Genomic DNA, 57,671 nt, shown 5'->3' on the forward strand with positions numbered 1-57,671 from the left:
GATCCGGACCGGCTGATCGCCGATCCGGATCCGCCCGCGCCTGATGTGCGTCGCCGCGTCGCGGCGCCGGCCGCGCCTACGCGAGGGATCCGCGTACGCGCGCGCCCGCGCGACTCGAACCGCTCGGCCCGTCCGGCCGGCCGCTCGACCCGCTCAGCCGGAGAACTCCTCCAGCGCCTTGTTCGCCTCGGCCAGCCACTCCGCACGAGCCGCGATCGACTCCTCGGCCTCGCGCAGCTTGCGCTCGTTGCCCGCCGCGCGGGCCTTCTCCGCCTGCTGGGTGAGCTTGTCGATGGACGCCTGGATCTGGTCCACCGCCGCCTGCGCGCGAGCCCGGGCCTCCGGGTTCGTGCGCTTCCACAGCTCCTCCTCGGCCTCGCGGATGGCCCGCTCGACCGTCTGGAGCCGGGCCTCCATCCTCGGCCGGGCATCGCGCGGGACGTGGCCGATGGCCTCCCAACGGTCGTTGATCGAGCGCAGCGCCGCCCGGGCCGCCTTGACGTCCGTCACCGGAAGGATCGTCTCGGCCTCGACGAGCAGCACCTCCTTCGCCGCCTGGTTCTCCCGCTGCTCGGAGTCGCGCTCGGCGAACACCTCGCTGCGCGCCGCGAAGAACACGTCCTGCGCGGCCCGGAAGCGCTGCCACAGCTCTTCCTCGACATCGCGCTGGGCCCGACCGGCGGCCTTCCAGTCGTTCATCAGGTCGCGGTAGCGCGCCGCGGTGTCGGTCCAGTCGGTGGACGTCGACAGCGCCTCGGCCGCCTCGACCAACTTCTCCTTGACCCGCTTGGCGCTGTCGCGCTGACCGTCCAGCTCCGCGAAGTGCGCCTTGCGGCGCTTGGCGAAGTTGGACCGGGCCTGGGAGAACCGGTGCCACAGTTCGTCGTCGGCCTTGCGGTCCAGGCGCGGCACGGCCTTCCAGGCGTCCACCAGCGCGCGCAGTCGCTCGCCGGCCGGTCGCCAGTCCGTGCTCTGGCCCAGCTGCTCGGCCTCGGCGACGATCCGCTCCTTGGCGCCCTGCGCCTCCTCCTGCGCCTTCGCGCGGGTGGCCTTGCGCTCCTCGCGCTTGGAATCCACCACGGTCACCAGCGCGTCCAGGCGCTTGACCAGCGAATCCAGATCGCCGACCGCGTTCGCGTCGACGATGCTCGCGCGCAGGCGCTCGATCGCGTGGTGGGCGTCCTTGGGCGCGAGATCGGTGGTCCGTACCCGCCGCGCGAGCAACTCCACCTCGACGGCGAGTCCCTCGTACTTGCGCCGGAAGTAGGCCAGGGCCTCGTCCGGGGAACCCGCCTGCCACGAACCGACGGAGCGTTCACCGTCCGCCGTCTTGACAAAGACGTTTCCCTGCTCGTCCACGCGGCCCCACGGGTCGCTGCTCACAGCGGCCTCCTTCGATGCTGAATGCGGCGCACTCTACACAGGACCCCCCGGGCGCGGGCCGGGCCGTGCCCGGGGAGTCGCGGTGGAACACGCGTGCGGTCGGTTGCTACTTGGCCACGGTCACGCTGTCGAGGACCACGTTCTCGTGCGGCGCGCCGTCGCTGCCGCCGTCCTCGGTGCCCGCGGCGGCGATCTTCTGCAAAACGTCCATCCCGCCGGTGACCTTGCCGAACGGGGTGTAGTTCGGCGGCAGTTTGCTGTCCCCGGTGACCAGGAAGAACTGGCTGCCGTTGGTGCCGGGACCGGAGTTCGCCATCGCCACCGTGCCCGCGGGGTAGGCCGCGGTGCCGTCCGCGCCGGCGGTGCCCAGGTTCTCGTCGACGAACTTGTACCCCGGACCACCCGTGCCGGTGCCGGTCGGGTCGCCGCACTGGAGCACCGCCAGGCCGCCCGTGGTCAGCCGGTGGCACTTGGTGTGGTCGAAGAACTTCTTGCCCGCCAGGAACGCGAACGAGTTCACCGTGTGCGGCGCCTTGGCCGCGTCCAGGGCGACCTTGACCTCGCCGCAGGTGGTCTTGAGCGTCATCGTGTACGCGCCGGCGGTGTCGATCGACATCGCGGGCTCCGCGCTGAACTGCTCCTTCGTCGGTTCGCCCGGCGCCGGCGCCGCACACGTCTTCGGCTTGGCGGCGGGCGGCGACTGCGGCGCGGAGGGCTGCGCGCTCGGCGGGGTGTTCGCCGCGTTCGTCTTCTTGTCGTCCTTGTCGTCGTCACTCGTCGCCACCGCGAGCCACGCCCCGCCACCCGCCACCACGACCACCGCCGCGACCGCGGCGACGACCTGATTGCGCCGGCGCCGGCGTGCGTGCGCGGTCCCGCGTCGCTCCTGCTGGCGCTCGAACTTCTCGCGCGCGAGCTGTCGCTGGCGCTGCTGTTTGGTGACCACCGCGTGCTCTCCTGGATTCGAATGGTTCGAACGGACTCGATGTGGATGGGACTCGACCCGGACGGCCGTGCGACCGAGCCTGCGCCGGACGACGGCTTCCGGCACCGTGACGGGATCGGTGTACCGGTCCCGACCTGCGGTGATCCCACAGGTGCGGAACCGGCCGCAGCTCGCGCACAGTCTAGGCACGCACCCCCGGAACCGGTTCGCGATCCGCCCCCGCGCGCCGGTAGTCTCGTATCCGATTCCCACGTCCGCCGCATACTTCCGTGCTTGCCCCCGTCGCCGGAAGACCCCGAGACCGAGAGGACGAACGTGATCGTCGCCGGGTTCCCCGCAGGGTCCTTCCGGACCAACTGTTACGTGGTCGCTCCGGGCGCCGGCGAGGAGTGCGTGATCGTCGATCCCGGGCAGGACGCGTTCGACGGCGTACAGGACATCGTCCGCGAGCACGGGCTGCGCCCGGTGGCGGTGGTGTTGACCCACGGGCACATCGATCACATGTTCTCGGTGGTGCCCGTGTGCGCCGAGCACAAGGTGCCCGCGTGGATCCACCCCGACGACCGCGACCTGCTCTCCGACCCGGCCAAGGGCCTGTCGCTCGGTGTGGGACAGCAGTTGTTCGGCGGGATGACCTTCACCGAACCCGAGGACGTGCGCCTGCTCACCGACGGCGCCGTGCTCGAACTCGCGGGCCTTGAGTTGACGGTCCATCATGCGCCCGGCCATACACAGGGGTCGGTGGCCTTCGGCACCCAGGCAAGCGCGGACATCCCGCCCGTCCTGTACTCGGGTGACCTGCTGTTCGCCGGCTCCATCGGACGCACCGACCTGCCCGGCGGCGATCACGCGCAGATGTTGCGCTCGTTGTCCCGGGTGTGTCTGCCCCTGCCGGACGAGACCGTCGTCCTGTCCGGCCACGGCCCCCAGACGACGATCGGCCGCGAGCGCGCGAGCAATCCGTATCTGCAAGAGCTGACGCCGCCCGCGGGACCGCACCGAGGAATGTGACGGATTTTCATACCGTGAGTACCTTCAACGCCCCCAAGGGCACCTTCGACATGCTCCCGCCGTACTCGGAGACGTTCAACCGGATCCGGATCCAGTTCGGCCTGGAACTGCGCGACGCGGGTTTCCAGTACATCGAGACCCCCACCTTCGAGGAGACCGGCCTCTTCCTGCGCGGCGTCGGCGAGTCCACCGACATCGTGACCAAGGAGATGTACACCTTCGAGGACCGCGGCGGCCGTTCGCTGACGCTGCGCCCCGAGGGCACCGCGGCGGTGATGCGCTCGGTGCTCCAGCACAACCTGTACGCGGGCCGACTGCCGGTGAAGTTGTGGTACTTCGGCTCGTACTACCGCTACGAGCGCCCGCAGGCCGGCCGTACCCGGCAGTTCACCCAGGTCGGCGCCGAGGCGATCGGCAGCGACGACCCGCTGGTCGACGTCGAGATGATCGCGCTGGCCACCGAGGGCTTCCAAAAGCTCGGCCTGCGCGACTTCCGGCTGCTGCTCAACTCGCTCGGCTGCCGCGAGTGCCGCCCCGTCTACCGGGCCAAGCTGCAGGAGTTCCTGCGCGCGCTCGACCTGGACGCGGAGACGCACGCGCGGATCGAGATCAACCCGCTGCGCGTGCTCGACGACAAGCGACCCGAGGTGCAGGCGCTGATCGCCGACGCCCCGCTGATCACCGACCACCTGTGCGAGGCGTGCGCCGAACACCACACGTTCGTGCGCGGCATGCTCGACGAGTTGGAGATCGCCTACGAGGACACCCCCCGGCTGGTCCGGGGCCTCGACTACTACAACCGCACCACGTTCGAGTTCGTGCACGACGGCCTCGGCGCGCAGTCGGCGATCGGCGGCGGCGGGCGCTACGACGGCCTGTCCGAGGACCTCGGCGGCCCCGACCTGCCCTCGGTGGGCTGGGCGCTGGGCATCGGCCGCACGATGCTCGCGATGGAGGCCGAGGGCCAGGCCGTGGAGACCCCCGCCGACTGCGACGTCTACGGCGTGGCGATCGGCGACGCGGCCCGCCGCGCGGTCTTCGCCATGGTCACCCAGCTGCGGATCGAGGACATCCCCGCCGACATGGCGTTCGGCGGGAAGAAGCTCAAGGGCGCCATGAAGGCCGCGTCGCAATCCGGCGCCCGCTACGCCATCGTCGTCGGCGATCGTGACCTCACCGAGGGCGTCGCCCAGATCAAGGACCTGTCGAACGGGGACCAGACCCCGGTTCCGCTCGACCAGGTCGTCACCGTCTTGAAGGAGAAGCTTCAGTGATCCGCACCCATGACGCCGGGACGCTCCGCGCCGAGCACGCCGGCCACACCGTGACGCTCGCCGGCTGGGTGGCCCGGCGGCGCGATCACGGCGGCGTGGCGTTCGTGGACCTGCGCGACGCCTCGGGCACCGTGCAGGTGGTCTTCCGCGACCTGGAGACGGTGCACAACCTGCGCTCCGAGTTCTGCGTACGGGTCACCGGCGACGTGCGGGTGCGTCCCGACGGCAACGAGAACACCGAGATCCCCACCGGGGCGGTCGAGGTCGTCGTGGACGACTTCGAGATCCTGTCGGAGGCGGCGCCGCTGCCGTTCCCGATCGAGGAGTACACCCCGGGCACGGTCAACGAGGAGGTGCGGCTCAAGCACCGCTACCTCGACCTGCGGCGCGCGTCGATGGCGCGCAACCTGCGGCTGCGCTCGAAGGTCACCCGGGTGATCCGCGAGGTGATGGAGGACCACGACTTCCTCGACATCGAGACGCCGTACCTGACCCGCTCCACACCCGAGGGCGCCCGCGACTTCCTGGTGCCGGTGCGGCTGCAGCCGGGCTCGTGGTACGCGCTGCCGCAGTCGCCGCAGCTGTTCAAGCAGCTGTTGATGGTGGCCGGCATGGAGCGCTACTACCAGATCGCGCGCTGTTTCCGGGACGAGGACTTCCGGGCCGACCGGCAGCCGGAGTTCACCCAGCTGGACGTCGAGATGTCGTTCTGCGACGCCGAGGACATCCTGGCGCTGACCGAGAAGCTGATCGCGCGGGTGTGGCGCGAGGTGCACGGCGTGGAGATCGCGCTGCCGCTGCCCCGGCTGCCCTACGCCGAGGCGATGGCGCGCTACGGCTCGGACAAGCCGGACACCCGTTTCGGGTGCGAACTGGTGGACCTGACGGCCTACTTCGAGGGCACTTCGTTCCGGGTGTTCCAGGCCGAGTTCATCGGTGCGGTGGTGATGCCCGGCGGCGCCGCGCAGACCCGCAAGGAGCTGGACGGCTGGCAGGACTGGGCCAAGGCGCGCGGGGCGCGCGGGCTCGCCTACGTGCTGGTCGACGCGGAGACGGGCGAACTGCGCGGCCCGGTGGCCAAGAACCTGTCCGAGGAGCACCTGGCCGGGCTGGTCGAGGCGACCGGGGCGAGTAGGGGCGACTGCATCTTCTTCGCGGCCGGGCGGCGCACGGCGCAGCTCGAACTGCTGGGCGCGGCGCGGCTGGAGATCGCCCGGCGCGGGTCGTTGATCGACGAGTCGAAGTGGAACTTCCTCTGGGTCGTCGACTTCCCGATGTTCGAGCCGATCGAGGACGCGGCCGGCAACCACCAGGGTTGGCACGCGATCCACCACCCCTTCACGGCGCCGACGGCGGAGTGGCTGGACGGGTTCGACAAGAACCCGGGCGAGGCGCTGTCGAACGCGTACGACATCGTGCTCAACGGCACCGAGATCGGCGGCGGTTCGATCCGTATCCACCGTCGGGACGTGCAGGAGCGCGCGTTCGCGGCGATCGGGATGTCGGAGGAGGAGGCGCAGTCGCAGTTCGGGTTCCTGCTGGACGCGTTCGCGTATGGGCCGCCGCCGCATGGTGGGATCGCGTTGGGGCTGGACCGGCTGGTGGCGTTGTTGGGCGGGGCGGAGTCGATTCGGGATGTGATCGCGTTCCCGAAGACGGCTTCCGGTGGGGATCCGTTGACCGGGGCGCCGTCGCCGATCACGGTGCAGCAGCGGCGGGAGGCGGGGATCGACGCGAAGCCGAAGTCGGGGGCCGGGGACGTCGGTGCCAAGGGCGCGGGCGCGGTTGCCGATGCGGGTGCGGGTGCGGAGAAGGCGTAACCACCTGTCGGTGGATGTTGTGGGGCGGTCGGGCCGATGGCTCGGCCGCCCTTCGGCGTTGGGGGGCGTGGAGGTGGGGCATGTAAAGGTGGGGGCGGGGGGTAGGAAAAACGCTTCTGCACAGGGAAGAAGCAGGCACGGGCGTCGGTGCCTACCTTGGTAGTCGAGCCGGTCGCCGGGATCGGTTCGCACTACCTCGGGGAGGCCGACATGGCGGTGGACTTGACCAAGCGGCGGGTGCCGGCGGAGTACGTGACGCGGTCGACCGTGCTGGGGCGCGGCTGGACGCAGGGTGCCATCGGGCGCTTCCTGACCGAGCCCGACGGGACGATGGCCAACATGCGATATCGCGGCTCGCCGCCGGTGCGGTTGTACGCGATGGCGCGTGTGCAGGCGATCGAGGGCACGCGGGAATGGCAGGAGTGGTTCCACGCGTCGCGGCGGCGGCGCGCGGCGGCACTGGAGCGGGCGGCGAGCGGCGGGGCCGGCGGCAGTGCAACGGGCGGAGGTGGAGCGCCCGTTGCCGTGGGGGCGGGCGCGGGGGCCGGTGCCGAGGCCGGGTCGGGGGTTCGGGTCGCCTCGCATGTCGGAGGCGGGCGGGATGCTGGAACGGGTCGAGGTCGGGGCTCGAATCGGGAGGTCGCATGAGCCACACCGTGCATATCAATCCGCTGCGGTGGTTCACCGACGGCGAGGGGGGCCTGGAGTTCGTCGAGTCGTTCGGCACGCCGGTGCCGGCCGACCTCCTGGAGGAGGCGCGGGCCGCGTCCTATCCGCAAGTCGGCGATCTGTTGGGGGTGTTGCGGGGCGAAGGGTTGTCGGCGCGCTGCTGGTTCAGTCTGTGGGTCGACGGCGCGGAGGTGGCCGATCCGCTGCCGGAGCGGCCCGGGGGTGGTGACGGCGATCATCTGGGCGGCCTCGCGCTGGCGGTCGCGGGTGAGCGCAAGCGGATCGGCGCCGACGAGCCGGCGTCCGGGCTGACCTGCCGGGCTCCGGGGGAGGGCGCGGTGGAGCGGGCGGTGGTGGCGCTGGCCGAGGCGTTCGGGCCGCAGGTGATGTGGGCCGGCGATGTGGGCGAGGTGGTGGTGGTGCCGCCGGGGTGGACGGCCGACCGGGTTCGGCGCGGTCGGGCGGGATGCGACATGGCCGATTCGTGAGGGATCTGCCCCTGTTCGTGGGGGTGGGGCATCTGGGAGCGTAGGCGCGGGAAGCCCCCGGGAGGGGGCGGCCACCCGACTCGTTCGACTGCTGGGAGCCTCGCCATGCCCTTCTCGCTGTTCGGTCGCAAGAAGTCGAAGCCCGCACCGGCCCCGGCGGCCCCGCCGCCGGTCGGCGCGACACCCTCGGCCACCGTGCGCAGCGGCAGCGGCTCGGCGGTCAGTCTCGACAAGATCGAGCGTTCCGCGCCCGGCCTGGTGAGCCTCTACAAGGCGGCCGGGGTCAGCCTGGAGAAGAACAGGCTGGCCGGCGTGCGGGCGGCGGTCTATCTGGTGCTCGACCGCTCGGGCAGCATGGCGCCGTTCTACAAGAACGGCAGCGTCCAGGCGCTCGCCGACCGGGTGTTGGCCGCAGCCGCGCACTTCGACGACGACGGCACGGTGCCGGTGATCTTCTTCGACACGAAGGCCTACGCGGCCGAGGAGATCTCGCTGGACAACTACGGCGGCCGCATCGCCGCGCTGCACAAGAAGCTCGGCCACATGGGCACCACCGACTACGTGTCCGCGATGGAGGCGGTGATCGCGCACTACCGCTCGTGCGGCGCGACCGACCCGGCCTTCGTGATCTTCCAGACCGACGGCGCGCCGAACAACGCCAAGGCCGCCGAGAAGGCTTTGTGCAAGGCGGCCGAACTGCCCATCTTCTGGCAGTTCATCGGCTTCGGCCGAGACGAATTCCGCTTCCTGCACCGCCTCGACGACCTGCCCGCCCCGAAGTACCGCGTGGTCGACAACGCGGGCTTCTTCGAAGCAGGCGCCGACCCCCGCCGCATGCCCGACGCCACCCTCTACGACAACCTGATGAACGAATTCCCCGAATGGCTCCAAACAGCCAAATCAGCCGGCGTCCTACGCTGACCCGCACCCGGCGAACCCCCGTCCCAGCACCGGGCGTCGCGCCACCCGGCCCGAATCGCGACACTCGCGGTGGCGGCGTGGGCGCAGCGTGGGGGCGCGGCGACGCGGGGGCGAGAGACGGGGCCCTTCGCTGGACCGGGTCAATGCCGCCGGACGGCGCCTGCCTACTCCCCGAGCCGCCGGCCTGTGCGTTGAGTTCCTTGGCGAGAGCGGTGGTGCACGCACGGCGTAGGGGCGTGTCGTGAGATGTGGGGGCTGAGCGTGCGCTCGTGCGCTGCGCTCTCGGAGGAGGGGCGGGGGAGGGGGTGGGGGTGCAGGTGGACGCCGCTGTGCGGCGCCGAGGGACTCCGGCTTTCGCTGCCGCAACACCGATGACGACAAAGCGGGTTGCGGTCCCTCCACGCCCCGCCCTTGCCTGGGTCATGCCGATCCGAACCGAGCCGAGCCGAGCCGAGCCGCAGGCCGGCGGACGGGTCGAGGCGGTCCGGGTTAGGGGCGCGGGTGGTTGGAGGGCTTGGGATTGCCGGCGGGACAGCTGTGTCCGACGAGTCGGGCGCATCGCTGGGCAGGACAAGCGGTTGGCAACGGCGGGGAGCGAGGGCGGTTGAGTCGAGTCCGCCGAGGACCCTTCCCGGTGGGTCGGGCGTTTCCGCGGGCGTCGCGCTGGTGGCTGCGGGCTGGCCGGCGCGGGGGCTGTCCGTGTCGGTGGTGGGCCGCTGCTGGCGTTCGGGGCTTCGAGGCTTGGGGCTTTCGGTGAGGCGGGTGTGTTGGTCGGCGAAAAAGCGACCTGCAGCGGCGGGCGGGGTGGGTGCTCGGGTCGGGTTTGCCGGGCGTGCGCTCCGGGGTGGGTCGGGTGCTTGCGGCGGGGGTTGAGCTTTTGGTCGCGGGAGGCTGGTCCGGGGCCGGCCTGAGTCGGTGGTGGGCCGCTGCCGGCGTGCGGGGCTTCGAGGCTTGGGGCTTTCGGTGAGGCGGGTGTGTTGGTCGGCGAAAAAGCGACCTGCAGCGGCGGGCGGAGTGGGTGCTCGGGTCGAGTTTGCCGAGGGGCCTTCCGGGGTGGGTTGGGGTGTTTCGGCGGTGGGGGGAGTTGGGGTTCGGAACCGGATCTCGGCGGGTGGTTGGTGGGCTTCAGGTTTCTGTGACCTGCGGTTTTGTGGGGTCGTGGTGGAAAGTCGGGCGCCGAGTGCCGGTTTCGTCCGCTCCGGCCTCTTCAGCGCGAGCGTGGAGAGCAAGACTGCCTGGTCGGAATCGCCTTTGAGCCGCGACCTCGCGGAGGTCGTCGAGGGGACCGAAAGTGCCCAGTGAGGGGCGAAACCGGATCCCGAGGCACCTCAAACCTCTTCTCTTCGCGCTGACCTGCGGTTTTCTCCCACACCGAGGCCACGGCATCCCACGCCGTCCGGTTTTGTGAACCCTCGTCACCCACACGCCGCAAACGCCCGACCCACTCGGGTAGGCACCCCGGCGGACCTGACCCGAGCACCCACCCCGCCCGCCGCTGCCGGTCGGTTTTCGGTGAGCAACACGCACGTCTCGTCGGGAGCCCCGGGTTTCGGAGCCCCGCACGCCGGCGGCGGGCCATCACCGGCTCTGGTCGGCCCCGCACCGGCCACCCGGAAGCAACTACGCAACGCGCGCCGGAAGCACCCGACCCACCCGGGGGCGCACGCCCGGCAAACTCGACCCGAGCGCCCACTCCGCCCGCCGCTGTTGGTCGGTTTTCGGTGAGCAACACGCGCGTCTTGTCGGGCGCTCCACGTCTCGGAGCTCCGCACGCTGGCGGCGGCCCATCACCGGCTCTGGTCGGCCCCGCACCGGCCACCCGGAAGCAACAACGCAACGCGCGCCGGAAATACCCGACCCACTCGGGTAGGCGCCCCGGCAAACTCGACCCGAGCACCCACTCCGCCCGCCGCTGTTGGTCGGTTTTCCGTGAGCAACACGCGCGTCTTGTCGGGCGCTCCACGTCTCGGAACTCCGCACGCCGGCGGCGGCCCATCGTCGGCTCGGGCCGGCTCGGGCCGGCAGCTCGCGACCACGGTGCGACCTGCGTTGGGAGCATCCGGGCCGCCCCTGAAGGCTCCATGGTGGACTCGACCCGGGCGCTCGCCTTTCGCGCCGTTGCCGGCCGGGTTTCGCCGAGTAGTGCGGTCGTCTCGTCGGGGTCCCGGTCTTGGAGCCCCGCGCGCCGGGGCGGCCGATGCCTCGAGTCGGACCCGGTCCCGGACCGGCACCCCGCAACTGAAGCGCAATGGGCGTTGGGGGTACCCGGCTATGCGAGAAGCTCCGTCGGGGGAGACGATCCGGTCGTTCTCCGGCTCTGGCGCCGCCGGTGTCGGGCATCGCAAGCCGTTGGATCGCCGGCGACGCCGCTTCGGTCTGTGACCATCGCGACGCCCGGTTCGGATTGGCTGTCCCGGCCGGATGGCCCGGGGCGTGCCGGGGGTTTTCGGGGGTGGCCGTCGTTGGGGTTGGGGTTGGGCATGGGGGTTAGGGTCGTTGGGTGGATGCCGATCTTTTTACTGCTGCCGCCGAGGCGCGGCAGGCCAAGGACCCCTCGCTCGCGCCGCTTGCCGTGCGGATGCGGCCGCGTGATCTGGACGAGGTGGTCGGGCAGCGGCACCTGCTGGGTGAAGGGTCGCCGTTGCGTCGGCTGGTGGCCTCGGAGAGTCGGGTCACCGCGCCGAGTTCGGTGATTTTGTGGGGACCGCCCGGTACCGGCAAGACCACGCTCGCCTATGTGGTCAGCCATGTCACCCGTCAGCGGTTCGTGGAACTGTCCGCGATCACGGCGGGCGTCAAGGAAGTGCGCGCGGTGATCGAGGACGCGCGTCGGCACGCCGGCTCCCAGGGGCGGGACACGGTGCTCTTCCTCGACGAGATCCACCGCTTCTCCAAGGCCCAGCAGGATTCGTTGCTGCCGGCCGTGGAGAACCGATGGGTGACGCTGATCGCGGCGACCACCGAGAACCCCTACTTCTCGATCATCAGCCCGCTGCTGTCGCGGTCGCTCCTGCTGACCCTGGAGTCGTTGACCGACGACGACCTGCGCGAGGTGGTTCAGCGCGCGCTCACCGACGAACGGGGCCTGGCCGGGACGCTGACCCTCGACTCCGACGCCGAGGAGCACCTGCTGCGGATCGCGGGTGGTGACGCGCGGCGCGTCCTGACCGCGTTGGAGGCGGGTGCGGGGTCGGCCGCCGACAAGGGCGAGGAATCGATCACCCTGGCCACGCTGGAGAGCGCGGTGGACCGGGCGGCGGTGCGGTACGACCGGGACGGGGATCAGCACTACGACGTGGCGAGCGCGTTGATCAAGTCGATCCGGGGTTCGGACGTGGACGCCGCGCTGCACTACCTCGCGCGGATGGTGGAGGCGGGGGAGGACCCGCGCTTCATCGCCCGGCGGTTGATGATCTCGGCGAGCGAGGACATCGGGATGGCCGATCCCACCGCGATCCAGGTCGCGGTGGCCGCCGCGCAGGCGGTTGCGCTGATCGGCTTCCCCGAGGCGCGGATCACGCTGTCCCAGGCGGTCATCCACCTCGCCCTCGCACCCAAGTCGAACGCGGCCTACCTGGCGATCGACGCCGCGCTCGCCGACGTTCGGAAGGGACTGGCCGGTCCCGTCCCGCCGCACCTGCGGGACGGGCACTACAAGGGCGCCGCCAAACTCGGCCACGCGCAGGGCTACCTCTACCCGCACGACGACCCCGACGGTGTGGCGGCGCAGCAGTACGCCCCCGACGCCATCCACGGCCGCACCTACTACGAGCCCACCCGCCACGGCGCCGAGGCCCGCTACGCCGACATCACCACGTGGCTCCGCACCCGCCTGAACACGCCGACCCCGCCGAAGTCCTGACCGACGCGAGGACCCCGCCCCACGCCGTGCCCCCTCCGCGCGGCGGGAGGACGCACCCGCATCCGCACGGCGGTGTGCGGCGAACCGTTGCGTGCGGCGGCCCTCTTGGCGCCTGCGCGACCGCGCGCCGTGCCGTCTCGCCTCGCGTGCCGCTTCGGTGGCTCCGTCCAGGTGTCGGGACGTGCGTTGGGGCGTGTGTCCGGGGGGTGGGCGGGTCCGTCTCATGGGGGTGAGGTCGGGCTTCAGGCGGATGGACCGGGGGGTGCGAAGGGCTACCGGTGGGGGACGTCCGCGCTGGTGGGGGCGGGTGAGGATGAGCGGGATCCCGCTGTTCGTGCTCGGTCCTCCTGGAGTTGCCCGTGTTTCGTTTCGCGCTGCGCAATGTCGTCGCACACCGGACCAGATTGGCGATGACCGCCGTCGCGGTGTTGCTCGGTGTGGCGTTCGTCGTGGGCACGCTCGTTCTGTCGGACACCCTGGGGCGGGCGTTCAAGAACACCGCCTCCAAGAGCTTCGCGGACGTGTCCGTCGCCGTCCTGGACGACAACGTCGACCGCACCGGCTCGCGCGCGCACGGTCGGCCCGAACCCACGCTCACCGACGACACCCTCGCCCGGCTGCGCGCGCTGCCCGGTGTCGCCCGGGCGCGTGGTGTGCTGGAGGGGTTCACCGGCGTGGTGGACCGGGACGGTGACCTGCTCGGGTCGGGGTGGACGACGATCGGGACGAACTTCGCGCCGGTCGGCGACGGCACCGATCCCCGCTTTCCGATGCGGTCCGGGCGCGGACCGGCCGCCGCCGCCGAGATCGCGCTCGACGTGCGGACCGCGGACAAGGGCGGTTTCCGGGTCGGCGACACCGTGCGCGTCGCGTTCGGCGGGCCGATGATCGCGGCCCGGCTGACCGGGGTGTTCGCGACCGACGATCCGCGCGTGTCCTCGGGTGGTTCGCTCGTGCTGTTCGAGACCGCGACCGCACAGCGGCTGCTGCTGGAGCCGGGGCGCTACGCCGAGATCGACCTGGTCCCGGTTCCCGGTACGAGCGAGGCGGCGTTGCGCGCCGCGGCCCTGCGCGTGGTGCCGGACGCGGACAATCTGCGGGTCGCCTCCGGACGTACGCTCGCCCGCGAGCAGGTGGACATGATCGAGGCCGGCACCCGGCAGATGACGATCGCGCTGCTTGCGTTCGCCGGCATCGCGCTGTTCGTCGCGACCTTCATCATCGCCAACACCTTCACCATGCTGGTCGCCCAACGCACCCGCGAACTGGCCCTGTTGCGCGCGGTCGGCGCCCGCAGCGGACAGGTCACCCGGATCGTGCTTTTCGAGGCTGCGGCCGTCGCCGTGATCGCCTCCCTGCTCGGCTTCGCCACCGGCATCGCGCTGGCCGGTGCGCTTCGGGCGCTGCTGGAACGATTCGGCGCACACCTGCCCGCCGGCCCACTGATCGTGGAGGGCCGTACGATCGCGGTCGCGTTGCTCGTGGGCGGCGCGGTCACCCTCCTCGCCGCGTGGCTGCCCGCTCGGCGGGCGTCCCGGATCCCCCCGGTCGCCGCGCTGAACGTGGTGGAGCGACCGGCGGGCCGCGGCGGATCGCGTGGCCGCGGTGCGGTGGGGGCGCTGGTGACGGCGGTCGGTGCGGCGCTCACCGTGTACGGGCGTTCGGCGGCCGGCGACAGCGGCCGGGTCCCGGTCGCGCTCGGTGCGTTCCTGCTGTTGATCGGCGTTCTCATGCTCACCCCGTCGCTGGCCCGACCCGCCATCGCCGTGGGTACGCCGCTGCTGGATCGTGTGTTCGGCGTGGCCGGTCGGCTGGCCCGGCGCAACGCGGTACGCAATCCCCGACGTACCGCCGCCACCGCGTCCGCGCTGACCATCGGCCTGTCCCTGATCGCCGGCCTGACCATGCTGGGCGCGTCGATCCGGCAGGCCGTCGAGGAACGGGCGATCGCCGAGATCGCCGCGGACTATCGGATCGGCACGGTCAACGGTGCCTCGCTCGACGCGGGCGTGCCCGCCGTCGTCGCCCGCGTGCCCGGGATCACCGCGATCTCGCCGCTGATCCGGGACTCGGTCCTGCTGGACGGCCACGAGGCGGCGGTGATCGGCGTGGACCCCAAGGGCATCGAGCACCTGATCGACTTCGACGGCCTCGCCGCGCCCGAGGCCGGCAGCCGTACCGCCGCCGCCGACGCGCTGCGCCGCGGCGAGATCCTGATCAGCGCGGACACCGCCAAGCGGCGGGGATGGGGCGTCGGCTCGGTGATCCCGATCGGCTACCCCGACGGCGCCCGCGGCACCGTCAAGGTCGGCGGCATCCAGGGCGACCTCGAACAGTTGACCAAGGTGACGGTGCCGGCCGCGCTGCTGGAGCGGCACACGGTCGACCGCGACATCCGTTCGATCATGGTGCGCGTCGAGGGCGGCGGCAGCGCCGCGACCACGCGGGCGATCGAGCGCGCGATCGGCGACAACCCGCTCGTGCAGGTGGAGGATCGCGCGGCCATCCGGAAGTCCTTCAGTCGCACGGTCGACCTGCTGCTCAACATCATGTACGGGCTGCTGGCCATGGCGGTGCTGATCGCGGTGCTCGGCGTGATCAACACCTTGGCCATGTCGGTGTTCGAACGCCGCCGGGAGATCGGCATGTTGCGCGCGATCGGGCTGGACCGCTCACGGGTGCGCACGATGGTCCGGGTCGAGTCGACGGTCATCTCGGTGTTCGGTGCGGTGCTCGGGTTGCTGGTCGGGGCGTTCCTGGCCTGGGGAATCCTGGGCACGCTGCGCGACAAGTTGCCGAATCTGGTCCTGGTCGTGCCCTGGGCCGGCGTCGCCGGATTCCTCGCCCTGGGGGTCGTCGTGGGCGTCGTCGCGGCGGCCTGGCCGGCCCGCACCGCCGCCCGCACCGACATCCTGACCGCGATCGGCGCCGAATGACGGGGCTTGAGGCCACGTCCTAGCTGCTCGCGCCGATCGCGGGGGCGCGGAGGCCGTCCGGGGCCGGTGTTCGCATGGCACGGGCGATCTCGGGGTCCAGGCGGCCGGTGACCGCGCCCACCACGGTGCGCCGGACCAGTTCGGTCCAGGCCGGTGCGCGGCGCATCATCGCGTGGCCGTCGGGGAGTTCGAATCGGCAGACGCGGTCGGAGACCTCGCGCGCGGCCAGCGCGTAGCGGTGCGAGGCCTTCGGGCTCGTGGTGTGGTCGGCCGTGCCGTGTACGACGACCAGGTCCCGGCCGGCGAGTTGTGCGTACGGTTCGTCGTCCTCGATCCAGGGCGCCAGCGCGCAGATCGTACGCACGCTGTCGTGGCCGGCCACCCGCAACGCGGTGCGGCCGCCCATCGAGTGGCCGACGAGGGTGACCTCGGCGTCGGGGTATCGGGTACGGATGCCGTCGAGGGCCCACCACGCGTCCTGGACCGGGTCGCGATCGGGCTCGTTCCAGCCGCGCACCCGGTAGCGCAGCAGCCAGGTCTCGGCGCCCGCCGCGTGGGTCGCGCGGTGTACGGCGCGGGCTATCGGCACCATGCGTCGATAGGCCAGGTTGCGGGTGGAGGCGGGTTGCCGACCGTGCGCCCGGCCACCGGGCAGGACCAGGACGACCGCGCGCACCGGCGTGTCACGCGGCGGCGACCACCTGCGCAGCGCGGCGAACGGCCCGGTGGATGCGTGCGCGTCCGGCATGCGGAGCCCTCCATGCTGTCGGCGTGGCCCCGGCAGCCAGGCCCACTCGCGTCGAAGCGGGGCCTCCACGACCACAGCCCCAAAACCCGAACGCCCCCACCACCCGGGTCGTTCCCACGACGAGGAGGCGGACACGAGCGCCAACGCCCACGCCCACGCGGACACGGTCACGGGCCCCAACGTGGACGCGGACGCCTGGCACGCGATCACGTCCAGGTCCGCGCCGATGGGCATGCTCACACCGACGCTCACGTCTGTGCCCGCACCAACATCCACGCCCCGCCAACGTCCACGCACGGGTACACGACTTGCACCCGCCTCGGCCCCCGCTCGCCAGGAGCACACCCCTGTTCCCCCGAGCCCGGCCCGCGAGTGCAATCACGCGCACCACGCCCTCGACCGCCCACGCTCGCGACCGCGTCGACGCCTGCGCATGCACCCGCGACCGTGCGCGTCCGCGAGCGCCTTGATGTCCGCCTGCGCCTGCGCCTGCGACTGTGCCCCCGCGCTTGCGACTGCGGCCGGGTCTGCGTCTGCGACCGTGCGCTCGGCGCTTGCGACCGCGATCGGGGCAGCGCCTGCGACTGTGCCCCCGCGCTTGCGACTGCGGCCGGGTCTGCGTCTGCGACCGTGCGCTCGGCGCTTGCGACTGCGATCGGGGTAGCGCCTGCGACTGTGCCCCCGCGCTTGCGACTGCGATCGGGTCTGCGTCTGCGACCGTGCGCTCGGCGCTTGCGACCGCGATCGGGTCAGCGCCTCCGATCGTGCCCCTGCGCTTGCGACTGCGATCGGGGCAGCGCCTGTGACTGTGCCCCTGCGCTTGCGACCGCGATCGGGTCTGCGTCTGCGACCGTGCGCTCGGCGCTTGCGACTGCGATCGGGGTAGCGCCTGCGACTGTGCCCCCGCGCTTGCGACCGCGATCGGGGCACCGCCTGCGCCTGCGACCGTGCCGCACCCCTCTGTGCCCGCGACCGCGTGGACTGCGCCGTGATCGCTCGCCCGTGATCCTGGCCCGACCACCTCGCCGCAGCTGCGCCTTGGCCGACGCCCACCGTCGCCGAAGCGGTCTGCACGCTCCCCGCCGTCGTCGAGATGCCTGGCGGGCGCCATAGGGGGTGCCTTTGTGTTGCCGGAGTTCACGTTGTGGCACCGGTGACTGCGGTCCCGGCCGCCCGGCCCCCGCGAGCACCGCTGGATGTCGCCGAGCCGGTCGTCCGTACACCGGCCGCCCGCGCGCCCGCACCCCCGCCGCCTCCGTCGTTCAGAAGCCCCGGGTGCGCTTCGATGCCGGTCGCATTTCGCGGCCCGTGCGCGGCGGCGGGGAAGGCAGGACGAAGCGGGCCGCCTCGGAGCCGACGTTGACGCCCGCCGCGAGCGCCAGGGCCAGGGACGCCGCGTTCACCAGGCTGCGCCAGCCGCTGTCCGTGTGGCCGAGGGCCAGGCCGAGCATGCCCTGATACATCGCGCTGCCCGGCAACATCGGGCCGATCGCCGGGATCACGTACGGCAGCGCCGACGTGCCGTGCCACCGGGCGAGCAACTGCCCGAGCAGCCCGAGCAGCCCGGTGGCCACCGCCGTGGCCAGGACCGGCGCGGCGCCGGCCTCGCGCAGCACCTGGAACACCGCCCAGCCGACCGCTCCGCCCGCCGCCGCCATCGGCAGCAGCACCCGACGCACCTGGACCAGCACCGCGAACGTCAGCGACACCCCGCCCGCCGCGAGGAGTTGCACGACGCGGGGGTTGTCGTTGAGGTTGAACGTCCCCTCGACGGTGAACTTCACGCCCACCTGGTCGCCGATGTACAGCACGATCGAGATGCCCACGATGATGCCGACGATCAGGTAGAAGACCTCCAGCAACCGGGCCGCGGCGGTGATGTAGAAGCCGGTCAGCCCGTCCTGTACGGCGGCGACCAGGGCGCGCCCCGGCAGCAGCGCGAACAGCCCGCCGGTGACCACGGCGTACGGGTTGATCCCCGCGCCGAGCTTGATCATCACCACCGTGATCGCGGCGGCCGGCATCGAGGCGAGCACGAACTGGTAGAACTCCGGGACGCCGCGCTCGGCGAGCAGCTGCGCCAACCGCTCGCCGATCAGCGCCGCGACGCAGGCCGCGACGGCCACGATCGGTCCACCGCCGACCATCACGCTCGCGAAGGCCGCGATCAGCCCCGCGGACACCAGCAACAGCGGGCGCGGGTAGGGGTGTCGGTTGCGGCGGATGTCGGCGAGGCGGTGGTACGCCTCCTCCAGGGTCAACTCGGATCGGGTGATCGCCTCGACCAGTTGGTGTGCCTCGTCGAGCCGGGTGTAGTCGACGGCGCGGCGGCGCACCACGCGCTCGCCCGTGACCGGCGGTTCGACCAGCGAGGGCTGATAGGACAGGGTGATCGCGACGAAGGTCACATTGGGCTGGCAGCGTTCCAGGCCGTACGCGTCGGTGATGCCGAGCATCGCCGCCTCGACGTCCTCCCCGCCCTCGCCGCTGGCCAGCAGCAACTCGCCGGTGCGCAGCGCGAGATCGAGTACGCGCGGGACCGAGGGGCCGGCCTCGGGCTTCTCCGGGGCGGGCACGATCGGGATGCTCGCGGTGTGCCCGCTGAACCGCAGCTGGGTGCGCAGCCGGTCCTGCCACGGGCTGGCGCCGGATCGCGGTGTCGCCGGCCGCTCCGGCTCCCAGGGCGCGCGAGGGCCCGGATGGGCGCGGCCGACCTCGTCCGCCGATCCCTCCGGTTCGTGTCGCGAGTGCTGCTCCGACACCCCGTGTCGTCCCTTCCGCCGTTCCCGCCGCGATCCGGCTCGCGCCGGCGGCACCGTCGACCGGTCCGCCGTGGCGATCCGTCCGGGTGGATCGCCACCCGGTGCCGCGACCGGAAACGTTAGCCGGTTCCCGGCCCGGGCCCGGGCCCGGCACGGCCGACCACGGAGGAGGAGACTGCCCGGCGGGCGCCGCATCATGCGAGGCCACGGGCCGACGGGATAGGCGGACGAAGCCCGAGCCGGAAGACCTCGCGCGAGACGCGAGCCGGACGACCGGCCCTCGAAGCGGCCGGCCAACGCCTCAGCTCTCCCCGTGCACCCCGTGCAGCAGCCGGCGCAGCGCGCCGCCCAGCTCGGTCGGGTCGGCCACCGGGTGCTCGAATTCGAAGCGCACGTCACAGGTGCGGTCCGGGCCGCCGGTGCGCAGCCGGATGCCGTGTCGGTCCAGCGACACCGGCGCCACCCGGTCCGCGCAGGCCGGCGCGCCCGCCACGATCGCCAGCCGGCACAGGTCGTCGCCGTGCGCCGCGGCCAGGTGCTGGAGCAGTTCGGCCTCGTGCCCGGCCAGCGGGTCGGGCGCGGCGTCGGCGTAGTCGTCGGGTTCGACGTGTCCGGTGCCCCACAGGTCGTCGACCAGCACCTCGCCGACCTCCAGCCGCACGACCGTCCCGGCGCGCTCGGACGCGGTGGGGTCGGGAGCCGCCTCGGCCAACAGCGCGGCGGCGCGCTCGGCGTCGGGGCCGGTGGGGATGCTCAGCCAGCCCGCGATCCAGCAGTGCGCCCGGACCCGGTGCGGCACGGCCACCGGCGCGACGTCGACCAGGTGCAGTACGGCGGCCACGTCGTCCCGGGACGTCAGCACCACCGCGGCGGTCTCGCTCGGGACGAGCAGCAGCAGCGAGCCGTCGGCCTCGACGGCCCGTGCGGCGGGGATCACATGCTCCTCCCGGTCGCCGGGCAGGTCCAGGGTGGCCGACCCGGCGTGGGCGGCCAGGGTGCGGGCCCGCTCCGCGGTGCGCGGCCGCCGGGAAGAGACATCGGTGCGCCCGGCGTTGGCCTCGGTGGGAACAGACATGGCGTCCTCCAGGTGTGGCGCTCAGGTACGGCGCTCGTTTGCGACCCCCGAGTGGGCTACCGGCCGCGTCTTCGTTAAGGTTAGGCTTACCTAAGTAACCCGATCTTGGCAAGACGGCCCGACCGGCGCCCACCGCCCCGGCCCGGCGCCTCGACCCACGACCGGACCGGCCACACCCGCATCGCCCCGACCACCCGAACGGCCCCGCACGGAGGACCCGACCTTGACCAACCAGACGCGCCCCAAGATCCGCCGCAGCCGCGCGCTCGGAGTGGCGCTCACCCCCAAGGCCGCCAAGTACCTGGAGAACCGGCCCTACCCGCCGGGCGAGCACGGCCGCGGTCGCAAGCAGACCTCCGACTACAAGACCCGGCTGATGGAGAAGCAGCGCCTGCGCTTCCAGTACGACATCTCCGAGGTCCAGATGCGGGCCGCGTTCGACCGCGCCAACAAGCACGCCGGCAAGACCGGCGACGAGTTGGTGGTCGACCTCGAGCGCCGCCTCGACGCCTTCGTGCTCCGGGCCGGCTTCGCGCGCACCGTCTATCAGGCGCGGCAGATGGTCACCCACGGCCACATCGAGGTCAACGGCGGCAAGGTGGACAAGCCCTCCTACCGCCTCAAGCCCGACGACGTGGTCGCCGTGCGCGAGCGCAGCCGCGCCAAGCCGCTGTTCCAGGTGGTCCAGGCCGGCGGTTTCGCCGCCGCCGAGACCCCGCGCTACATCGAGGCCCGCCTCGACAAGCTGATGGCCCGCCTCGACCGCCTTCCGCAGCGCCGCGAGGTCCCGGTGATCTGCGACGAGCAGTTGGTCGTGGAGTACTACTCCCGCTGATCGACGACATCGACAAACCGACACCGAAGGTCGATCCACACACGACACCGGGTCGCGACACACGCCACGCCCACCGCGCGGGTTTCCTCGGACGAGGGGACCCGCGCGGTCGCGGTAGGGTCGGGTTTTCCGAGGTGGGCGACGCGTATCCGCCGCCTCGACTGATCCCACTCATCAAGGAGCGCATGACGGTGTCGGGTGGCGAAGTCGCGCTGATGATCATCGCCGTTTTCTGGGCGATCCTGGTCGCCTTTCTCGCGGTGGCTCTGGTGAAGCTGGCGAAGGTGCTCAAGGAGGCCACGACCCTGGTCGCAGGGGTGGCGGACCGGGCGGTCCCGCTGCTCGACGAGGTCACCGAGACGGTCCGGGCGACCAACGCCCAGATGGGCCGCGTCGACCAGATCGCGGGCAACGTGCAGACCATGACCACGAACGCCACCGCGCTGTCCTCCACGGTCGCCGCCACGCTCGGCGGGCCACTCGTGAAGACCGCCGCGTTCAGCTACGGTGTGCGCCGCGCGCTGTCCGCGCAGCAGCGCGCCGAGCTCAGCCGCCGGGTGCGTACCGCGGCCAAGGCGCAGAAGGTCGCGCGACAGCGCAGCATGCGCGGGAGGGGCTGACCGATGGCGAGACTGTTCTGGATCGCGGTCGGCGCCGGCGCCGGCGTCTGGGCCGCGCGCAAGGTCAAGGACAAGGCGTACAAGTACACGCCCGAGGGCGTCGCCGACAATGTCACGGGCATCGGCGAGGCGATCAAGTACTTCGCGGACGAGGTCCGCGCGGGCATGGCGGAGCGCGAGCAGGAGTTGTACCGGGCGATCGGCGCTGACGTCGCCGCCGCGGCCCTGCCGCCCGCCCCGACCCGGCGGATACTGCCGGGCGCGCGCGAGCCGCACGAGCACCGGCACGACGGGCGGGAGCACTACGACCCGCGCGAGTTGTACGAAGGCAAGGCACGGTACGACCGAAGGGACGGCACCTGATGGAGTCGGCAGAGATCCGCAAGCGCTGGCTGCGCTTTTTCGAACAACGCGGACACACCGTCGTCCCGTCGGCGTCGCTGGTCGCGGACGACCCCACGCTGCTCCTGGTGAACGCCGGCATGGTGCCGTTCAAGCCCTACTTCCTGGGCGAGGTCAAGCCGAGCTTCAAGCGGGCCACCAGCGTGCAGAAGTGTGTGCGCACGCTGGACATCGAGGAGGTCGGCAAGACCACCCGGCACGGCTCGTTCTTCCAGATGTGCGGCAACTTCTCGTTCGGCGACTACTTCAAGGAGGGCGCGATCGCGCTCGCCTGGGAGTTGCTGACCAACTCGGTCGCCGACGGCGGCTACGGGCTCGACCCGGAGAAGTTGTGGATCACCGTCTACCTCGACGACGACGAGGCCGAACGCATCTGGCGTGACGTCATCGGCGTGCCCCCCGAGCGCATCCAACGCCTGGGCAAGTCGGAGAACTTCTGGTCGATGGGCGTGCCCGGCCCGTGCGGCCCGTGCTCGGAGATCAACTACGACCGCGGCCCCGCGTACGGCGAGGAGGGCGGCCCGGCGGTCAACGGCGAGCGCTACCTGGAGATCTGGAACCTGGTCTTCATGCAGTTCGAGCGCGGCGCCGGGACCGGCAAGGACGACTATCCGATCCTGGGCGACCTGCCCGCCAAGAACATCGACACCGGGCTCGGCCTGGAGCGTCTGGCGTGCATCCTCCAGGGCGTCGACAACCTGTACGAGATCGACACCTCGCGGATGATCCTGGACCGCGCCGCCGAACTCACCGGCAAGGTCTACGGGCAGGACCACACCACCGACGTGTCGCTGCGCGTGGTGGCCGACCACGTGCGCACCGCCGTGATGTTGATCGGCGACGGCGTGGTGCCGGGCAACGAGGGCCGCGGCTACGTGCTGCGCCGGATGATGCGCCGGACGATCCGCAACATGCGGCTGATGGGCGCCGAGGGCGCGACGCTGCACGACCTGGTCGAGACCACGATCAAGGCGATGGGTCCGCAGTACCCGAACCTGGTCGAGGACGCCGAGCGCATCGACGCGGTCTCGGTGGCCGAGGAGAAGCGCTTTTTGGCCCGGCTCCAGGAGGGCACCGCGCTGCTCGACGAGTCGATCGTCAAGGCGAAGAGCGCGGGCTCGCGTGTGCTCCCCGGCGAGGTGGCGTTCCTGCTGCACGACACCGAGGGCTTCCCGATCGACCTGACCCTGGAGATCGCCGCCGAACAGGGCCTGGCGGTCGACGAGGACGGCTTCCGCCGGCTGATGGACGAGCAGCGGCAGCGGGCCAAGAAGGACGCGCAGGCGCGCAAGCAGGGCCTGGCCGACCTGTCCGTGTACCGCGAGGTCGCGGACTCGGCCGGCGGCACCGTGTTCACCGGCTACCTGGACACCGCCAACGAGGTGACCGTGGTCGGCCTGCTCGTCGACGGCGCGCCCGCGCCCGCCGCGCAGGAGGGCGACGAGGTCGAGGTCGTGCTCGACCACACGCCCTTCTACGCCGAGGGCGGCGGCCAGCTCGCCGACACCGGCCGCATCCGGCTCGAGACCGGCGCCGTGGTCGAGGTTCGCGACGTACAGACCCCCGTCGCCGGTGTCACCGTGCACCGCGGCCGGGTCCAGGTCGGCGAGGTCGTGGTCGGCGCCAAGGCGCTGGCGCAGATCGATACCGACCGGCGCAACGCCATCGCCCGCGCGCACAGCGCCACGCACCTGACCCACCAGGCGCTGCGCGACGCGCTCGGCCCCACCGCGGCGCAGGCCGGCTCGGAGAACGCGCCGGGCCGCTTCCGCTTCGACTTCGGCGCGCCGGGCGCGGTACCGGGCAGCGTGCTCACCGACGTCGAACAGAAGATCAACGAGGTGCTCGCGCGCAACCTCGACGTCACCGCCGAGGTGATGTCGATGGACGAGGCGAAGAAGCAGGGCGCCGTGATGATGTTCGGCGAGAAGTACGGCGACCGGGTCCGCGTGGTCACCATGGGGGACTACTCCAAGGAGCTGTGCGGCGGCACGCACGTGCACAACACCGCGCAGCTGGGCCTGGTCAAGCTGCTCGGCGAGTCCTCGATCGGTGCCGGTGTGCGTCGGGTCGAGGCGCTGGTGGGCGCCGACGCGTACAAGTTCCTGGCGCGCGAGCACACCATCGTCAACCAGCTCACCGACGTGGTGAAGGGCCGGCCGGAGGAGCTGCCCGAGCGGGTCGCCTCGATCATGGCCAAGCTGCGCGACGCGGAGAAGGAGATCGCCGCGCTGCGCGGTGCCCAGGTGCTCCAGGCCGCCGCCGGTCTGGTCGACGGCGCGCAGGACGTGCACGGCGTGGCGCTGGCCGTCGGCCGGCTGCCCGACGGCACCACGCCCGACGACCTGCGCAAGCTGGCGCTGGACGTACGCGGCCGGCTCGCGACCCGCCCGGCCGCGGTCGCGGTCGTGTCGGTCGTGAACGGCAAGCCGATGGTCGTGGTCGCCGCCAACGACGGCGCGCGCGAGCGCGGCGTCAAGGCCGGCGAGCTGGTTCGTGTCGCGGCGCAGACCCTCGGCGGAGGTGGCGGCGGCAAGGACGACGTGGCCCAGGGCGGCGGTTCGGACCCGACGAAGGTGGCCGACGCGCTGGCCGCGGTCACCCGGACAGTCGCCGAACGTACTTCCTGAGTCGTCCCCTACCCTCGTTCCCCCGGTGGGTGTGGAAGTCTGGAACCGGACTCCCGCACCCCCGGGGGACTTGTGTGCCGGGGCGTCATGCCCGAATAGTCAGTGACGCAGAGTCTGTGACGGAGAGCCGACCTTGAGACGCGGAGTACGAATTGCGGTCGACGTGGGAGACGTTCGCATCGGCGTCGCGGCCAGCGACCCGCACGGACTGATCGCCACACCGGTGGAGACCGTGCCCGCCGGGCGGCGCGACGTGGCCCGAGTCCTGGAGATCGTCGCCGAGTACGAGGCGATCGAGGTCGTGGTCGGGCTGCCGCGTTCGCTCTCCGGCAAGGAGGGCGCGGCCGCGGCCAAGGCACGGCTGTTCGCCGGCCGACTCGTGGCCGGGCTCGACCCGGCGATCGAGGTGCGCATGGTCGACGAACGACTGACCACCGTCACCGCGACCCGAGGGCTCCAGGCCTCCGGCGTCAAGGCGAAGAAGGCCCGCGGGGTCGTCGACCAGGCGGCCGCGATCGTGATCCTGCAAAACGCGCTCGACACCGAGCGAGGTTCCGGACGTCCTCCGGGCCAGGCCGTGCCTCCCGCTCCGGCCGGGTCCGTCTCCGACTCTGAAAGGCCCACGGCATGAGCGATCTCGGACTGCGCATGGAGTCGGAGCCGCGCAGTCGGCGACGGGGCAAGGACGACGGTTCGCGCGGCGGGCGGCGCGGCGGTCGGGGCCGCAAGAAGAAGAACCGCAGCGGTTGTGCGGTCTCCTTGGCCCTGGTGGTCGTGCTCGCCATCCTCGGCGGCGGCGGTTATTGGGCCTACGGTTTCCTGAAGGACCGTTTCGGCCCGCCGCCGGACTACAGCGGCAACGGTTCCGGTTCGCTCGTGGTCGAGATCAAGCCGGGGTGGGCCACTCCGCAGATGGCCAACGAACTCAAGCGGGTCGGGGTCACCAAGAGCGTCGAGGCGTTCACCAAGGTCGCCCGGGAGGACAAGGACCAGCGCGCGTCCAAGATCCAGCCCGGCGCGTACACGATGGCCAAGCACATGTCCGCGAAGTCGGCCTTCGAGATCCTGGTGAACCCGAAGAACAAGCAGGACTTCATCCTGCGGCCCGGCATGCGCTCCGCACAGGTCTTCGAGTCCCTGGCGAAGACGCTCAAGGTGCCGAAGGAGAAGGTCGAGGCCGCCGCGAAGGATCCCTCGCTCGGACTGCCGGACTACGCCGGCGGCAACATCGAGGGCTTCCTGTTCCCCGCCTCCTACATCGCCGCGCCCGGGATGGACCCGCTGGTGGTGCTCAAGGACATGGTGGCTCGGGCGGTGAAGGAGTACGACAAGGACGGTCTGGCCGCGAAGGCGCAGGCGATGGGCAAGAAGCCGTACGACGTGATCATCATCGCCAGCCTGGTCGAGGCCGAGGGCAAGACCACCGACGACAAGGGCAAGGTCGCCCAGGTGATCTACAACCGGCTGGGCAAGAACATGTCGCTCGGTCTGGACTCGACGGTCAACTACTACCTGGGCAAGAGCAACATCCAGCTCACCAACAAGGAACTCAACGACGCGAGCAACCCCTACAACACGCGGGTGAAGAAGGGTCTGCCGCCCGGGCCGATCGGCAGCCCGAGCAAAGCCGCGATCGACGCGGCGCTGGCGCCGCCGGCGGGCAAGTACCTCTACTTCGTCACCGTCGACCCGATCGCGGGCACCACCAAGTTCACCGACAAGGACTCCGAGTTCCAGGACTTCAAGGCCGAGCTGGCGAAGTGGATCAAGGAACATCCGACCTCGTGACGCCCTCGACCCCACCCCCGCCCCCGCGCCGGGCCGCCGTGCTCGGCTCGCCCATCCGGCACTCGTTGTCCCCGGTCCTGCACCGGGCGGCGTATGCCGAACTGGGCCTGGCCCACTGGTCCTACGACGCGTTCGACATCGACGAGGCGGCCCTGCCCGGCTTCGTCGCCGAGATGGACGCGTCGTGGGCCGGGCTCTCGCTGACCATGCCGCTCAAGCGGGCGATCCGGCCGCTGCTCGACGAGATCGGCGCGATCGCGCGGGACGTGGACGCGGTGAACACCGTGGTGTGCGGCGCCGACGGCCGTCGGGTGGGCGAGAACACCGATGTGCCGGGCCTGGTCGCGGCGTTGCGCGAGCGCGGCGTGGACCGGGTCGAGTCGGCGGCCGTGCTGGGAGCGGGGGCCACCGCCACCTCGGCGCTGGCCGCGTTGCGGGAGGTCGCCGACGGGCCGGTGCGGGTGTACGTGCGGGGTGCGGAGCGGGAGCGCGAGATGTACGCGGCCGGCGAACGGCTCGGCGTCGCGGTGACCGTGCGTCCGTGGACGGAGGCCGCCGAGGCGCTGGGCGCGCCGTTGGTGGTGGCGACGACGCCCAAGGGCGCGGTCGACCATCTCGCGATCGAGGTGCCGGCCGGTCCCGGCGTGCTCTTCGACGTGCTCTACGACCCGTGGCCCACCGCGCTCGCGGGCGCGTGGGGACACGCGGGCGGCACGGTGGTGGGCGGCCTGGACCTGCTCGTACACCAGGCGGTCCTCCAGGTCGAACTCATGACGGGCCACCCGGCCCCCCTCACCGCGATGCGCACAGCCGGCGAAGCGGCCCTGGCCCGCCGAAGCTGACGAACGCCCCGACCCCAAATCCACCGACCCCACACCCACACCCGCGCCCGCACTCGCCCGCCGGGCCGCACTCGCATGCGCCGCTCGCCCGCGCCCGCGGCTGACCCGCCCGCGCCGGCGGCCCGCGTCCGGACCCACCCGCATGCGCCGCTTGCCGGCCGCACCCGCACTCGCATGAGCCGCTTGCCCGCGCCCGCGGCCCACCCGCCCGCGCCGGCGGCCCGCGCCCGCACCCGCCTGCATGCGCCGCTCGCCCGCGCTCGCCGGCTACCCGCCCGCGCCGGCCGCCCGCACCCGCCGCTTGCCGTTGCACCCGCCGGCCGCTTCGCCCGCCGGCTGTCCACACGCGCCCGCACCCGCCGTTGCGCCCGCCGGCGGCTTCGCCTGCCGGCTGTTCACACGCGCCGGCAGTCCACTCGCCGCTCGCCCGCCGGCCTCCTGCGCCTGTCGGCCGCTCGCGCCGGCTGCCCGCCCGCACCCGCCCGGCGCTCGTACTCGCCGGCTTCCTGTGTCTGTCGGCCGCCCGGCCGCCGCCCGCGCCCGTCGGGCCGCTCGCGCCGGCCGGCCGCACCTGCCGGCCTCCTGGGCCTGTCGGCTGCCCGCCCACCGCCCGCGTCGGTCGGCCTCCCGCGTCGGTCGGCCTCCCGCGCCCGCTCGCCGGCCGGCCGCCGCCCGCGCCCGCTCGCCACCCGCGCCCGGCCGGCGTCTGTGGTTGTCCGCCGTGGGTGGTTGTGGGGGTTGGTCGTTTGGGGTGGGGTTTTGGGGTCGGGGTCCACAGGGTTGTGGTTTGGTGTGATCGTCGGGCCGGGGTTGGGGACGACGGAACGTGATCGGCGTACGATCCTGCGTATCGTCGCAGGCGTGTTCCTCGGACTCACTCTCCTGTGCGCGTTGCTCGGTTTTGTTGCCGGGCTCGGGCTGCCCCGTCCCATCCATCTCCTGCTCGCCCGAAGCCCCGGCTCCGGTTCGGTCGGTGGCATCGCCCCGCCCGGTCGTCCGCCGGCCCTGCCCGTCGAGCCCGTGTCGGCCGCGAGCGGGCGGTTCGGCGCGTTGCCGCTCGCGGCGCTGACCGGGCTCGTCTGCGCCCTGCTCGCCTGGCGCCTGGGGCCCGGACTCGACCTGCTCGCGTTCCTGGTGCTCGCCGTCGCGGGGGTCACCCTCGCCGTGGTCGACGTGCGCGCCCTGCGCCTGCCCGACCCGGTGCTGCTGGTCACCCTGGCCACCGGCCTGACCCTGCTCGGCATGGAGTCGCTGGCCCTGGGCGACTTCACCGCCTACCGAAGAGCCCTGCTCGGCGGCGCCACGCTGGCCGGCTACCACCTGTGCCTGGCCGCGCTCTTCCGCGGCGCCCTGGGCATGGGCGACGTCAAGCTCGCCGGCGTGCTCGGCATACATCTGACCTGGCTCGGCTGGGGCGTGCTGGTCACCGGCGCGTTCCTGGCCGTGCTGCTCGCGGGGCTGACCGCCGGAGCGCTGATACTCGTGGGCCGCGCCCGTCGGGACAGCCGGCTGCCGTTCGGCCCCTGGCTGCTGCTCGGCGCGCTCGGCGGCGTGTTGTGCGGCGCCGAACTGTCCCGATTGCATCTCGCCTGGTGAGACGACGCCGGTCCATGCGGCGCTGTCCGGAAGATGGACGCGGGGAAGGGGGCCCGCCTCGGGCATGAAAGGATTCGGGTGGAGATTCGCCGGGCGGATCCTGTCCCGTGGTGCTCGGCGCATCGTGCCGGGCCTTCGTGCCGCCGTCCGGAGCAGGCACGCGTGACGCGCAAGAAGGAGCATTCGTGGGCAACCTACGCTGGCTGACCGCCGGGGAATCGCACGGCCCCGCACTCGTGGCCACCCTGGAGGGGCTGCCCGCCGGCGTGCCCGTCACGACCGACCTGGTCGCCGACGCGCTCGCGCGCCGCCGACTGGGCTACGGGCGCGGCGCGCGGATGAAGTTCGAGCGCGACGAGGTCACCTTCCTCGGCGGCGTCCGGCACGGCCTCACCCAGGGCGGCCCGGTCGCGATCATGGTCGGCAACACCGAGTGGCCCAAGTGGGAGACGGTCATGTCGGCCGACCCCGTGGACCCGGAGGTGCTGGCCGCGCAGGCCCGCAACGCCGCGCTGACCCGCCCCCGCCCCGGCCACGCCGACCTGGCCGGCATGCAGAAGTACGGCTTCGACGAGGCCCGGCCGATCCTGGAGCGGGCCAGCGCCCGCGAGACCGCCGCCCGGGTCGCGCTCGGCGCGGTCGCCAAGGCGTTCCTGGAGCGCGTCGCCGGCATCCGGATCGTCAGCCACGTGGTCGAGTTCGGCGCGGCCAAGGCGCCCGCCGGCGTGTTCCCCGGCCCCGACGACACCGCCCGCCTGGACGCCGACCCGGTGCGCTGCTTCGACCCCGAGGCGTCGGCCGCGATGGTCACCGAGGTGGACGACGCGCAAAAGGCCGGCGACACGCTCGGCGGCGTGGTCGAGGTGCTCGCCTACGGGCTGCCCCCGGGCCTGGGCAGCCACGTGCACTGGGACCGCCGGCTCGACTCGCGCCTCGCGGGCGCGCTGATGGGCATCCAGGCGATCAAGGGTGTCGAACTCGGCGACGGCTTCGAACTGGCCCGGGTGCGCGGCTCGAAGGCGCACGACGAGATCGTCAACACCGCCGACGGCGCGCGCCGCACCTCGCACCGCTCCGGCGGCGTGGAGGGCGGCATGTCCACCGGCGAGGTGCTGCGCGTGCGTGCGGCGATGAAGCCGATCGCCACCGTGCCCCGAGCCCTGGCCACCTTCGACGTGCGCACGGGCGAGCCGGCCCAGGCCCATCACCAGCGCTCCGACGTCGCGGCGGTGCCCGCGTCGGGCATTGTGGCCGAGGCGATGGTGGCCCTCGTGCTGGCCGACCTGGTCACCGAGAAGTTCGGCGGCGACTCGGTCGACGAGACCGCCCGCAACGTGCGCGGCTACCTGGACGCGCTGGAGATTCGGTAGCGCCATGGCAGACATCGGGGACGCCGGGGACATCGCCGACGGCGTGAACACCACGCACGGCCGGGACGGGGGCGAGCGCCCGCTGGTGGTCCTGGTCGGTCCGCCCGGCGCCGGCAAGACGACGGTGGGTCTGCTGCTCGCCGCCGCGCACGGGGTGGGCTTTCGCGACACCGACGCCGATGTCGAGGCGCGGGCGGGCAAGCCGATCCCGGACATCTTCGTCGACGAGGGCGAGCCGCACTTTCGCGCGCTCGAACACCGGGCGGTCGCCGACGCGCTGGCCGGCCACCCCGGCGTACTCGCCCTCGGCGGCGGCGCGATCCTGGACCCGGCCACGCGCGACCTCCTGGCGGACCACCACGTGGTCTTCCTCGACGTCGACCTGGCCGACGCGGTCAAGCGGGTCGGCCTCGACGCGCCGCGCCCGCTGCTGATGGGCAACCCCAGGGCCCGCTGGCGCGAGCTGATGGCCGCGCGCCGGCCCCTGTACACCGAGGTCGCCGCGGTCACGGTGAACACCGCCGGCCGCACCCCCGAGGACGTGGCCGCCGAGATCGGGCGCACCCTCGAGACCGCATCCCACCGGGCCCGACCCGAGCCCACCACGCCCGAGAAAGACGTGAAGCGATGAGCGGCACCCCCGCCGAACCCGTCCGGATCCGTGTCGGCGGCACTTCGGAGCCCTACGACGTGCTCGTGGGCACCGGCCTGCTCGGCGAACTCGCCGCGCTGATCGGCACCTCCGCCCGCCGGGTGGCGATCCTGCACCCGGAGGCGCTGACCGCCACCGGCGAGGCGGTCCGCGAGGACCTGGCCGCGCAGGGCTACGAGGCGATCGCCATCCAGGTGCCCAACGCCGAGGACGCCAAGGACGTCGCGGTCGCGGCCTACTGCTGGTCGGTCCTCGGCCAGACCGGCTTCACCCGCTCCGATGTGATCGTCGGCATCGGCGGCGGCGCCACCACCGACCTGGCGGGCTTCGTCGCGGCGAGCTGGCTGCGCGGCGTGCGCTGGATCGCGATGCCCACCACGCTGCTCGGCATGGTCGACGCGGCCGTCGGCGGCAAGACCGGGATCAACACCGCCGAGGGCAAGAACCTGGTCGGCGCGTTCCACCCACCCGCCGGCGTGCTCGCCGACCTGGCCACGCTGGAGTCGCTGCCGCGCAACGACTACGTCAGCGGCCTGGCCGAGGTGATCAAGGCCGGATTCATCGCCGACCCGGTGATCCTGGACCTGATCGAGGCCGACCCCGAGGCGGCCCGCGACCCACTCGGCAAGGACACCGCCGAGCTGATCACCCGGGCCATCCAGGTCAAGGCCGACGTGGTCTCCGGCGACCTCAAGGAGGCCGGCCGCCGGGAGATCCTGAACTACGGCCACACCCTCGCGCACGCGATCGAGAAGGCCGAGCGGTACAAGTGGCGGCACGGCGCGGCGGTCAGCGTCGGCATGGTCTACGCCGCGGAGCTGGGCCGGCTCGCCGGTCGCCTCGACGACGCCACCGCCGACCGGCACCGCACCGTGCTGGCCGCGGTCGGACTGCCGCTGACCTACCGCGGCGACGCGTGGCCCCGGCTCCTGGAGACCATGCGCGTGGACAAGAAGTCGCGCGGCGACATGTTGCGCTTCATCGTCCTCGACGGCCTGGCCAAGCCGGTCGTCCTGGAGGCCCCCGACCCGACGCTCCTGGTCGCCGCCTACGCCGAGGTCTCGGCGTGAGCGCGCGCCGGGTGCTGGTCCTGAACGGCCCCAACCTCGGCCGGCTCGGCAGTCGCGAGCCGGACGTCTACGGCGCGACCTCGTACCAGGGCCTGGTCGCCGAGTGCGAACGCCTCGGCGCCGAACTCGACTTCGCCGTCGAGGTCCGCGAGACCAACGACGAGGGCGAGATCATCCGCTGGATGCACGAGGCCGCCGACGGCCGCATCCCGGTGGTGATGAACCCCGGCGCGTTCACCCACTACTCCTACGGGCTGCGCGACGCGGTCGCCCAGCGCACCGCGCCGTTCATCGAGGTGCACATCTCCAACCCGTACGCGCGCGAGAGCTTCCGGCACACCAGCGTGGTCGCCGCCGTGGCCAGCGGCACGATCGCCGGCTTCGGCCTCGGCTCCTACCGCCTGGCGCTGCGCGCGCTCGCCGAGGAACTCGACGGCTGAGCACCGCCCTCGCCCGGGTTGTCACCCACGTGAGTGACACCCCTGGCGACGCCGCCGCGCCTCGCCCGCGCGAACCTCACCCGAGCAACCGCCCGATCGCCGTCGCCACCTCCGGGTGCCCCAGATACGCGCCGATGTCGTGCGCACGATCGAGCGGATTGGCCACCGCGCACTCCGCGACCAGCCCACTCCAGTCGTCCGCCAGCGGACACCCGATCGCGACCGGATCGGTCCGGCACCACGCGTTGAACCACGGCCCCGCGATCGGCGGCAGATGCGGCCCGCCGATCCGCAGCCGCGAATAGACGGTGTCCATCCCCAACGGGCTGCCCACGGTGATCAACCCGGCCACCGGCACCGCCGGCCCCAGCCGGGTCAGCAGATCCATCGCCACCACCGTGCCCAGGCTGTGCGCGACCAGCACCACCGGACCGTCGGCGGGCATCCCGGCCAGCACCTGGTCGAGCACGGCCGTGCGCGTGTCGTCCTGATCCAGATAGGCCGCGACGTCCTTGAACGCGGCCTTGATCACCAGCCGGTCGACCCCGGTGTGCGCGGCGATCCAGCCCAGCGGTTCGCGCGTGGTGCGCACCACGTGGTCCCAGATGCTCTCGGTCGCCGGCTCCGCCGCCTCCGGAGGGGGCATGCCCGCCCGCCGCGCGGCCTCGTCGAGCAGCCGGTCGTACAACTCCCGCGCCGACGCGGACAACGGCGCCTCGCCCGGCAGCGCCGACTCCATCACCTGCACGAGCCGGTCCCCGTAATAGGGGAACCACACGTCGGCCGGATCGATGGTCGCCAGTCCCGCCAGAGTCAGCCCGCTGTTCAGCCCCGCCGCCCAGCCGCGCCGCAACTCGTCCGGATCGCGCCCCTGCTGACTACGCCCGTGGACGAACACCAGCCGCAGCCGGCCCCCGAACGCCTCCGGCCGCCCGGCCGCCCCGGCGACCGGAACCGCCTCGGTGACCTCGACCGGCGGCCGGGGAGCCGGCACCGTGGACAGCAGCGCCGGCGCCGAGCCCAGGCCCGAGCCGGGACCCAACTCGGCGAGCAGCGCCCGCTGCGCGTCGCCCGTGGTCAGCGCCGCGAGGCGGGCCAGGATCACACTGATCCGCACCCCCTCGTTGGCGATCCACTTGATCTCGGCCTGCCCCTGCTCGGGCCGCCACGGCTGATCGTGCAGGTTCAGCACGGCCCCGGACGCGTCGTGCGCGGGCACCCCGCTGTGATGCAGCGCGACCGCCTCCCACTGGTCGTTGAACACCGGTGAGCCGGAGTTGCCCGGCTCGGTGTCGGTCTCGTACTGGATGAAGTCGTCGAAGCGCTGGGTGAAGCGGTTCTGCCGGATGGCGATCTCCTTGAGCCGCCCGTCGGGGTGCCCGATCACGTTCACCGGATCGCCGATCACCAGCTTGCCCTCGGCCGCGAGCAGCCACAGATGCCCGAAGACCTGCCCCGCCGGCCGCCCGTCGCCGCCCGGACGCAGCGCCACCAGGGTGAAGTCCAGATCCTCGTCCGTCAGGAACAGCGTGTCCGGGTCCGGCGTGAAGCGGGTGGTGTGCGCGGGCAGGTCGTTGTCGATGCCCATCTCCGCGCCGAACTCGGCGAACGCGCCACGCGCGGTCGCCGCGTCGGGAAAGACGTGATGGTTGGTCAGCAGCAGGCGCGGCGAGACCAGGAAGCCGGTCGCCTGCGGCTGCACCGGCCCGCCCGTGGCGTACCAGATCCGCGCGACGCACGCGGCGGCGCGCATGCCGCGGGCGAGGAAGTTCAGGCTCTGCAGATCGTTGGTGGCGCCGATGATGCGCTCGGCGAGCCCGGGCCCGCTCTCCTGCGGCGACGTGGCCAGCAGCACCTGCCCGGGCACCTCGTGCTGCTCCACCAGCCGGGCCGCGCGTAGGTGCAGCCGCTGGTCGTCGTCCGGGAATCGCCGACCGTCGGCGCGCCGCCGCTCGATCGTGGACCGGTCCGCCTCGGCCGCCGCATAGCGCGCCGCGGCGGCGCGCAGTCGGCCCACCAACCGCTCATCCGCCGCAGATGTGGCAGTTCCGTCATTTCCACTGATTTCCACTGAAGCCCACCCCCTCGCAGGAAGGGTAGAGCCGGGCCCCGGCCGCTGTCCGGACATCGGGCGATTGCGCCGGTCCGCGCCCCCCGGGACGCCGACCCGAGCCCGAAGGATGCAGTCCCGCCGAGTCACACCGGGCTACCCCCACCTCACGGGACTACGCTGTTCCCATGCCCGAGGCCCATGATCGACGCCGTGATCGACTGCGTTCCCGCCTGGCCGGTGCCGGCGCCGACGTCGCCCTGATCACCAACCTCGTCAACGTGCGATACCTGACCGGGTTCACCGGCTCCAACGCCGCGCTGCTCGTGTACACACCGGGCGCGCCGGGCGAGGGAACCGGGCCGGGCGCGGTGTTGTGCACCGACAGCCGCTACGCGACCCAGGCGGCCGAGGAGTCGCCGGGCGTCGAACTGCTGGTCGAGCGGGCCTGCGCGCAGGCGCTGACCACCCGCGCCGCCCGCTCCGGCGCGGTCCGCCTGGCCATCGAGGAGCAGCACGTCACGGTCGAGCTGTACCGCGAGCTGGGCCGGGTGCTCGCGGAGGAGAGCGCCGCCGGGGAGCTGGTCAACCTGGGCCGGGTGGTCGAGGACCTGCGTCGGGTCAAGGATCCCGAGGAGATCGCCGCGCTGCGGATTGCCTGTGAGATCGGCGACCGGGCGCTGGGCGAGATGATCGAGTCGATCCTGGTCGGCCGGACCGAGCGGCACATCGCGATGGAGCTGGAGCGGCGCATGGCCGACCACGGTGCCGACGCGGTGGCCTTTCCCACGGTGGTGGCCACCGGGCCGAACTCGGCGATTCCGCACCACGACCCCGGGGACCGCCGGGTCGAGGACGGCGACTTCCTCAAGATCGACTTCGGCGCGCGCTATCGCGGCTACCACGGCGACATGACCCGCACGTTCGTGATCGGCACCGAGCCCGCGGCCTGGCAGCAGGAGATCTACAGTGTGGTCTTCGCCGCCCAGAAGGCGGGCCGCGAGGCGCTGGTGCCGGGGGTCGAGGCGGTCGCGGTGGACAAGGCCGCACGCGATGTGATCGCGCGGGCCGGCTTCCTGGACTTCTTCGGACACGGCCTCGGACACGGCGTCGGCCTGGAGATCCACGAGGACCCGCATCTGGGTCCGACGGCGACCGGTAAGCTGGACGCTTGCATGCCGGTCACCGTCGAACCGGGGATCTATCTCCCGGGCCGCGGCGGTGTCCGCATCGAGGACACCCTTGTGGTTCGTCCGCTCGAAGACGGCGGGCCCGAGCTACTCACCATCACGACCAAGGAATTGCTCGTCCTGTAGCGGGCCGGCGCCCGCCGCCTCGTCCGACGAGCGAGAATCCGGTCCCAGAAGCACGCAGGAGACACCACACTCGTGGCCACGACCAACGACCTGAAGAACGGCATGGTGCTCAAGCTCGACAACGGCCAGCTCTGGTCCGTCGTCGAGTTCCAGCACGTCAAGCCCGGCAAGGGCGGCGCGTTCGTTCGTACGAAGCTCAAGCATGTCCTCTCCGGCAAGGTCGTGGACAAGACCTTCAACGCCGGCACGAAGGTCGAGACGGCCACCGTGGACAAGCGCGGCATGCAGTTCTCGTACAAGGACGGCGCCGACTTCGTGTTCATGGACACGGACACCTACGAGCAGCTGCCGATCTCGCCCGAGACCGTCGGCGACGCCGCCAACTACCTCCTCGAGGGCTTCGACGCGACGGTGGCGATCTACGAGGGCGCCGCGCTCTACGTCGAGCTGCCGGCCTCGGTCGAACTGCTCATCGAGTACACCGAGCCGGGCGTCCAGGGCGACCGCTCCACCGGTGGCACCAAGCCCGCGAAGCTGGAGACCGGCTTCGAGATCGCGGTTCCGCTCTTCATCACCACAGGCGAGAAGGTCAAGGTCGACACCCGTTCCGGTGACTACCTGGGCCGCGTGAACAGCTAGTGGCCGGTGCCCGCAGCAAGACCCGGAAGCGCGCGCTGCAGATCCTGTTCGAGGCCGACCAGCGCGGTGTCGATCCGGTGACCATCCTCGCGGACTGGGTCGGCCGCTTCCGGGCCGACAAGGCGGAGCCGCAGGTCGCCGAATACACGATGCGGCTGGTCGAGGGCGTCCAGGAGCACCGCAAGCGCATCGACGACCTGATCGGCACGTACGCCGTGGGCTGGACGCTGGACCGGATGCCCGGCGTGGACCGCAACGTCCTGCGCCTGGGCATCTACGAACTGCTCTGGGAAAGCGACGTCCCCGACGTCGTGGCCATCGACGAGGCGGTCGAGCTCGCCAAGGAATACTCCACGGACGAGTCGCCGGCCTTCGTCAACGGCCTGCTGGCCCGGATAAAGGATCTCAAGCCGACGCTGCTGCGCTAGCCGGCGTCCGCCGCCGGACCCGTCGAGCCGCCCACCCCGCCCGGGTGGGCGGCTCGCCGCGTTCGAAGCCGGCCCGGATGAGGCGGCCGGGGTCCTGTGCCGATAATGAAGATCATGAAATCCGATCGGAAGGGCTCCCGGCTGCGTGACATAGGTGACGAGCCCGACTATCGGTTCACCCTCGCCAACGAACGCACGTTCCTGGCCTGGATCCGCACCGCGCTCTCCCTGCTCGCGGGCGGGGTGGCGGTGGTGCAGCTGGTGCCGGACCTGGCCCCGCGGGCGCAGCGCCTGGTGCTCGGGCTGGCCCTGGTCGGTTTGGCGCTGACTCTGTCGGCCACCGCGTATCGCCGCTGGTATCAGGTCGAGCGGGCGATGCGGTTGGGCCACGCGCTGCCGTTCTCCGCGTTGCCGCTGGTGGTCTCGGTGGGTCTGGCGATCGTGATCGTGGTGAGCGTCGTGCTCATGCTCGTGCCCTGATGGCCCGCCGCCCCGTCGCGCCGACGGGCGCGCCCCTGGATCCGGGGCTGCAGCCCGAGCGCACCCGGATGGCGTGGTCGCGCACGGCGCTGGCGTTCGTCGCCAACGGCGCGCTGCTGGTACGGGCCGGCCACGTGCCGAAGAGCTGGTGGTTCATGGTGCCGGGGTTCGTGGTGATGGCGGCCGGCTTCGGGGTGTACGTGGTGGGGCTGCTGCGGCATCGACAGGTGGACCACGCGGTTCGGGGCGGCACCGCCGCGGTCGGCGATCGGGCGATTCGCGCGACGCTGCTGACGGTGGCGGCGGCGTGTGTGCTGGCCGCGGTGGTGCTGGTCGGCCGGCCCTGACGGAGCCCTTGTCGGCGGCGCGGCGCCACGGCGAGAATGCGCGCCATGACGACCGACGATCTCGGCATCCGTGGATTCGCCCGTGGCACCGATCGGTACGAGCGGGCGCGACCGTCCTACTCGAACGAGGCGATGGATCATCTGTGCGCCGGCGCGGGGATCGGGCCGGGCACCTCGGTGCTCGATCTGGCCGCCGGTACCGGCAAGTTGACCCGGTTGCTGGCCGAGCGCGGGGCGCGGGTCACGGCGGTGGAGCCGTCGGCCGCGATGCGCGAGACGTTCGCCCGGGTGGTCGAGGGGGTGCCGGTGCTGGCCGGTACGGCGGAGTCGATACCGCTGCCGGACGGCGCGGTCGACGTGGTCACCGTCGCCCAGGCGTTCCACTGGTTCGAGCCGGAGCCGGCGCTGCGCGAGATCGCGCGGGTGTTGCGTCCGGACGGGGTACTGGTGCTGCTGTGGAACGAGCGGGATCAGGAGAACGCGCTGGTGGACCGGCTGTACGAGGTGGCCGAGTGGCCGTTCGGCGGCCTGTGCGACTACCGCCCGGCGCTCTCCCGCAGCCCCTGGTTCGAGCCCGCGAAGCGGACCCTGTTCCGGCGCCGCGAGTCGTTGACCCACGACGCGATCGTGGAGCGGATCGCCACCTTCAGCTACGTGAGCACGATGGGGGACCGGCAGCGCGGCGAAATGCTGGCGCGGGTACGGGAGTTCGTCGAGGAGTACGCGGAGCCGGTGGAACTGGCCCATGTCACCGACACCTACCTCGCCCGGCGCCGAAAGGTGCCGGCGTCGGGGTGAGGGCGGCGCGGGCTACAGGCTGCGGGCGTCGCGCCACCACCACGCCTGGCTGAGGTTGTCGGGCAGTTCGCCGGAGGCGCCGAGCTGGCGCATGCCCGCGCGCAGGCCGTCCTTGAGCACCTCGACCCCGTCGTCGCCGACCGCCTTGGTCCAGGCGCCCTGGATCCAGGACAGCTCGGCCCAGATCACCCGCAGGCACTCGCGGCCGCGTTCGGTGAGGGTGATCCGGCGGGCGCGGCGGTCGGCGGGGTCGGGTTTGCGGTCGACGTAGCCGTGCCGGGCCAGGTGCGAGACCACCTCACCGGCCGACTGCTTGGTCATGCCGAGTCGGCGACCCAGCTCGGTGGCGGTGGTGCCGTCCTCGCCGATCAGGGTCAGCGCGAAGCCGTGCGTGGGCCGGATCTCGTCGAAACCCGCGGCCGTCATGCGGTCGGAGAACAGTTGGCTGATCCCGCGCACGGCGGTGACCAGCAACGTCACCAGTTCGGGCCCGGAGGAGGTGTCTTGCTGCACGAAGTAAGAATACCTGTCTAATTTGCCGGGGAAACCCACGACGCCGCCCCCGACCGAGGTCGGGGACGGCGCGCGGGTCGAATGACCGTTACCCATGGATCATGCCGCAACGAGCCGGTGGGGCGGGGCAGGCCATGCCGAACGGCACGCCGCGCCCGGTACGCCGCGCCCGGTACGCCGAGCGCGGCCGCCGCTCGGCGGCACCCATGGGCGGGCACCGGCACGGGAGGCGGCGGCCGGCCGCTACACGTGGACGGCGACCGCGCCCTCGCGCTTTTCGCCCTGGCGGACGAACAGGGCCAGGATGATGCCGACCGCCATCGTGATCGCCGCGATGGTGAAGGCCAGTTGCATGCCGTCCAGGAACGTGGTGTCCGAGGCGTGTCGGATCGCCGCCGTCGCCGGGCCGTCGAGCTGCTTGCCGTCCAGCAGGTCCGGGCGCAGCGGCGGGAATCCCTGGGCCACCGAGCCCTCGATGCCCTCGCGCTGCCCGTGCGGCATCGTGGCGTAGTCGCCTGCCGCCGCGGGCCACCGGTCCGGCAGTACCGAGGAGACCTTGGCCGCCACCACCGCGCCGAGCACGGCCGTGCCGAGCGCGCCGCCGACCTGCATCGCGGCCTGCTGGATCCCGGAGGCCACGCCGGAGAGTTCGAGCGAGGCGTTGCCGACGATGATGTCGGTGGCGCCCACCATGATCGGGCTGAGCCCGAACCCGAGCAGCACGAACGGCAGCATGGTCGCGCCGAAGCTCGCGTCCTCGCCCAGCCGGGCCAGCAACGCCATCGCGGTCGCGGATAGCGCCAGGCCGGCGATGATCGGAATACGCGGGCCCAGCTTGGTGATCGCGAGGCCGCCGATCGGCGAGCCGATCATCATCACCACCGACATCGGCAACATCCGTACGCCGGTCTCGGTCGGGCTGAGCCCGTTGACGCCCTGGAGGTAGAAGGTGATGAAGAACATCGCGCCGAACATCGCGAACGCCATGAAGATCATCAGCACGATGCCGATCGAGAACGACCGGTTGCGGAACATCCCCATCGGCATCAGCGGTTCGGCCGCCCGGGTCTGCCACAGCGCGAAGACCACGAGCAGGATCACCGCGGCGGCCATGAAGCCGAGCGTGTAGGCGCTGCCCCAACCCTTCTCGCCGCTCTTGATCACACCCCACACCAGGCAGAACATCGCCGCCGACAACAGCGCCACGCCGAGGTAGTCGATCCGGTTGCTCGCACCGGCCACCCGGCTGTTGGCCAGCGCCCAGATGCCGACCACCAGCGTCAGTACGCCGATCGGCACGTTGATGTAGAACACCGACTGCCAGCTGACGTGTTCGACGAGCAGGCCGCCGACGATCGGACCGGCGGCGGTGGCGGTGGAGATCGCCGCGCCCCAGATGCCGATGGCCATGTTCAGCTTGTTGCCGGGGAAGCTGTTGCGCAGCAGACCGAGTGCGGTGGGCTGAAGCAGCGCGCCGAACACGCCTTGGAGCACCCGGAAGGCGATCAGCATCGAGACCGACTGGGAGAACGCGATGAGCAGCGACGTGGCGGCGAACCCGGCCGCGCCGATCAGGAAGATCGTCTTGTGCCCGTAGCGGTCGCCGAGCTTGCCCGCCGGGATCAGGCACACCGCGAGCGCGAGCAGGTAGCCGTTGGTGACCCATTGCAGGTCGGCGAGCGAGGCGTCGAGGTCCTTGGAGATGGCCGGGTTGGCGATGCCGACGACGGTGCCGTCGAGGGCCACCATCATCACGCCGAAGGCGACCGCGAGGAGGGTGAGCCAGGGATGGCCCTGCATGCCCTTGCGGGCGGGGGGTGCGGAGGGGTCCGGAGGGGGTGCGTCCGGTGTCGCCGCCGTCGAAGTCTGGCTCATACGTCCCCTACATCCATCCGTGTTCAGCGTCGTATCGAACCATCGAACGATATGGCACTGTGTGCCAAGTAGCCAAATCACTCAAGTTGCACGCAGTGACAAGTGCCATACTGTGCAGGGACCAAGGAGAGGAAGACGCAACGTGCGGGACACGGCCGGCGCCGCGACGGGTTTGCGCGAGCGCAAGAAGGAACGCACGCGCGAGGCCTTGGTGGACGCCGCGCAGGAGCTGTTCCTGCGCAAGGGATACGACGCCACGACCATCGACGAGATCGTCGCCGCCGTGGAGGTCTCCCGGCGCACCTTCTTCCGCTACTTCGCGGGCAAGGAGGAGGTGGCGCTGGCCCGGGCGATGGAGTTCGAGCAACTGTTCCTGTCCGCGCTGGCCACCCGACCGGCGGACGAGGCACCGCTGACCGCGCTGCGCCGCGCGGGTACCGAGGTGTTGTCGGAGTTCGGCGACGAGCCGGACGACGGCGCGGGCCACGAGTTCCTGCGGATGCGCCGAATGATCGAGGACACCCCGGTACTGCTGGCCGCCTCGCTGCGCAACGCGATCGAACTGGAGCGGCGGATGGCGGCGGAGATCGCCCGCCGCGAGGGCCTGACCCCGGAACTCGACCGCCGCCCGGCGCTGGTGGTGACCCTGTACCACTCGGTCATGCGGGTGGCGATGGACGAATGGACCGAGGACGAGGTCATGGACACCGCCGGCCTGTCCCGAATCGTCGAGGCCGCCTGGGACGACATGGCCACCCTGCTCGCCGACCGCTGGACGGCGGGCGAACTGCACCGAGGCTGACCCGGCCCCGGAGGGGGCGGGGCGTCGGGGGGTGCGGTGCGGTCGGGTGGGTGGGGGTGGGTCGTGGTGGGCGTGGTGGAGTGGTTTCTCCTTCGCTGCGCTGCGTCGGGGGCGGAAGGGGGGGAGGGGAGGTGCCGCTGCGCGGCGCCTGGTGGGGTTCCGGCTCCGCTGCGCTCCACCGCTCGCCCGGGTCCTCCGGGCCCGAGTCGAGGAGTGGGCCGGACCGGGACGCGGCAGGGTGACCCCGTGCGGAAGCGGCCCCAAGGCGCAGTGGTGGGCTTGGATGCTTTGCCCATGGAGGTGGGTCTACGGCACAGGGGTGGGCTCAGAGCCCGTAGGGGGGTCCAGGACGCGGAACCGGATGTCGGCGTACGTCCGCCGAACGTGCTCAGTCACGTACGGGTGGACGTTCCCAGGTTCTTGGTGTGGTGGAGCCGGGTTGAGGAGTGATGTTCGGCCTGAGCCTGAGCGTGCGGCAGGGCTTCTGCTACGACCAGGTGGACGCCACCGTCGTCGGCCGTATCTCGGTGGCGTGGAGAGGCATCGACGGCGGGGGAGTTTGACCTGGCTACTTCGGCTTCAGGAAGTAGCGCGTGCCAGAATCGGCCCGGCGCGGTCATGGGAGAGTCGCGCTGAGTAGGCGTGCCGAATCGGGAGCAGCGCATCGTGACGACGCCATGGGCCCAGAACCATCTCCGCGACGCCCGAGCACTCGCCCGGGACGGCCGCGACCGCTCGGCACTGGGCCACATCCTGGCGGTCCTTGGCGCCTGGCCCGATTCCGACGAAGTGCTTGCGCTCGCGACCCACCTCGTCTACGACGGAGCGCGGAGGGCGGGCAACCCCACTGTCGCCGAGCCACTCACGTTCCGGGAGCTCGGCGATCCGCGGCTGGATCGGTTTTTCTGCTCCTGTGAGTCGCCCAATTGCGAGAGGTCGTGGCCGGCCAGCCCCTGGAGAGCCGAGGGCACACGGATCGTTGTGCCGAATAGTTCCGTTGGCGGGTGTGACGACTGCGGGGCCTGCTGGTGTCGGGATCACCTCGCGTACCGGAACAACGTCGCCACGTGCCCTCGATGTGACGGTCCGATCAACCCCGCACCGGCGCCCAACGGTCGCGACTCGGTCCAGACCCCGCGATTCAACCAACCCCTCGTCCACGTGCACCTGCTGCGCGAGGGCTCCCCGAAGATCGGGCCAACCTACCTGAATGAGCTCTTCCAGGCCCTCGCCCCCGACGTATTCGAAGACCGAGTCACTGTCACGGCACGACCGAACCTCTACTGGCCTGACGACGAAACGGCGAAGCGCGACGCCTGGACCGCCTTCGCGGCCTCGCGGCCTGAGTACATGCGGAACACGTCGGAATACGACGTGCACCTCGCTGTCGGCCGGGACCCGTCCGGGGTGCGGTGGGTGATGCTGAAGGTCTACGCCAAGTCACCCAAGCACGTCGACCCCGATCGGCCACCCTCACTTCCTTAGCTGAGCACCTTCATCCGTACACGGGTGAGCACTTTGGTGGTTTGGTCAGTACGCCGACACCGGGTCCGGGACACAGCAGCGGGTCCAGAACTCGGGAGTGGTTCAGCGCCCGGTAGTGGGTCCAGACCCGGTAGTAGGTCTAGAGCCTGCACGTAGATCCTGGCGCGTAAGTGGGGCGTCTGGAGGGCGCGCGCTGCTCCCGCGACCCGCTCGCCGGCCGGGGTCGACTCACGACCCATGGCCGCGCCGACCCAGGCAACGGTGGAGCGCAGCGGAGCCGCAACCCCCTCCACCACCGGTGCAGCGCAGCGGAGCCGGAACCCCACCAGGCGCCGCGCAGCGGCACCTGCCCTCCCCCCTTCCGCCCCCCCCGACGCAGCGCAACGAAGGAGAAACCACTCCACCACGCCCACCACGACTCACCTTCATCACCTCTGGGGGGTTCTGCCGCACTTCGCAGGGCCAGGTTCGTCGATGGGCCTGTATTGCCTTCAACGGTCCTGCCGACCTTCGCGGCGCAAGGCTCGCCGATGGGCCCGCGTTACCTCCAGCGGCCTTCCCGCACTTCGCAGGGCCAAGCCCGTCGATGGGCCGGCATCACCCTCAACGGCCCCGCCGCATTTCGCGGGGCAAGGCCGTCGGTGGGCCTGCGTGCCACGCCGTCGGGGGTGAGATCGCCACGGCACTCCGCTGTCCCGGCCGGCCTGACTCGGCCCGACTCCAACCGATGGTCGGCCGCAGCCGGGTTGGGGGCCGGGTCGGGGCAGACGGGGGATTTGGCTCGGCCGGGTCGGGGGCGGGCCGGGGGTTCGGCTGTGCCGCGCTGCCACTCGGCCAACCCGCCCCTGGGCCGGGTTTCCTTTAGGCCGGCCGCCCTTCGGCTGGGCCGCCCCCTCGGCTGGGCTGGCCCTTGGGTGGCCGGCCCCCTGGGCTGGGCTGGCCCTTGGGGCCGGTCCCCTCGGCCGGCCCGCCCGACTCGGTCGGGCTTCCTCTCGGCCGGCCTGCCCTCTCGGTCGGCCTGCCCTCTCGGTCGGGCTGCCCCCCCGGCTGGCCGGCCCCCTCGGTCGGCCCGCCCCCTCGGTCGGGCCGCCTCTCGGCTGAACTGCCCTCTCGGCTGGGCCGCCTCTTGGCTGGCCGGTCCCCTGAGCTGGCCGGTCCTCTGAGCTGGGCTGCCCCTTGGCTGGCCGGTCCCCTCGGCCGGCCCGCCCAGTTCGGTCGGGCTTTCTCTCGGCTGGCCTGCCCCCTCGGCCGGCCCGCGCCCTCGGTCGGGCTTCCTCGCGGCCGGCCCGCCCCCTCAGCCGGCCCGCCCCCTCGGCCGGGCTTCCCCTCGGCCGCGCCGCCCCCGGCCGCCCCGACCCGCCGCCCCCGACCGCCGCCCCCGGCCCACCCCTCACCGCACGCGCTTGACCAGCAGGGCGAGCAACGCGCCGAGCAGCGAGATCGCGGCGGCGAAGGCGAAGAGGCCCTTGTAGCCGAAGTCCAGGTCGTCGACCAGGAAGGGGGCCAGGAACGGGGCGGCGATCTGGGGGCCGGCGTTGGCTATGTTGATCAGGCCCATGTCCTTGCCGACGTCCTGGGGGCGGGGGAGGACCTGGGTGATCAGGGCCATGTCGACGGCCATGTACATGCCGAAGAACAGGCCGTTGGCGACCTGGAACGCGATCATGCCGTCCTCGGTGGCCCAGATCATCGGGATCACCAGGGACAGGGCCGCGCCGGCGCCCGAGGCGACCACGAACGGCTTGACGCGGCCGACCCGGTCCACGAGCGGGCCGATCACGATCGCGGCGGCGATGGTCACCACCGAGTTGATCACCGTCAGGGTGCCCAGCTTGGCCAACACCTCGCCCGGCGGGATCTTCACGTACATCAGCAGGATGAAGTAGTTGAACTGCAGCACCACCATGTAGCCGAGCATCACGCCGAGGCGCGAGACCAGGGCGATGAAGAAGTCCGCGTGGTCGCGCGGCGAGACCCAGAAGCCCTTGACGAAGCCGATGAACTCGAACTTCTCGCGCGGCAGGTCCTTGGTGGACCGGTCCGGGCTGACGATCACGAAGATCACCGCTGCGGCCACCAGGATCGCGGCGATCAGGTAGAAGCCCTTGGCCCCGCCGTCGGCCGGGTCGGCGAACTTTCCGTCGAACCCGCCGATTTGGGCATCGATCCCGATCATGTCGAGGTCGACGCCGGCGAGGAGCAGCGAGACCACGATCGTGCCCGCCGGGATGCCCAGGCCGATCATCGCGGAGAACATGCCGTACTTGCTCGCGGGCACCCGGTCGGGCATGACCGCGGTCAGCGCGGCCTGGTACCCGTTCATGATGAACTGGATGATGCCCCAGGTCAGACCCACGACCGCGATCGAGTCGGCGTTGGCCTGGAAGCACAGGGCGATCGCGCCGACGATCGCGCAGAACAGGATGAACGGCGATCGGCGGCCGAAGCGCGACCGGGTGATGTCGGACAGCTTTCCGAACAGCGGATTGCCGACCGTGGCGAACAGCGCGCCCCAGAAGATCGGCCACTTGAGCGCTTCCTGGTCGGGCACGCCCTTGATGTGGATCACCTGCGCCGGGAGCAGGTAGATCCCCACGCCCAGCCACAACATGTAGAGCGCGACGTTGGCCAGGGGCAACGTGGCGTACAGCGGCGCGACCTTGTATCCGGTGTTCTCGGGATCCGCGACGGACGCCGGTGCCGGCGACGAGGAGCCGGGCTCCTCTGTGGTGGTCGAACTCATGTGGACCGTCCGATGGAGGGGATTCGAAACCCTCCCTGCACGGAGGTCCCGAATCGTTTGATGTGGTGTTGGGACCGGAGCCTAGGTGACACGAATAAGCAGGGGAATGGATCCACAACGTGAAATCAGCCCGACTAGATAACGATTTGATCGTTCAAGGCTTGAACGAAGTGCGTTGCGCAGCGAATCGTCACTGCGAGTGATCTTGTAACGACCGACACGCGTCGGTAGCGCATTCGAGCGATTACGGCCAAGGTTGTGCCGGCTAACCAAGCGGTAACGGATCGCGTGTCCCTGTGATCCGGTGGTCATCGGTTGCGCGCGGGCCGGCCCCGCGCGCGGGTGCGGTAGGGGGTGTCGTCGAGATGACGAGCACGAAGTCGGTCACTTGCCGCCCGGGGGGTCGCGGATGAGCGTGCCGGAGGCGGGGGCCAAACCCCCCACCAGTTCGGACGTCGCCCGACTCGCCGGCGTGTCCAGGTCCACCGTGAGCTACGTGCTCAACTCGCCGCCCGGGGTCCGGGTCAGCGCGCAGACCCGCGAGCGGGTGATGCTCGCCGTGCGCGAACTGGGCTACGCGCCCAGCGCGCCCGCCCGGTCGCTGCGCTCGGGCAACAGCGACGTGGTGCTCTTCCCGCTGCCGCTGCAGCCCATGGGGCAACTCCTCGAGGCGTTCATCGACGAACTCACCGAGGCGCTGAACCGGCACGAGTTGAGCCTGCTCATCCACGCCGACCGCACCTCGCGCGGCGCGGACGCGGCCCGCCAGTGGGCAGCGCTGCGCCCGCTCGCGGTGATGGCGGAGTCGAATCGGCTCACCGGAGGCGCGGTCGACGTGCTCAAGCGGGCGGGGGTGCGGGCGATCTTCGCGTGGGGGCGCGAGGAGCACCCGGACGTGCCCACCGCGATCTTCGACAACCGCGACACCGGCCGCGTCGCGGTCCGCCACCTCATCGACCGCGGCCACCGCCGACTGGCCTGCCTGGTCCCGTCCGGGCCGTTGGCCTTCCTCGGCGAGGAGCGCTGGGCGGGCGCCCAGGCCGCCGCCGAGGACGCGGGCGTGTCGCTGCGCCGGGTGGACGTGGGCTACGTGCGCGAGGACGTGCTGGCGATCGTGCGCCAGTGGCAGCGCGAGAGCGAGCCGCCCACCGCGGTCTTCGCCGGCAACGACGACTTCGCCCTGATGATCATCTCGGCGCTGCGCGAGTGCGGCTGGTCGGTGCCCGAGGACATGGCCGTGGTCGGCGCCGACGACCTGCCGTTCTGCGACCTGGTCTGGCCCCGGCTGACCAGCGTCTCGATGCACACCCGGACGATGGGCTCCGGCGCCTCGGACGCGATCACCACGCTGATCCGGGGCCGCGACTACCGGCCCGGCGGGCGCATGGTCGTGCACCCGCGCGTGGTGGTCCGCGAATCCGGCTGAGGCCGCGGAGCGTACATAAGGTGAAGGGTCCCGGAGCCGATCGGCTCCGGGACCCTTCGAGGTTCCCGCAAGGTTTTCCGCCCGGCGGAGTCACGCTCCGCCGTCACATCGTCACGCGTTGCTCTGGTGCTCCACGGCCCGACGCGCCTCCGGGTTGAGCACGCCCCACCCGATCAGCTGCTCGGTCAGAACGCTCGGCGACTGGTCGTAGATCACGGCCAGGGTGCGCAGGTCGTCCTGGCGGATCGACAACACCTTGCCGTTGTAGTCGCCGCGCTGGCTCTGGATGGTGGCCGCGTAGCGCTGGAGCGGGCCGGCCTGGTCCGACGGGACCGTCTGCAGCCGCTCCAGGTCGAGCACCAGGCGCGGCGGCGGCTCGGCGGCGCCGTTCGGGGTGCCGCCGGGCAGCAGCTCCTGCACGGGGACGCCGTAGAAGTCGGCGAGCTCGGCCAGGCGCTGCACGGTTACCGCACGGTCGCCGCGTTCGTACGAACCGACGACGACGGCCTTCCAGCGGCCCTGGGACTTCTCCTCGACGCCGTGCAGGGACAGGCCCTGCTGGGTCCGGATCGCGCGGAGCTTCGCCCCGAGCTGCTTGGCGTAGTCGCTGGACATCTCGCTCCCAAAACAGGTGACTGACCGTGAAGGTCCACCGGTGGTTGGCCGAACCGATGGGGTGGCTACCTCCGGGCCGGCTTTCTGTACCTCGAACTCTCCCCGAAGCTGCGAGGTTCGGCACGTCGCGACTGTCGCGTTTGGCCCGGTGGTGACTCATTGTGAGGTTACGCAGAGTAATTTGCGTCCGTCAAGCCGAACGGCCTACAAAGCCGGATTCATGCAGGTGAGAGGCACCTTTACGCGCGCTTCCACGGCATATGCCCCGGCTCGATCCACCGGTCCGGGCGGCCGAAAGACTGATGATGTTGGCTGATACTGTGAGGGACGTACCCCGGCGTCCTTTAAAGCCCGTCCTGTGAGACGGGGAAGGAGGTCTGTTTCCCATGACAGCACCCCGCAACACCCCTGGCGGCACGTCGGCCGCCCGTCCGAAGGACCTCGACCCGGCCACCGCCCGTACGGTCCTGGATCCCTCCGACATCAACCGGGCACTGACCCGCATCGCCCACGAGATCGTCGAACGCGCCAAGGGCGCCGACGACGTGGTGCTCCTGGGCATCCCGACCCGAGGCGTGGCCCTGGCCCGCCGGCTCGGCGAACGACTCGCCTCCATCGAGGACGGCACCAAGGTCCCCGTCGGCGCACTCGACATCACCATGTACCGCGACGACCTGCGCCTGGGCCCGGCCCGCGCGCTGGAGCGCACCGAGATCCCCGCCGAGGGCATCGACGGCAAGCTCGTGGTCCTGGTCGACGACGTGCTCTACTCCGGGCGCACCATCCGCGCCGCGCTCGACGCGCTCAATGACATCGGCCGCCCGCGCGCGGTGCAACTGGCCGTCCTGGTCGACCGCGGCCACCGCGAACTCCCGATCCGCGCCGACTACGTGGGCAAGAACCTGCCCACCTCACAGCGCGAGACCGTCAAGGTCCACCTCGCCGAGTACGACGGCCGCGACGCGGTCCTGCTCGGCACCCGCGCGGCCGACCCCGCCGCCCACACCGACGCGGAGAAGTAGCCAGTGAAGCGCCACCTGATCTCGGCCGCGGACCTCACCCGCGACGACGCCATCCTGATCCTCGACACCGCCGAAGAACTCGCGCACATCGCCGAGCGGCCGATCAAGAAGCTGCCGACGCTGCGCGGCCGCACCGTGGTCAACCTGTTCTTCGAGGACTCCACCCGCACCCGGATCTCCTTCGAGGCCGCCGCCAAGCGCCTGTCCGCCGACGTGATCAACTTCTCCGCCAAGGGCTCCTCGGTCTCCAAGGGCGAATCGCTCAAGGACACCGCGCTGACCCTGCAGGCGATGGGCGCCGACGCGGTCGTCATCCGCCACCACGCCTCCGGCGCGCCGCACCGCCTGGCCGGCTCCGGCTGGCTGCGCGGCTCGGTGGTCAACGCCGGCGACGGCACCCACGAGCACCCCACCCAGGCCCTGCTCGACGCGTTCACCATGCGCCGCAGGCTGGCCGGTGGCCGGGGCGACCTCGAAGGCCGCCGGATCACCCTCGTGGGCGACGTCCTGCACAGCCGCGTGGCCCGCTCCAACGTGCTCCTGCTGGCCACCCTCGGCGCCGAGGTCACCCTCGTCGCGCCGCCCACGCTGCTCCCGATCGGCGTGGAGACCTGGCCCTGCACGGTGTCCTACGACCTGGACGCGCCGCTGCCCAAGTCCGACGCGGTGATGATGCTGCGGGTGCAGCGCGAGCGGATGAACGCCGCGTTCTTCCCCACCGAGCGCGAGTACTCCCGCCGCTACGGCCTGGACCTGCGCCGCATGGCGATGCTCCCCGAGCACGCCATCGTGATGCACCCCGGCCCGATGAACCGCGGTATGGAGATCGCCGCCGAGGTTGCCGACTCGACCCGCTCGACCATCGTCGAGCAGGTCACCAACGGCGTCAGCGTGCGCATGGCGGTCCTGTACCTGCTCCTGGGCGGCAACGAACCCGCCCAGAGCACCCCCAGCAGCGTCACCACAAGCACCCCCAGCACCCCCGGCGCCGCGAGCGCGTCGAACGGCGGCACCGGCACCGAGGAGATCGCCCAGTGAGCACCTACCTGATCAAGGACGCCAGGATCCTCGGCGGCGACGCGCAGGACGTGCTCATCCGCGACGGCCTGATCGCCGGGATCGGCGCCGGCCTCACCGCCGAGGACGCCACCGTCGTCGAGGCCGCCGGGCAGATCCTCCTGCCGGGCCTCGTCGATCTGCACACCCACCTGCGCGAGCCCGGCCGCGAGGACGCCGAGACGGTGGCCACCGGCGCGAACGCCGCGGCCCTGGGCGGCTTCACCGCGGTGCACGCGATGGCCAACACCGACCCCGTCGCGGACACCGCCGGCACCGTCGAGCAGGTCTGGCGGCTCGGCCAGGAGAGCGGCCGGTGCGACGTGCACCCCGTCGGCGCGGTCACCGTCGGCCTGGAGGGCAAGCGCCTGGCCGAACTCGGCGCGATGGCCGACTCCGCCGCCCGCGTGCGGGTGTTCTCCGACGACGGCAAGTGCGTCGACGACGCGGTCATCATGCGCCGCGCGCTGGAGTACGTGAAGGCGTTCGACGGCGTGGTCGCCCAGCACGCGCAGGAGCCCCGGCTGACCGAGGGCGCCCAGATGAACGAGGGCACCGTCTCCGGCGAACTGGGCCTGCGCGGCTGGCCCGCCGTCGCCGAGGAGTCGATCATCGCCCGCGACGTGCTGCTCACCGCGCACGTCGGCTCGCGCCTGCACGTGTGCCACGTCTCCACCGCCGGCTCCGTGGAGATCCTGCGCTGGGCCAAGTCCAAGGGCTGGAACGTCACCGCCGAGGTCACCCCCCACCACCTGCTGCTCACCGACGAGCTCGTGCGCAGCTACGACCCGGTCTACAAGGTCAACCCGCCGCTGCGCACCGCCGCCGACGTCACCGCGCTGCGCGAGGCCCTCGCCGACGGCACGATCGACGCGGTCGCCACCGACCACGCCCCGCACCCCAGCGAGGACAAGGACTGCGAGTGGGCGGTCGCCGCGATGGGCATGCTCGGCCTGGAGACGGCGCTGTCGATCGTGCAGGAGACCATGGTCGACACCGGCCTGCTCGACTGGGCGGGCGTGGCCGACCGCATGTCCACCCGCCCCGCCGACATCGGCCGGCTCGACGGACACGGTCGCCCGATCGCCGTCGGCGAGCCCGCCAACCTGGTGCTGGTCGACCCGGGCGCACGGCGTACGGTCGAACCGTCCGAACTCGCCTCGCGCAGCCGTAACACCCCCTACGCCGGCCTGGTCCTGCCCGGCAAGGTGGTCGCCACGTTCCTGCGCGGCGTACCCACGGTGATCGACGGGAAGCTCGCGTGACCTCAGGCAACGCCCACCACGACCTGCTGCTGCTCGCCGCCGACCGCAAGTCGGCGGAGGTGACGGACTGGGGCGGTCGCATCCTCTGGATCGGCATCTGCCTCGTCTTCGTCCTCGGCATCTACCTGCTGATGTGGCGCGCCTGGAAAAAGCGCGGTCAACGCCAGGCCGCGCTGCCCGAACTGCACACCGCGCCCGACTCCGGCGCCGCGCCGCTGCTGCCGCCGCTGGTCGGCCGCTACTTCGGCAGCACCACGGCCGGCGACTGGCTGGACCGGGTGGTCGCGCATGGCCTGGGCACCCGCAGCCCGGTCGAGCTGACCCTGCGCGCCGACGGCCTGGTGGTCGAGCGACCCGCCGCGACCGACTTCTTCGTTCCCGCCGCCGCGCTCACCGGCGTGCGGCACGAGAAGGGCATCGCCGGGAAGGTGCTGCCCGAGGGCGGCCTGCTGGTGATCACCTGGACGCACGGCGACACCACGCTCGACTCGGGCTTTCGCGGCGACCACCCCGACGACCACGACGCGTGGATCGAGACCATCACCCGGCTGATCGCCGGGGATCCGCCGGCGACCGCCGGCACGGCTGTAATGAACCACCAGGAAGGATCGGTCACGTGACCGCAATGACCGGACGGGCCACGACGCCTGCGGTGCTCGTCCTCGAGGACGGACGCACATTCCGCGGCAGCGCCTACGGCGCGGTGGGGGAGACGTTCGGCGAGGCGGTGTTCTCCACCGGCATGTCGGGCTACCAGGAGACCCTGACCGACCCCTCGTACCACCGCCAGGTCGTGGTGATGACCGCCCCGCACGTCGGCAACACCGGCGTCAACGACGAGGACCCCGAGTCGTCGCGCATCTGGGTCTCCGGCTACGTCGTCCGCGACCCCGCCCGGGTGCCCTCCAACCACCGCTCGCGCCGCTCGCTCGACGACGAACTGACGCGCTACGGCGTGGTCGGCATCAGCGGCGTCGACACCCGCGCGCTGACCCGGCACCTGCGCGAGCGCGGCGCGATGCGGGTCGGCATCTTCTCCGGCGACGCCGCGCACGCCGACGAGGCCGCGCTGCTCGAGCGGGTGCGCACCAGCCCCGAGATGGCCGGCGCCGACCTCGCCGAACAGGTCAGCACCGACGCCGCCTACGTGGTCCCCGCGATCGGCACCAAGCGCTTCACCGTCGCCGCGCTCGACCTGGGCATCAAGGGCATGACCCCGCACCGGATGGCCGAGCGCGGCATCGAGGTGCACGTGCTGCCCGCGACCGCGACCCTGGAGGAGGTCAACGCCGTCGCCCCCGACGGGGTGTTCTTCTCCAACGGCCCCGGCGACCCGGCCACCGCCACCCACCAGATCGAGCTGCTGCGCGCGGTCCTGGACCAGGGCACCCCGTTCTTCGGGATCTGCTTCGGCAACCAGCTGCTCGGGCGCGCGCTCGGCTTCGGCACCTACAAGCTCAAGTACGGCCACCGCGGGATCAACCAGCCCGTGCAGGACCGCACGACCGGCAGGGTCGAGGTCACCGCGCACAACCACGGCTTCGCCGTGGACGCGCCGCTGGACACCGTCTCGGACACCCCGTACGGGCGCGCCGAGGTCAGCCACGTGTGCCTCAACGACGACGTGGTCGAGGGCCTGCGGCTGCTCGACCGGCCCGCGTTCAGCGTGCAGTACCACCCGGAGGCCGCGGCCGGACCGCACGACTCCGCCTACCTGTTCGACCGTTTCGTCACGCTGATGGAGACCAAGAGTGCCTAAGCGCAACGACCTGAAGTCCGTCCTGGTCGTCGGCTCGGGCCCGATCGTCATCGGCCAGGCCGCCGAGTTCGACTACTCCGGCACCCAGGCGTGCCGCATCCTCAAGGCCGAGGGCCTGCGGGTGATCCTGGTCAACTCCAACCCGGCCACGATCATGACCGACCCGGAGATCGCCGACGCGACCTACGTCGAGCCGATCACCCCCGAGTTCGTCGAGAAGATCATCGCCAAGGAGCGCCCCGACGCGCTGCTGCCCACCCTCGGCGGGCAGACCGCGCTCAACATCGCGGTCTCGCTCAGCGAGAACGGCGTGCTGGAGAGGTACGACGTCGAACTGATCGGCGCCAACCTCGACTCGATCCAAAAGGGCGAGGACCGCGACCTGTTCAAGGGCGTGGTCGAGCGGGTGCGGGAGAAGATCGGACACGGCGAGTCGGCCCGCTCGGTGATCTGCCACTCGATGGAGGACGTACTCGCCGGCGTGGACACCCTCGGCGGCTACCCCGTCGTGGTGCGCCCCTCCTTCACCATGGGCGGCGCCGGCTCCGGCTTCGCACACGACGAGGACGACCTGCGCCGGATCGCCGGCCAGGGCCTGACCCTGTCGCCGACCACCGAGGTGCTCCTGGAGGAGTCCATCCTCGGCTGGAAGGAGTACGAGCTGGAGCTGATGCGCGACAAGCACGACAACGTCGTGGTCGTCTGCTCCATCGAGAACTTCGACCCGATGGGCGTGCACACCGGCGACTCGATCACCGTGGCGCCGGCGATGACGCTGACCGACCGCGAGTACCAGAACCTGCGCGACATCGGTATCGCGGTCATCCGCGAGGTCGGCGTGGACACCGGCGGCTGCAACATCCAGTTCGCGGTCAACCCGGACGACGGCCGGGTGATCGTGATCGAGATGAACCCGCGCGTCTCCCGCTCCTCGGCGCTGGCCTCCAAGGCGACCGGCTTCCCGATCGCCAAGATCGCCGCCCGTCTCGCCATCGGCTACACGCTCGACGAGATCCCCAACGACATCACCAAGGAGACCCCGGCCAGCTTCGAGCCCACGCTCGACTACGTCGTGGTCAAGGTCCCGCGCTTCGCCTTCGAGAAGTTCCCGGCCGCCGACGACCGCCTGACCACGACCATGAAGTCGGTCGGCGAGGCGATGGCGATCGGCCGCAACTTCACCGAGGCGCTGAACAAGGCGCTGCGCTCGCTGGAGAAGAAGGGCTCGCAGTTCGACTTCGTCTCCGAGGTCGGCGCCAAGGACGAGCTGCTGGTCGCCGCCGAGAAGCCCACCGACGGCCGGATCAACGTGGTCATGGACGCCATCCGGGCCGGCGCCACGCCCGAGGAGCTGTTCGAGGCGACCGGGATCGACCCGTGGTTCCTGGACCAGATGTACCTGATCCACGAGATCGCCGGCGAGGTCCGCGATGCGGCGGAGCCGACCCCCGAGGTGCTGCGCCTGGCCAAGCGGCACGGCCTGTCCGACGGGCAGATCGCGGCGATCCGCGGGATGCGCGAGGAGGTCGTGCGCGAGGTGCGCCAGGCGCTCGGCGTGCGGCCGGTGTACAAGACCGTGGACACCTGCGCCGCCGAGTTCGCCGCGCGCACCCCGTACCACTACTCGTCCTACGACGAGGAGACGGAGGTCGCGCCGCGCACCAAGCCGGCCGTGATCATCCTCGGCTCCGGGCCCAACCGCATCGGGCAGGGCATCGAGTTCGACTACTCGTGTGTGCACGCCGCCTTCGCGCTGCACGACGCGGGCTACGAGACCGTGATGGTCAACTGCAACCCGGAGACCGTCTCCACCGACTACGACACCTCCGACCGGCTCTACTTCGAGCCGCTCACCCTGGAGGACGTGCTGGAGATCGTGTACGCCGAGACCCAGGCCGGACCGGTCGCGGGCGTACTCGTCCAGCTCGGCGGGCAGACCCCGCTGGGCCTGGCGCAAAAGCTCAAGGACGCGGGCGTGCCGATCGTGGGCACCTCGCCCGAGGCGATCCACCTCGCGGAGGAGCGCGGCGCGTTCGGCCGAGTGCTGGCCGAGGCCGGACTGCTCGCGCCCAAGCACGGCACCGCGTTCTCCTTCGGCGAGGCCAGCGCCATCGCCGCGGAGATCGGCTACCCGGTGCTGGTGCGCCCCTCGTACGTGCTCGGCGGGCGCGGCATGGAGATCGTCTACGACGAACCCTCCCTGGCGACCTACCTGGAGCAGAACGCCGGGTTGGTCAGCGAGCACCCGGTCCTGGTCGACCGCTTCCTCGACGACGCCATCGAGATCGACGTGGACGCGCTCTACGACGGCGAGGACCTGTACCTCGGCGGCGTGATGGAGCACATCGAGGAGGCCGGCATCCACTCCGGCGACTCGGCCTGCGCGCTGCCGCCGATCACGCTGGGCGCGCACGACATAAAGCGACTGCGCGCGGCCACCCTGGGCATCGCGCACGGCGTCGGTGTCCGCGGCCTGATCAACATCCAGTTCGCGCTCTCCGGCGACATCCTCTACGTCCTGGAGGCCAACCCGCGCGCCTCGCGGACCGTGCCGTTCGTGTCCAAGGCCACCGCCGTGCCGCTGGCCAAGGCCGCCGCGCGCGTCTCGCTCGGCGCCACGATCGCCGAACTGCGCGCCGAGGGCCTGCTCCCGGCCGAGGGCGACGGCGGCACCCTGCCGATGGACGCGCCGATCGCGGTCAAGGAGGCGGTCCTGCCCTGGAACCGCTTCCGCGACACCAAGGGCCGCGGCGTGGACACCGTGCTCAGCCCCGAGATGCGCTCCACCGGCGAGGTGATGGGCATCGACGCGGTGTTCGGCACCGCCTACGCCAAGTCCCAGGCCGGCGCGTACGGTTCGCTGCCGCTCAAGGGACGCGCGTTCGTGTCCTTCGCCAACCGGGACAAGCGCTCCATGGTGTTCCCCGTCAAGGCCATGCACGACATGGGCTTCGAGATCCTGGCCACCGAGGGCACCGCCGAGGTGCTGCGCCGCAACGGCGTGCCCGCCACCGCGGTGCGCAAGCACAGCGAGGGCCCGGGCCCGGCCGGCGAGCGCACCATCGTGCAGCTGATCCACGACGGCGACGTCGAGCTGATCGTCAACACCCCGTTCGGCACGGGCGGTCGACTCGACGGCTACGAGATCCGCACCGCCGCGGTCACCCGGGGCGTCCCCTGCATCACCACGGTGCAGGGCTTCGCCGCGGCGGTCCAGGGCATCCAGTCGCTGATCGCGGGCGACATCGGGGTCCGCTCGCTCCAGGAGCACGCCGACCACATCACGTCCCACCGAAAGGGCTGACGACACCGATGGCACTTCCCCTGCAGGTGCAGGCGGAGATCGTCGGCCGCGAACCCGCGGGCGCGTACCACCGCCTGGTGCTGCGCGCCCCCGGGATCGCCGCCCGCGTCGAACCCGGTCACTTCGTCGCCGTGGCGATCGGCGGCGTGGACTCGGCGATGCTGCTGCGCCGCGCGTTCTCCATCCACCGCGCCGACCCGGCCGCCGAGACCATCGACGTGGTCTTCGCCGAGGCCGGGCGCGGCACCCGCGAGTTGGCCCGGCTTCGGGTGGGCGACAGCGTGAACGTGGTCGCGCCGCTGGGCACGCCGTTCCCGCTGCCGGCCGAGCCGGTCAGCGCGGTGATGGTGGCCGGCGGCTACGGCAGCGCGCCGATGTTCGCGCTCGCCGAGCGGATCGTCGCCGACGGCGGCTCGGTCGCCTTCGTGCTCGGCGCGGCGACGGCGGAGCGGCTGTACGGCGTGGACCAGGCGCAGGCGATCACCGAGGACGTGGTGGTCACCACCGACGACGGCTCGGAGGGTGTGCGCGGCTTCGTCACCGGGCCGCTGCCCGAGGTGCTGACCGCCGTGGAGGCCGACGTCGTCTACGCGTGCGGGCCGATGGGCATGCTGCGCGCGGTCACCGAGGTGGCGAGCGCGCACGACGCGCGCGTGTTCACCGCGGTCGAGGAGTCGATGGCCTGCGGCGTCGGGGTATGCATGACGTGCGTGCTCCCGGTGGTCGGCGACGACGGCGTCAGCCGGTTCGTCCGCTCGTGTGTGGACGGTCCGTGCTTCGACGGCACCAAGGTGCGCTGGGACGACGCCGGCACGATTCCGGCGGACATCGAGGGCGCAGCGGCGATGGGAGCGCACTGATGACCGACGGCTACGGCGGTTTCGCCGACAATTTCGCCGACAACGAGGACGCGGGCGACTTCGACGACGCGCCGCCGTCCACGATCATGCTGCCGGGCGGCGGGATCGACCTGGCCACCCGGATCGGTTCCACGCTGCTGCCGAACCCGGTGACCACGGCCTCGGGCTGTGCCGGCTACGGCAAGGAGTTGGCCAAGTTCTTCGAGCCGGCCGCGATCGGCGCGGTGGTCACCAAGACGATCATGCCGTACCCGCGTTCGGGTCGGGCCACCCCGCGGATGGCCGAGACGCCGTCCGGGATGCTCAACTCGATCGGCCTCCAGGGCCCCGGGATCGACGCCTTCGTCGAGCGCGACCTGCCGTGGCTGGCGGCGCGCGGCGGGCGCACGATCGTGTCCATCGCGGGCGGGCACGTGGACGACTTCGTGGCGCTGGCCGAGCGGCTCAAGGGCGCGCCCGGCGTGGTCGGCATCGAGGCCAACATCTCGTGTCCGAACGTGGCCAACCGCGGCCAGGTGTTCGCCTGCAACCCGGCCACGTCCTACGACGTGATCCGGGCGGTCCGCGACGTGGCGGACCCGCAGGTGCCGGTGCTGGCCAAACTCTCGCCGGACGTGACGTCGATCGTGGACATCGCCCGGGCGTGCGTCGAGGCGGGCGCCGACGGGCTGTCGATGATCAACACGCTGCTCGGCATGGCGATCGACCCGGACACGATGAAGCCGGTGCTCGCGGGCATCACCGGCGG

General features: G+C 71.7%; 47 protein-coding genes (1 of these 47 running past the window's edge). 37 read left to right on the top strand and 10 right to left on the bottom strand.

All coding sequences use genetic code 11. The features are described 5' to 3' along the window. Positions 1-153: 153 nt before the first annotated feature. Complete coding sequence (locus tag ACFRCG_RS35905; protein ID WP_380039364.1) at positions 154-1,383, bottom strand: DUF349 domain-containing protein; 1,230 nt, start codon at positions 1,381-1,383, stop codon at positions 154-156. Between the two features lie 106 nt (positions 1,384-1,489). Next, complete coding sequence (locus ACFRCG_RS35910) at positions 1,490-2,329, bottom strand: peptidylprolyl isomerase (RefSeq protein WP_380039366.1); 840 nt, start codon at positions 2,327-2,329, stop codon at positions 1,490-1,492. Positions 2,330-2,644: 315 nt separating this feature from the next. On the opposite strand from ACFRCG_RS35910, the gene ACFRCG_RS35915 reads away from it, so the two are divergent. The 8 genes from ACFRCG_RS35915 to ACFRCG_RS35950 all read left to right on the top strand — a co-directional run bounded on the left by ACFRCG_RS35915 (position 2,645) and on the right by ACFRCG_RS35950 (position 15,310). Then, positions 2,645-3,340 carry an MBL fold metallo-hydrolase gene (locus ACFRCG_RS35915; protein WP_380039368.1) on the top strand — a complete coding sequence of 232 codons (696 nt, stop codon included), beginning with the start codon at positions 2,645-2,647 and terminating at the stop codon, positions 3,338-3,340. A gap of 14 nt (positions 3,341-3,354) precedes the next feature. Next, entirely contained in the window at positions 3,355-4,614 is a 1,260-nt protein-coding gene (gene hisS, locus ACFRCG_RS35920; protein ID WP_380039370.1) for a histidine--tRNA ligase, read from the top strand. Further along, on the top strand, positions 4,611-6,434 hold the full coding sequence (aspS, locus tag ACFRCG_RS35925; protein WP_380039372.1) for an aspartate--tRNA ligase: 1,824 nt from the start codon (positions 4,611-4,613) through the stop codon (positions 6,432-6,434). Before hisS ends, aspS begins: the two co-directional genes overlap by 4 nt. Before the next feature lie 210 nt (positions 6,435-6,644). Continuing rightward, the gene (locus tag ACFRCG_RS35930) at positions 6,645-7,082 is read left to right on the top strand and encodes a hypothetical protein (RefSeq protein ID WP_380039374.1); all 438 of its coding nucleotides are present in this window, start codon (positions 6,645-6,647) and stop codon (positions 7,080-7,082) included. Further along, positions 7,079-7,591: a hypothetical protein gene (locus ACFRCG_RS35935; protein WP_380010245.1), complete on the top strand. Its 513-nt coding sequence runs from the start codon at positions 7,079-7,081 to the stop codon at positions 7,589-7,591. The genes ACFRCG_RS35930 and ACFRCG_RS35935 overlap by 4 nt, the downstream gene beginning before the upstream one ends. A gap of 105 nt (positions 7,592-7,696) precedes the next feature. Then, positions 7,697-8,512, top strand: coding sequence for a vWA domain-containing protein (locus ACFRCG_RS35940; protein WP_380010242.1), 816 nt, complete (start codon positions 7,697-7,699; stop codon positions 8,510-8,512). 2,500 nt (positions 8,513-11,012) lie between these two features. Beyond that, complete coding sequence (locus ACFRCG_RS35945; protein WP_380010239.1) at positions 11,013-12,374, top strand: replication-associated recombination protein A; 1,362 nt, start codon at positions 11,013-11,015, stop codon at positions 12,372-12,374. A 359-nt stretch (positions 12,375-12,733) separates the two neighbouring features. After that, positions 12,734-15,310, top strand: coding sequence for an ABC transporter permease (locus ACFRCG_RS35950; protein ID WP_380039376.1), 2,577 nt, complete (start codon positions 12,734-12,736; stop codon positions 15,308-15,310). A gap of 19 nt (positions 15,311-15,329) precedes the next feature. Here ACFRCG_RS35950 and ACFRCG_RS35955 read toward each other — a convergent pair whose 3' ends face one another. From ACFRCG_RS35955 to ACFRCG_RS35965, 3 genes are all read right to left on the bottom strand, one after another. Next, the gene (locus tag ACFRCG_RS35955) at positions 15,330-16,058 is read right to left on the bottom strand and encodes an alpha/beta hydrolase (RefSeq protein ID WP_380039378.1); all 729 of its coding nucleotides are present in this window, start codon (positions 16,056-16,058) and stop codon (positions 15,330-15,332) included. A 1,262-nt stretch (positions 16,059-17,320) separates the two neighbouring features. Further along, the gene (locus tag ACFRCG_RS35960) at positions 17,321-18,820 is read right to left on the bottom strand and encodes a threonine/serine exporter ThrE family protein (protein WP_380039380.1); all 1,500 of its coding nucleotides are present in this window, start codon (positions 18,818-18,820) and stop codon (positions 17,321-17,323) included. Positions 18,821-19,121: 301 nt separating this feature from the next. Then, entirely contained in the window at positions 19,122-19,895 is a 774-nt protein-coding gene (locus ACFRCG_RS35965; protein WP_380039382.1) for a DUF2470 domain-containing protein, read from the bottom strand. Positions 19,896-20,118: 223 nt separating this feature from the next. On the opposite strand from ACFRCG_RS35965, the gene rpsD reads away from it, so the two are divergent. The 12 genes from rpsD to aroQ all read left to right on the top strand — a co-directional run bounded on the left by rpsD (position 20,119) and on the right by aroQ (position 32,140). Continuing rightward, entirely contained in the window at positions 20,119-20,730 is a 612-nt protein-coding gene (gene rpsD / locus ACFRCG_RS35970) for a 30S ribosomal protein S4 (RefSeq protein ID WP_380010218.1), read from the top strand. A gap of 185 nt (positions 20,731-20,915) precedes the next feature. Further along, positions 20,916-21,350 (top strand): DUF948 domain-containing protein, encoded by a 435-nt coding sequence (locus tag ACFRCG_RS35975; protein WP_126643356.1) that lies wholly within the window; start codon positions 20,916-20,918, stop codon positions 21,348-21,350. 3 nt (positions 21,351-21,353) lie between these two features. Next, complete coding sequence (locus ACFRCG_RS35980; RefSeq protein ID WP_380039384.1) at positions 21,354-21,713, top strand: DUF6167 family protein; 360 nt, start codon at positions 21,354-21,356, stop codon at positions 21,711-21,713. Further along, positions 21,713-24,382: an alanine--tRNA ligase gene (alaS, locus tag ACFRCG_RS35985; RefSeq protein WP_380039386.1), complete on the top strand. Its 2,670-nt coding sequence runs from the start codon at positions 21,713-21,715 to the stop codon at positions 24,380-24,382. The genes ACFRCG_RS35980 and alaS overlap by 1 nt, the downstream gene beginning before the upstream one ends. Before the next feature lie 133 nt (positions 24,383-24,515). After that, a complete protein-coding gene (gene ruvX, locus ACFRCG_RS35990; protein ID WP_380010208.1) occupies positions 24,516-25,013 on the top strand; it encodes a Holliday junction resolvase RuvX in 498 nt (165 codons plus the stop codon). After that, a complete protein-coding gene (gene mltG, locus ACFRCG_RS35995; protein ID WP_380010205.1) occupies positions 25,010-26,170 on the top strand; it encodes an endolytic transglycosylase MltG in 1,161 nt (386 codons plus the stop codon). Before ruvX ends, mltG begins: the two co-directional genes overlap by 4 nt. After that, entirely contained in the window at positions 26,167-27,012 is an 846-nt protein-coding gene (locus tag ACFRCG_RS36000) for a shikimate dehydrogenase (protein ID WP_380039388.1), read from the top strand. Before mltG ends, ACFRCG_RS36000 begins: the two co-directional genes overlap by 4 nt. 861 nt (positions 27,013-27,873) lie before the next feature. After that, a complete protein-coding gene (locus ACFRCG_RS36005) occupies positions 27,874-28,608 on the top strand; it encodes a prepilin peptidase (protein ID WP_380039390.1) in 735 nt (244 codons plus the stop codon). 185 nt (positions 28,609-28,793) lie between these two features. Beyond that, positions 28,794-29,978 carry a chorismate synthase gene (gene aroC, locus ACFRCG_RS36010; RefSeq protein ID WP_380010196.1) on the top strand — a complete coding sequence of 395 codons (1,185 nt, stop codon included), beginning with the start codon at positions 28,794-28,796 and terminating at the stop codon, positions 29,976-29,978. Positions 29,979-29,982: 4 nt separating this feature from the next. Then, on the top strand, positions 29,983-30,609 hold the full coding sequence (locus tag ACFRCG_RS36015; RefSeq protein ID WP_380039392.1) for a shikimate kinase: 627 nt from the start codon (positions 29,983-29,985) through the stop codon (positions 30,607-30,609). Further along, a complete protein-coding gene (gene aroB, locus ACFRCG_RS36020) occupies positions 30,606-31,700 on the top strand; it encodes a 3-dehydroquinate synthase (protein WP_380039394.1) in 1,095 nt (364 codons plus the stop codon). Before ACFRCG_RS36015 ends, aroB begins: the two co-directional genes overlap by 4 nt. Then, positions 31,697-32,140, top strand: coding sequence for a type II 3-dehydroquinate dehydratase (gene aroQ / locus ACFRCG_RS36025; RefSeq protein ID WP_078974412.1), 444 nt, complete (start codon positions 31,697-31,699; stop codon positions 32,138-32,140). The genes aroB and aroQ overlap by 4 nt, the downstream gene beginning before the upstream one ends. Positions 32,141-32,216: 76 nt before the next feature. Here aroQ and ACFRCG_RS36030 read toward each other — a convergent pair whose 3' ends face one another. Next, positions 32,217-34,157 carry a trypsin-like peptidase domain-containing protein gene (locus ACFRCG_RS36030; RefSeq protein ID WP_380039396.1) on the bottom strand — a complete coding sequence of 647 codons (1,941 nt, stop codon included), beginning with the start codon at positions 34,155-34,157 and terminating at the stop codon, positions 32,217-32,219. A gap of 221 nt (positions 34,158-34,378) precedes the next feature. On the opposite strand from ACFRCG_RS36030, the gene ACFRCG_RS36035 reads away from it, so the two are divergent. The 6 genes from ACFRCG_RS36035 (at position 34,379) to ACFRCG_RS36060 (ending at position 38,198) form a co-directional block, all read left to right on the top strand. Continuing rightward, the gene (locus tag ACFRCG_RS36035) at positions 34,379-35,506 is read left to right on the top strand and encodes an aminopeptidase P family protein (protein ID WP_380039398.1); all 1,128 of its coding nucleotides are present in this window, start codon (positions 34,379-34,381) and stop codon (positions 35,504-35,506) included. Positions 35,507-35,578: 72 nt separating this feature from the next. Continuing rightward, positions 35,579-36,145: an elongation factor P gene (gene efp, locus ACFRCG_RS36040; protein WP_380039400.1), complete on the top strand. Its 567-nt coding sequence runs from the start codon at positions 35,579-35,581 to the stop codon at positions 36,143-36,145. Further along, positions 36,145-36,573: a transcription antitermination factor NusB gene (nusB, locus tag ACFRCG_RS36045; RefSeq protein WP_078974409.1), complete on the top strand. Its 429-nt coding sequence runs from the start codon at positions 36,145-36,147 to the stop codon at positions 36,571-36,573. Before efp ends, nusB begins: the two co-directional genes overlap by 1 nt. A 105-nt stretch (positions 36,574-36,678) precedes the next feature. Next, positions 36,679-37,053, top strand: a complete 375-nt coding sequence (locus ACFRCG_RS36050) for a YidH family protein (protein WP_380039402.1) — start codon at positions 36,679-36,681, stop codon at positions 37,051-37,053. Beyond that, positions 37,053-37,400, top strand: a complete 348-nt coding sequence (locus tag ACFRCG_RS36055; protein ID WP_380039404.1) for a DUF202 domain-containing protein — start codon at positions 37,053-37,055, stop codon at positions 37,398-37,400. The genes ACFRCG_RS36050 and ACFRCG_RS36055 overlap by 1 nt, the downstream gene beginning before the upstream one ends. 45 nt (positions 37,401-37,445) lie before the next feature. Then, positions 37,446-38,198, top strand: coding sequence for a class I SAM-dependent methyltransferase (locus tag ACFRCG_RS36060; RefSeq protein ID WP_380039406.1), 753 nt, complete (start codon positions 37,446-37,448; stop codon positions 38,196-38,198). 12 nt (positions 38,199-38,210) lie between these two features. Here ACFRCG_RS36060 and ACFRCG_RS36065 read toward each other — a convergent pair whose 3' ends face one another. Both ACFRCG_RS36065 and ACFRCG_RS36070 read right to left on the bottom strand, forming a co-directional pair. Next, positions 38,211-38,711, bottom strand: a complete 501-nt coding sequence (locus ACFRCG_RS36065; RefSeq protein WP_161500608.1) for a MarR family winged helix-turn-helix transcriptional regulator — start codon at positions 38,709-38,711, stop codon at positions 38,211-38,213. A gap of 243 nt (positions 38,712-38,954) precedes the next feature. Continuing rightward, positions 38,955-40,586: an MFS transporter gene (locus ACFRCG_RS36070; RefSeq protein WP_380039408.1), complete on the bottom strand. Its 1,632-nt coding sequence runs from the start codon at positions 40,584-40,586 to the stop codon at positions 38,955-38,957. 142 nt (positions 40,587-40,728) lie between these two features. Between ACFRCG_RS36070 and ACFRCG_RS36075 the strand changes: the two genes are divergently transcribed. Together ACFRCG_RS36075 and ACFRCG_RS36080 are read left to right on the top strand one after the other, a co-directional pair. Beyond that, complete coding sequence (locus ACFRCG_RS36075; RefSeq protein WP_380039410.1) at positions 40,729-41,388, top strand: TetR family transcriptional regulator; 660 nt, start codon at positions 40,729-40,731, stop codon at positions 41,386-41,388. Positions 41,389-42,549: 1,161 nt separating this feature from the next. After that, positions 42,550-42,873, top strand: coding sequence for a hypothetical protein (locus ACFRCG_RS36080; RefSeq protein WP_380039412.1), 324 nt, complete (start codon positions 42,550-42,552; stop codon positions 42,871-42,873). 1,390 nt (positions 42,874-44,263) lie between these two features. On the opposite strand, the gene ACFRCG_RS36085 is transcribed toward ACFRCG_RS36080, so the two are convergent. Continuing rightward, positions 44,264-45,616 (bottom strand): MFS transporter, encoded by a 1,353-nt coding sequence (locus ACFRCG_RS36085; RefSeq protein WP_380039414.1) that lies wholly within the window; start codon positions 45,614-45,616, stop codon positions 44,264-44,266. 409 nt (positions 45,617-46,025) lie between these two features. Here ACFRCG_RS36085 and ACFRCG_RS36090 point away from each other — a divergent pair, with 409 nt between their 5' ends. Beyond that, entirely contained in the window at positions 46,026-47,042 is a 1,017-nt protein-coding gene (locus tag ACFRCG_RS36090) for a LacI family DNA-binding transcriptional regulator (RefSeq protein ID WP_380010158.1), read from the top strand. A 111-nt stretch (positions 47,043-47,153) separates the two neighbouring features. Here ACFRCG_RS36090 and ACFRCG_RS36095 read toward each other — a convergent pair whose 3' ends face one another. Beyond that, positions 47,154-47,657, bottom strand: coding sequence for a transcriptional regulator (locus ACFRCG_RS36095; protein WP_126643439.1), 504 nt, complete (start codon positions 47,655-47,657; stop codon positions 47,154-47,156). 386 nt (positions 47,658-48,043) lie between these two features. On the opposite strand from ACFRCG_RS36095, the gene pyrR reads away from it, so the two are divergent. The 8 genes in view from pyrR to ACFRCG_RS36135 are tightly spaced (at most 8 nt apart) and all read left to right on the top strand, a layout consistent with a single transcriptional unit that may run on beyond the window. Next, on the top strand, positions 48,044-48,679 hold the full coding sequence (gene pyrR, locus ACFRCG_RS36100) for a bifunctional pyr operon transcriptional regulator/uracil phosphoribosyltransferase PyrR (RefSeq protein ID WP_380039416.1): 636 nt from the start codon (positions 48,044-48,046) through the stop codon (positions 48,677-48,679). A 3-nt stretch (positions 48,680-48,682) separates the two neighbouring features. Beyond that, positions 48,683-49,717: an aspartate carbamoyltransferase catalytic subunit gene (locus ACFRCG_RS36105; protein ID WP_380039418.1), complete on the top strand. Its 1,035-nt coding sequence runs from the start codon at positions 48,683-48,685 to the stop codon at positions 49,715-49,717. Beyond that, entirely contained in the window at positions 49,714-51,000 is a 1,287-nt protein-coding gene (locus ACFRCG_RS36110) for a dihydroorotase (RefSeq protein ID WP_380039420.1), read from the top strand. Before ACFRCG_RS36105 ends, ACFRCG_RS36110 begins: the two co-directional genes overlap by 4 nt. After that, positions 50,997-51,620: a hypothetical protein gene (locus ACFRCG_RS36115; protein WP_380039422.1), complete on the top strand. Its 624-nt coding sequence runs from the start codon at positions 50,997-50,999 to the stop codon at positions 51,618-51,620. Before ACFRCG_RS36110 ends, ACFRCG_RS36115 begins: the two co-directional genes overlap by 4 nt. Before the next feature lie 5 nt (positions 51,621-51,625). After that, positions 51,626-52,759, top strand: a complete 1,134-nt coding sequence (gene carA / locus ACFRCG_RS36120) for a glutamine-hydrolyzing carbamoyl-phosphate synthase small subunit (RefSeq protein WP_380039438.1) — start codon at positions 51,626-51,628, stop codon at positions 52,757-52,759. Further along, positions 52,752-56,063 carry a carbamoyl-phosphate synthase large subunit gene (carB, locus tag ACFRCG_RS36125; RefSeq protein WP_380039424.1) on the top strand — a complete coding sequence of 1,104 codons (3,312 nt, stop codon included), beginning with the start codon at positions 52,752-52,754 and terminating at the stop codon, positions 56,061-56,063. Before carA ends, carB begins: the two co-directional genes overlap by 8 nt. An 8-nt stretch (positions 56,064-56,071) precedes the next feature. Next, complete coding sequence (locus tag ACFRCG_RS36130) at positions 56,072-56,923, top strand: dihydroorotate dehydrogenase electron transfer subunit (protein WP_380039426.1); 852 nt, start codon at positions 56,072-56,074, stop codon at positions 56,921-56,923. After that, positions 56,923-57,671, top strand: the 5' portion of a protein-coding gene (locus tag ACFRCG_RS36135) for a dihydroorotate dehydrogenase (protein ID WP_380010137.1). The gene runs 289 nt beyond the window's last position; 749 of the gene's 1,038 nt are visible here — the first part of the coding sequence; its start codon is at positions 56,923-56,925; its stop codon lies beyond the right edge, outside the window. Before ACFRCG_RS36130 ends, ACFRCG_RS36135 begins: the two co-directional genes overlap by 1 nt.

Origin of the sequence: Embleya sp. NPDC056575, from assembly GCF_042793325.1 — a bacterium.
Taxonomy (GTDB): Bacteria; Actinomycetota; Actinomycetes; order Streptomycetales; family Streptomycetaceae; genus Embleya.

What these genes read in the sequence shown, in the direction of transcription:
- ACFRCG_RS35930 (WP_380039374.1), top strand. Translation starts at nt 6,645, where the DNA reads ATGGCGGTGGACTTGACCAAGCGGCGGGTGCCGGCGGAGTACGTGACG.
- ACFRCG_RS35935 (WP_380010245.1), top strand. Translation starts at nt 7,079, where the DNA reads ATGAGCCACACCGTGCATATCAATCCGCTGCGGTGGTTCACCGACGGC.
- ACFRCG_RS35940 (WP_380010242.1), top strand. Translation starts at nt 7,697, where the DNA reads ATGCCCTTCTCGCTGTTCGGTCGCAAGAAGTCGAAGCCCGCACCGGCC.
- ACFRCG_RS35955 (WP_380039378.1), bottom strand. Translation starts at nt 16,058, where the DNA reads ATGCCGGACGCGCACGCATCCACCGGGCCGTTCGCCGCGCTGCGCAGG.
- ACFRCG_RS35965 (WP_380039382.1), bottom strand. Translation starts at nt 19,895, where the DNA reads ATGTCTGTTCCCACCGAGGCCAACGCCGGGCGCACCGATGTCTCTTCC.
- ACFRCG_RS35975 (WP_126643356.1), top strand. Translation starts at nt 20,916, where the DNA reads ATGACGGTGTCGGGTGGCGAAGTCGCGCTGATGATCATCGCCGTTTTC.
- ACFRCG_RS35980 (WP_380039384.1), top strand. Translation starts at nt 21,354, where the DNA reads ATGGCGAGACTGTTCTGGATCGCGGTCGGCGCCGGCGCCGGCGTCTGG.
- alaS (WP_380039386.1), top strand. Translation starts at nt 21,713, where the DNA reads ATGGAGTCGGCAGAGATCCGCAAGCGCTGGCTGCGCTTTTTCGAACAA.
- mltG (WP_380010205.1), top strand. Translation starts at nt 25,010, where the DNA reads ATGAGCGATCTCGGACTGCGCATGGAGTCGGAGCCGCGCAGTCGGCGA.
- ACFRCG_RS36015 (WP_380039392.1), top strand. Translation starts at nt 29,983, where the DNA reads ATGGCAGACATCGGGGACGCCGGGGACATCGCCGACGGCGTGAACACC.
- aroB (WP_380039394.1), top strand. Translation starts at nt 30,606, where the DNA reads ATGAGCGGCACCCCCGCCGAACCCGTCCGGATCCGTGTCGGCGGCACT.
- ACFRCG_RS36035 (WP_380039398.1), top strand. Translation starts at nt 34,379, where the DNA reads ATGCCCGAGGCCCATGATCGACGCCGTGATCGACTGCGTTCCCGCCTG.
- ACFRCG_RS36050 (WP_380039402.1), top strand. Translation starts at nt 36,679, where the DNA reads ATGAAGATCATGAAATCCGATCGGAAGGGCTCCCGGCTGCGTGACATA.
- ACFRCG_RS36055 (WP_380039404.1), top strand. Translation starts at nt 37,053, where the DNA reads ATGGCCCGCCGCCCCGTCGCGCCGACGGGCGCGCCCCTGGATCCGGGG.
- ACFRCG_RS36060 (WP_380039406.1), top strand. Translation starts at nt 37,446, where the DNA reads ATGACGACCGACGATCTCGGCATCCGTGGATTCGCCCGTGGCACCGAT.
- ACFRCG_RS36070 (WP_380039408.1), bottom strand. Translation starts at nt 40,586, where the DNA reads ATGAGCCAGACTTCGACGGCGGCGACACCGGACGCACCCCCTCCGGAC.
- ACFRCG_RS36085 (WP_380039414.1), bottom strand. Translation starts at nt 45,616, where the DNA reads ATGAGTTCGACCACCACAGAGGAGCCCGGCTCCTCGTCGCCGGCACCG.
- ACFRCG_RS36090 (WP_380010158.1), top strand. Translation starts at nt 46,026, where the DNA reads ATGAGCGTGCCGGAGGCGGGGGCCAAACCCCCCACCAGTTCGGACGTC.
- ACFRCG_RS36095 (WP_126643439.1), bottom strand. Translation starts at nt 47,657, where the DNA reads ATGTCCAGCGACTACGCCAAGCAGCTCGGGGCGAAGCTCCGCGCGATC.
- pyrR (WP_380039416.1), top strand. Translation starts at nt 48,044, where the DNA reads ATGACAGCACCCCGCAACACCCCTGGCGGCACGTCGGCCGCCCGTCCG.
- carA (WP_380039438.1), top strand. Translation starts at nt 51,626, where the DNA reads ATGACCGGACGGGCCACGACGCCTGCGGTGCTCGTCCTCGAGGACGGA.
- ACFRCG_RS36130 (WP_380039426.1), top strand. Translation starts at nt 56,072, where the DNA reads ATGGCACTTCCCCTGCAGGTGCAGGCGGAGATCGTCGGCCGCGAACCC.